The sequence below is a fragment of the Streptomyces sp. NPDC001880 genome (assembly GCF_053594575.1).
Genome location: NZ_JBSFET010000056.1, coordinates 1 through 41,226, shown reverse-complemented (window position 1 = coordinate 41,226; position 41,226 = coordinate 1). Strand labels below are relative to the sequence as shown.

The 41,226-nt window shown below is 69.9% G+C and carries 35 protein-coding genes and 4 pseudogenes; 15 read left to right on the top strand and 24 right to left on the bottom strand.

Going from position 1 to position 41,226, the window contains the following annotated elements; translation table 11 throughout:
- Window positions 1-232: 232 nt before the first annotated feature.
- From ACWCQ6_RS25365 to ACWCQ6_RS25355, 3 genes and pseudogenes are all read right to left on the bottom strand, one after another.
- Window positions 233-696: pseudogene (locus tag ACWCQ6_RS25365) on the bottom strand (ABC transporter substrate-binding protein); the annotation flags it as partial.
- Window positions 697-859: 163 nt separating this feature from the next.
- Window positions 860-2,026 carry a cytochrome P450 gene (locus ACWCQ6_RS25360; RefSeq protein ID WP_451092817.1) on the bottom strand — a complete coding sequence of 389 codons (1,167 nt, stop codon included), beginning with the start codon at window positions 2,024-2,026 and terminating at the stop codon, window positions 860-862.
- 346 nt (window positions 2,027-2,372) lie between these two features.
- The gene (locus tag ACWCQ6_RS25355; RefSeq protein ID WP_451092815.1) at window positions 2,373-3,356 is read right to left on the bottom strand and encodes a LuxR family transcriptional regulator; all 984 of its coding nucleotides are present in this window, start codon (window positions 3,354-3,356) and stop codon (window positions 2,373-2,375) included.
- A 215-nt stretch (window positions 3,357-3,571) separates the two neighbouring features.
- On the opposite strand from ACWCQ6_RS25355, the gene ACWCQ6_RS25350 reads away from it, so the two are divergent.
- The gene (locus ACWCQ6_RS25350) at window positions 3,572-4,981 is read left to right on the top strand and encodes an aminopeptidase P family protein (protein ID WP_451092813.1); all 1,410 of its coding nucleotides are present in this window, start codon (window positions 3,572-3,574) and stop codon (window positions 4,979-4,981) included.
- A 90-nt stretch (window positions 4,982-5,071) separates the two neighbouring features.
- On the opposite strand, the gene ACWCQ6_RS25345 is transcribed toward ACWCQ6_RS25350, so the two are convergent.
- From ACWCQ6_RS25345 to ACWCQ6_RS25320, 6 genes are all read right to left on the bottom strand, one after another.
- Window positions 5,072-5,845: an SDR family NAD(P)-dependent oxidoreductase gene (locus ACWCQ6_RS25345; protein ID WP_451092811.1), complete on the bottom strand. Its 774-nt coding sequence runs from the start codon at window positions 5,843-5,845 to the stop codon at window positions 5,072-5,074.
- The gene (locus tag ACWCQ6_RS25340; RefSeq protein ID WP_451092809.1) at window positions 5,818-6,504 is read right to left on the bottom strand and encodes a 4'-phosphopantetheinyl transferase family protein; all 687 of its coding nucleotides are present in this window, start codon (window positions 6,502-6,504) and stop codon (window positions 5,818-5,820) included. The genes ACWCQ6_RS25345 and ACWCQ6_RS25340 overlap by 28 nt, the downstream gene beginning before the upstream one ends.
- Window positions 6,501-12,401 carry an SDR family oxidoreductase gene (locus tag ACWCQ6_RS25335; RefSeq protein ID WP_451092807.1) on the bottom strand — a complete coding sequence of 1,967 codons (5,901 nt, stop codon included), beginning with the start codon at window positions 12,399-12,401 and terminating at the stop codon, window positions 6,501-6,503. Before ACWCQ6_RS25335 ends, ACWCQ6_RS25340 begins: the two co-directional genes overlap by 4 nt.
- Entirely contained in the window at window positions 12,398-13,753 is a 1,356-nt protein-coding gene (locus ACWCQ6_RS25330) for an acyltransferase domain-containing protein (protein ID WP_451092805.1), read from the bottom strand. Before ACWCQ6_RS25330 ends, ACWCQ6_RS25335 begins: the two co-directional genes overlap by 4 nt.
- A gap of 759 nt (window positions 13,754-14,512) precedes the next feature.
- Window positions 14,513-15,136, bottom strand: coding sequence for a hypothetical protein (locus tag ACWCQ6_RS25325; RefSeq protein WP_451092803.1), 624 nt, complete (start codon window positions 15,134-15,136; stop codon window positions 14,513-14,515).
- Window positions 15,137-15,238: 102 nt separating this feature from the next.
- On the bottom strand, window positions 15,239-15,787 hold the full coding sequence (locus ACWCQ6_RS25320; RefSeq protein WP_451092801.1) for a GNAT family N-acetyltransferase: 549 nt from the start codon (window positions 15,785-15,787) through the stop codon (window positions 15,239-15,241).
- A 161-nt stretch (window positions 15,788-15,948) separates the two neighbouring features.
- On the opposite strand from ACWCQ6_RS25320, the gene ACWCQ6_RS25315 reads away from it, so the two are divergent.
- Together ACWCQ6_RS25315 and ACWCQ6_RS25310 are read left to right on the top strand one after the other, a co-directional pair.
- Window positions 15,949-16,506 carry a hypothetical protein gene (locus tag ACWCQ6_RS25315; RefSeq protein ID WP_451092799.1) on the top strand — a complete coding sequence of 186 codons (558 nt, stop codon included), beginning with the start codon at window positions 15,949-15,951 and terminating at the stop codon, window positions 16,504-16,506.
- Between the two features lie 5 nt (window positions 16,507-16,511).
- Window positions 16,512-16,991 (top strand): hypothetical protein, encoded by a 480-nt coding sequence (locus ACWCQ6_RS25310; RefSeq protein WP_451092797.1) that lies wholly within the window; start codon window positions 16,512-16,514, stop codon window positions 16,989-16,991.
- A gap of 444 nt (window positions 16,992-17,435) precedes the next feature.
- Here ACWCQ6_RS25310 and ACWCQ6_RS25305 read toward each other — a convergent pair whose 3' ends face one another.
- The 3 genes from ACWCQ6_RS25305 to ACWCQ6_RS25295 all read right to left on the bottom strand — a co-directional run bounded on the left by ACWCQ6_RS25305 (window position 17,436) and on the right by ACWCQ6_RS25295 (window position 19,028).
- Window positions 17,436-17,582 (bottom strand): hypothetical protein, encoded by a 147-nt coding sequence (locus tag ACWCQ6_RS25305; RefSeq protein ID WP_451092795.1) that lies wholly within the window; start codon window positions 17,580-17,582, stop codon window positions 17,436-17,438.
- Between the two features lie 541 nt (window positions 17,583-18,123).
- The gene (locus tag ACWCQ6_RS25300; RefSeq protein ID WP_451092793.1) at window positions 18,124-18,690 is read right to left on the bottom strand and encodes a hypothetical protein; all 567 of its coding nucleotides are present in this window, start codon (window positions 18,688-18,690) and stop codon (window positions 18,124-18,126) included.
- Between the two features lie 65 nt (window positions 18,691-18,755).
- Complete coding sequence (locus ACWCQ6_RS25295; protein WP_451092791.1) at window positions 18,756-19,028, bottom strand: hypothetical protein; 273 nt, start codon at window positions 19,026-19,028, stop codon at window positions 18,756-18,758.
- Window positions 19,029-19,041: 13 nt separating this feature from the next.
- Between ACWCQ6_RS25295 and ACWCQ6_RS25290 the strand changes: the two genes are divergently transcribed.
- On the top strand, window positions 19,042-19,254 hold the full coding sequence (locus ACWCQ6_RS25290) for a hypothetical protein (protein ID WP_451092789.1): 213 nt from the start codon (window positions 19,042-19,044) through the stop codon (window positions 19,252-19,254).
- A 96-nt stretch (window positions 19,255-19,350) separates the two neighbouring features.
- Window positions 19,351-20,586, top strand: a complete 1,236-nt coding sequence (locus tag ACWCQ6_RS25285; RefSeq protein WP_451092787.1) for a hypothetical protein — start codon at window positions 19,351-19,353, stop codon at window positions 20,584-20,586.
- A gap of 214 nt (window positions 20,587-20,800) precedes the next feature.
- Here ACWCQ6_RS25285 and ACWCQ6_RS25280 read toward each other — a convergent pair whose 3' ends face one another.
- Entirely contained in the window at window positions 20,801-21,847 is a 1,047-nt protein-coding gene (locus ACWCQ6_RS25280; RefSeq protein WP_451092785.1) for an AI-2E family transporter, read from the bottom strand.
- A 778-nt stretch (window positions 21,848-22,625) separates the two neighbouring features.
- On the opposite strand from ACWCQ6_RS25280, the gene ACWCQ6_RS25275 reads away from it, so the two are divergent.
- Both ACWCQ6_RS25275 and ACWCQ6_RS25270 read left to right on the top strand, forming a co-directional pair.
- Window positions 22,626-23,888, top strand: coding sequence for a phosphatase PAP2 family protein (locus tag ACWCQ6_RS25275; protein ID WP_451092783.1), 1,263 nt, complete (start codon window positions 22,626-22,628; stop codon window positions 23,886-23,888).
- A 421-nt stretch (window positions 23,889-24,309) separates the two neighbouring features.
- Window positions 24,310-24,861 (top strand): WYL domain-containing protein, encoded by a 552-nt coding sequence (locus ACWCQ6_RS25270; RefSeq protein WP_451092821.1) that lies wholly within the window; start codon window positions 24,310-24,312, stop codon window positions 24,859-24,861.
- Here ACWCQ6_RS25270 and ACWCQ6_RS25265 read toward each other — a convergent pair.
- The 4 genes from ACWCQ6_RS25265 to ACWCQ6_RS25250 all read right to left on the bottom strand — a co-directional run bounded on the left by ACWCQ6_RS25265 (window position 24,824) and on the right by ACWCQ6_RS25250 (window position 27,529).
- Window positions 24,824-25,906, bottom strand: a complete 1,083-nt coding sequence (locus tag ACWCQ6_RS25265; protein WP_451092781.1) for a response regulator — start codon at window positions 25,904-25,906, stop codon at window positions 24,824-24,826. The genes ACWCQ6_RS25270 and ACWCQ6_RS25265 overlap by 38 nt on opposite strands.
- Window positions 25,899-26,138 carry a hypothetical protein gene (locus tag ACWCQ6_RS25260; RefSeq protein WP_451092779.1) on the bottom strand — a complete coding sequence of 80 codons (240 nt, stop codon included), beginning with the start codon at window positions 26,136-26,138 and terminating at the stop codon, window positions 25,899-25,901. The genes ACWCQ6_RS25265 and ACWCQ6_RS25260 overlap by 8 nt, the downstream gene beginning before the upstream one ends.
- Before the next feature lie 345 nt (window positions 26,139-26,483).
- A complete protein-coding gene (locus ACWCQ6_RS25255; RefSeq protein WP_451092777.1) occupies window positions 26,484-26,999 on the bottom strand; it encodes a hypothetical protein in 516 nt (171 codons plus the stop codon).
- A 212-nt stretch (window positions 27,000-27,211) separates the two neighbouring features.
- On the bottom strand, window positions 27,212-27,529 hold the full coding sequence (locus tag ACWCQ6_RS25250) for a hypothetical protein (protein WP_451092775.1): 318 nt from the start codon (window positions 27,527-27,529) through the stop codon (window positions 27,212-27,214).
- A 592-nt stretch (window positions 27,530-28,121) separates the two neighbouring features.
- On the opposite strand from ACWCQ6_RS25250, the gene ACWCQ6_RS25245 reads away from it, so the two are divergent.
- Entirely contained in the window at window positions 28,122-28,274 is a 153-nt protein-coding gene (locus ACWCQ6_RS25245) for a hypothetical protein (RefSeq protein ID WP_451092773.1), read from the top strand.
- Between the two features lie 11 nt (window positions 28,275-28,285).
- Window positions 28,286-29,236: an N-acetylmuramoyl-L-alanine amidase gene (locus tag ACWCQ6_RS25240; RefSeq protein ID WP_451092771.1), complete on the top strand. Its 951-nt coding sequence runs from the start codon at window positions 28,286-28,288 to the stop codon at window positions 29,234-29,236.
- A 106-nt stretch (window positions 29,237-29,342) separates the two neighbouring features.
- Here the strand turns inward: ACWCQ6_RS25240 and ACWCQ6_RS25235 are convergent, their stop codons facing one another.
- The gene (locus tag ACWCQ6_RS25235; RefSeq protein WP_451092769.1) at window positions 29,343-29,882 is read right to left on the bottom strand and encodes a CGNR zinc finger domain-containing protein; all 540 of its coding nucleotides are present in this window, start codon (window positions 29,880-29,882) and stop codon (window positions 29,343-29,345) included.
- Window positions 29,883-30,060: 178 nt separating this feature from the next.
- Here ACWCQ6_RS25235 and ACWCQ6_RS25230 point away from each other — a divergent pair, with 178 nt between their 5' ends.
- Together ACWCQ6_RS25230 and ACWCQ6_RS25225 are read left to right on the top strand one after the other, a co-directional pair.
- A complete protein-coding gene (locus ACWCQ6_RS25230; protein ID WP_451092767.1) occupies window positions 30,061-31,650 on the top strand; it encodes an FAD-dependent monooxygenase in 1,590 nt (529 codons plus the stop codon).
- A 153-nt stretch (window positions 31,651-31,803) separates the two neighbouring features.
- Entirely contained in the window at window positions 31,804-32,328 is a 525-nt protein-coding gene (locus tag ACWCQ6_RS25225; RefSeq protein WP_451092765.1) for a hypothetical protein, read from the top strand.
- A gap of 51 nt (window positions 32,329-32,379) precedes the next feature.
- On the opposite strand, the gene ACWCQ6_RS25220 is transcribed toward ACWCQ6_RS25225, so the two are convergent.
- The 3 genes and pseudogenes from ACWCQ6_RS25220 to ACWCQ6_RS25210 all read right to left on the bottom strand — a co-directional run.
- Entirely contained in the window at window positions 32,380-33,357 is a 978-nt protein-coding gene (locus ACWCQ6_RS25220) for an MBL fold metallo-hydrolase (RefSeq protein WP_451092763.1), read from the bottom strand.
- On the bottom strand, window positions 33,354-33,812 hold the full coding sequence (locus tag ACWCQ6_RS25215) for a PaaI family thioesterase (protein ID WP_451092761.1): 459 nt from the start codon (window positions 33,810-33,812) through the stop codon (window positions 33,354-33,356). Before ACWCQ6_RS25215 ends, ACWCQ6_RS25220 begins: the two co-directional genes overlap by 4 nt.
- Window positions 33,813-33,986: 174 nt before the next feature.
- Window positions 33,987-34,250: pseudogene (locus ACWCQ6_RS25210) on the bottom strand (helix-turn-helix domain-containing protein); the annotation flags it as partial.
- Between the two features lie 566 nt (window positions 34,251-34,816).
- Between ACWCQ6_RS25210 and ACWCQ6_RS25205 the strand changes: the two are divergent.
- Window positions 34,817-35,434: a dihydrofolate reductase family protein gene (locus ACWCQ6_RS25205; protein ID WP_451092759.1), complete on the top strand. Its 618-nt coding sequence runs from the start codon at window positions 34,817-34,819 to the stop codon at window positions 35,432-35,434.
- Between the two features lie 551 nt (window positions 35,435-35,985).
- Here ACWCQ6_RS25205 and ACWCQ6_RS25200 read toward each other — a convergent pair.
- On the bottom strand, window positions 35,986-36,591 hold the full coding sequence (locus ACWCQ6_RS25200; RefSeq protein ID WP_451092757.1) for a hypothetical protein: 606 nt from the start codon (window positions 36,589-36,591) through the stop codon (window positions 35,986-35,988).
- On the opposite strand from ACWCQ6_RS25200, the pseudogene ACWCQ6_RS25195 reads away from it, so the two are divergent.
- Window positions 36,582-36,842: pseudogene (locus ACWCQ6_RS25195) on the top strand (hypothetical protein); the annotation flags it as partial. The gene ACWCQ6_RS25200 and the pseudogene ACWCQ6_RS25195 overlap by 10 nt on opposite strands.
- An 89-nt stretch (window positions 36,843-36,931) precedes the next feature.
- Complete coding sequence (locus ACWCQ6_RS25190; protein WP_451092819.1) at window positions 36,932-37,459, top strand: GNAT family N-acetyltransferase; 528 nt, start codon at window positions 36,932-36,934, stop codon at window positions 37,457-37,459.
- A gap of 303 nt (window positions 37,460-37,762) precedes the next feature.
- Here the strand turns inward: ACWCQ6_RS25190 and ACWCQ6_RS25185 are convergent.
- Window positions 37,763-37,831, bottom strand: a pseudogene (locus ACWCQ6_RS25185) (MarR family winged helix-turn-helix transcriptional regulator); the annotation flags it as partial.
- A gap of 648 nt (window positions 37,832-38,479) precedes the next feature.
- Between ACWCQ6_RS25185 and ACWCQ6_RS25180 the strand changes: the two are divergent.
- Window positions 38,480-39,286 carry an SDR family NAD(P)-dependent oxidoreductase gene (locus ACWCQ6_RS25180; protein WP_451092755.1) on the top strand — a complete coding sequence of 269 codons (807 nt, stop codon included), beginning with the start codon at window positions 38,480-38,482 and terminating at the stop codon, window positions 39,284-39,286.
- Window positions 39,287-39,636: 350 nt separating this feature from the next.
- Here ACWCQ6_RS25180 and ACWCQ6_RS25175 read toward each other — a convergent pair.
- Window positions 39,637-41,226 (bottom strand): ATP-binding cassette domain-containing protein (locus ACWCQ6_RS25175; protein WP_451092753.1); only part of this gene is annotated, 1,590 nt, incomplete at its 5' end.

Here is a 41,226-nt window from a genome sequence, read left to right as displayed (position 1 = left end):
CTGCCGCTCGTCCAGATGCGGGAACAACACATCAAACTTCACAGCGAGGTGGTCACGATTCTCGTTCGGGATGCGCATACCACACCAACGAGCTTAGCGCGGGAAGCAACACCTTGATTCTCTGCAAGCCCTCAGGCGTGTTTCGAAAGTCCCGCCTGGCCGGGAACGGGATGTCATTGTCAGGCTGTCGGTTGTTCGACCGTGTGTCACGGCATTGCCTCTGGCTATCACCTCTTTGATGCGACGCCGGGTCCCGTTCAACGACTTGGATGGGCGTCCAAGCCCATTGCCAGACGCCGATGCCCGGCATACGCGAGAACCGGATCGGTCCGGGGGTGCCCTCGATCTCCACGCGCGGCCACGACTCGGCGACGGCCGCACGGTCCGTGCCGTGCGAACGCAGCGCCGCGGCGAGGACGGCGACGGTGTCCCAGCCCTCGAAGGCGACGAAGGAGGGCACTTCGCCCAGCCGCTCACCGAGTTCCTTCCCGACCCGTTCGCCGAGCGGGCCGGGACACTCCGGCAGGTAGCGCAGGAACGGGATCTCTGCGCCGTCCTCGCCCAGCGCCGCGGCCCATTCGGCGAACTCCGGTTGTCCGGCCGGAGCACCGATCAGGATCTTCGCGTGCCTCCGGTCGCCCCGGACGGCTCATGGCCGACCAGCAGAAGGAGCGTCGTCGCGCCGTGGCCGACGAGCCGGCCGTGACGGTTCCCGCCGCACGGAGCCGTCCGAGTAGCAGTATCGCCTGGGACACGGGGTCCCGCCCGAGCCCCGTGCCGAGCCGCGGGTGCGGTGGGAGCGCGGTTCCGCCGCTGCGTCGACGACGCTCTCGGCAGGCCCGTGGGGCGGGCGAGTCGACTACCAGGTCACGGGCAGGTGCCTGGGGCTCCGGGTGAGAGCGCTCATGCGCCACTCAAGGGTGTCGACCGGCACGGTCAGGCGCAGGCCGGGGAGCCGGGTGGCCAGTCGGTGCAGGGCGAGGCGGAGTTCGGCACGGGCCAGGGAGACACCCAGGCAGTAGTGGTGTCCTCCGCCGAAGGCGAGGGTGGGGTGTTCCAGTGGGGCGAACAGGTCGGCAAAGGGGTCGCCGGGGAAGGCTGCGGGGTCGCGGTTGGCCGCGCCGCGGTCAAGGGTGACGAGGTCTCCGGCCCGGATGGTTACCCCTCCGATCTCCAGGTCTTCGGTGGCGCGCAGCGGGCTGAAGTGCTTCGCGGGGTCGTTGAGCGGGATCAGATGCGTCAGGCGATCGGCCAGTACCCCGGCAGCCGCTTCGTCGGAGCCCAGGCGGGCCCAGTCCTTCGGGCGTTCGTCCAGGAGGTAGAGGAGTGCATTGCCCAGCATGGTCATGGTGGTGTCGTAGCCGGCCACCACGAGGGTGGCGACAAAGTTGACGAGTTGGGATTCGGGGACGCCGTCCTCGCGGTCGGCGGTCTGTACGAGGGTGCTGATCAGGTCCGGGCCCGGGGAGCGTCGGCGATCGGCCATGAGACGGGTGGCGAATTCGGTGAACTCACGTGCGGCCCCGGCGGTTTCGTCTTCGGGAACGGAGCGGTCGGGGAAGGCGAGTTCGCTCCAGCGCAGCAGCCGGGTGTCGTCGATGTCGTGGACTCCCAGCAGCTTGTTCATGACCGCGACAGGCAGGGGGCGGGTGTAGTGGTCGACGAGGTCCGTGGGTGGGCCGTGGTCGGCGAGGTCCGCGACGAGCCGGTCCGCGACCTCGGCGACCATGGGCGTCACCCGGCTGACTGCGCGAGGGGTGAAGGCGCCTTTGACGGTATGGCGCAGTCGAAGGTGCCCCGCACCGTCCTGCTTGGCCATGGCCTCGGGGGAGTCGGTGAGAGGCGAGGCGGCCGTCACGGGCAGCAGAGCTCGGTTGAACCGGTCGTCGGCCAGTACCTGGCGGACGTCCTCGTAGCGGGTGAAGTGCCAGGCAGGGCTGCCGTCGGGCAGTGTTGTGTGCTGGGGCGGGCCTGGGTCGGCGAACGTCAGCCGGTGCAGAGGGAGAAGTTTCTCGTGGGCGGTCATGGTCCTCCTGCCGTGGCGGCGGGCCGGTGCCGCCGCCACGGCGGTGTCGGGTTCCCGTCCGTGTCCGCCGGTCGTGTGTCAGGCTGCATCGGGCGTGGGGGCCCCGGCAGAGGAGCGGACGGAGTGCGCCTCGGCGGCTTCCGGTTCCGGGCGCCCGGGGGTGCCCGGACACGTCACCATCCTGACACCACTCGAACACACAGCGTACAGACGACTACTGTCAGTGTTGTGCACGTCGGTCTCGCGGCGCGGCACATGGCTCGACGACACGGCCGCGCCTCGACGGCGTCATCCCGTATCGAGCGGGCCGCTCGCAGCCGCTCCGCCCGGCCCGGCGTCGTGCCGGTCACAACCATCCGGAGCGCTGCGCCTGCAAGGCCATCTGGAAGCGGTTCGCGGCGCCCAGCCGGGCCATCAGGATCTGCAGGCGGCGGAACAGGGTGCGGCGGCTGATTCCCAGCTCGCGGGCGATGACGTCGTCACTCGCACCGCCCGCGAGGAGCCACAGCAGTCGACGGTCGGCGGGTGGCAGGCCACCCGGGTGCGTGGTGCGGCCGTGGAACGGCAGGGCGTTCTGCCAGGACTGCTCGAACAGCGCCACGAGAGCGGAGAGCAGGCCGCACGGCTGCACGACCAGCATGGTGTTGTGTACGTCGGCCTCTTTGATCGACAACGACACGAGCGCGTACGCCTCGTCGATGATCACGAGTTTGACCGGGACCGAGGGCAGCACCCTGGCCTGTTCGCCGGCCTTGATGCACGGTTCGATGGCGTCCGTCAGGTGGCCCGGATGCTCCAGTGACTCCCGCGAGTACACGACACGCTGCGTCACACCGCGGGCGAGCGTGGCCAGCGCGTCGTCCGTGGCTCCGGACAGAGGGAAGTACGGCGGTGACTCGAACTGCCGGATCTGATACCGGGCGCTCGCCCAGGCATGACGCATCCGGGGACCGATGGCTTCGCCCGTGACGACCTCGACGAGGTTGTCGTTGTACGCGGCGAGCCGCTGCCGCCGGAACGACTCGAACGCGCCCCCGACGGCGATACGCGACTCCTCGACCTCGGCCGCCCGGTGCCGGGCGAGGATCTCCAGGCCCGCGGTGGGCGGAACCGGGGCAACCATGTCCCCGCCTTCGTCGGCGGCACTGGCCAGACCGGCGTCGACCAGCGCACCGTACGCCTCGGCCAGCTCCGCACCGCCCAGACCGGACGCTGTCCCGATCGCACTCAGCGGAGCGGGCGCCAGTTCGAGCAGCGCCAGATAGACCTGGCTCGCCGCGTGATCGATTCCCAGAAGCCGGAGAGCCTCGCCGAGTTTCACGTTCGCCATGTGTCTCATTGTCGACGACTCCGGTCAGGCCATGGCCGATCCGTGCCAGTGGCGCTCCTGGGCACCGAGCGCGGTCGGTGCGGGATACCGTCCGGAGGCCGCCGAAGAACGGCGGCAGCGAGGGTCCCGAGCCGCCGCACCGGGAGCAGGGCAACCCCCTGGGCTCACTTCGTCCCTCGCCGCTCAGGAAACCCACCCGGAAGAAGGTGTACGCCGTGGCGAAAGGCCGCAAGAACGGTCTCTACTCAGGGATCTCCGAGGAACTGTCCGCTCTGATGCGGACGGGGTGGGCGGACACCGAGCGGCACGACCTGCGGCCCGACGAGCAGGCCCCGTACGCGGACCGCCGCCGCGCCGCACTCTCCGCGCGCTTCCCCGGCGAACGCCTCGTCATCCCCTCGGGGAATCTCAAGGTCCGTTCCAACGACGACACCTACCCGTTCCGGGCGTACACGGGCTACGTACACATGACCGGGGACCAGGCCCGGGACGGCGCTCTCGTCCTCGAACCCCGGGCGGACGGCGGCCATGACGCCTACTGCTACCAGCTGCCGCGGGACAGCCGGGACAACAACGAGTTCTGGACCGGTCCCACGGCGGAGCTGTGGATGGGCCGGCGCCGCTCCCTCGCCGAGTCGGAGCTCGTACTCGGCCTGCCCTGCCGGGACGTCCGTACGGCGGCCGACGACCTGGCCGCCTCCGGTGCGCCGACCCGGATCGTCCGCGGTGTCGACCCGTCCCTGGAGGCCGCCGTCACCACCGACGAGGAGCGTGACGCCGAACTCGAAGAGGCACTCAGCGATCTCCGCCTCGTCAAGGACGACTGGGAGATCGCCGAGCTCCGCAAAGCCGTGGACTCCACGGTGCGCGGATTCACCGATGTGATCGGTGATCTCTCCACGGCGATCGCGTCGTCCGAGCGGTGGATCGAGGGAACGTTCTTCCGCCGCGCACGCCTGGAGGGCAAGGCCGTCGGCTACGGCTCGATCTGCGCCGCGGGCGAGCACGCCACGATCATGCACTGGACGGACAACGACGGTCCGGTGCGCCCCGGGGAGCTGCTCCTGCTCGACGCCGGCGTGGAGACGCACACCCTCTACACCGCCGATGTCACGCGCACGCTTCCGATCAGCGGCACTTTCACGCCCGTGCAGCGCAAGGTCTACGACGCGGTGTACGAGGCCCAGGAAGCCGGTATGGCAGCGGTCAAACCGGGTGCCGCGTACCGCGACTTCCACGAGGCGTCCCAGCGCCACCTGGCAACCCGGCTGGTCGAGTGGGGCTTCATCGAGGGCCCGGCCGACCGTGCGTACGAGCTCGGCCTCCAGCGCCGCTTCACCATGGCGGGCACCGGCCACATGCTCGGCCTGGATGTCCACGACTGTGCGCAGGCCAGGAACGAGGACTACGTCGACGGTGTGCTGGAGCCGGGCATGGTGCTCACCGTGGAGCCCGGCCTGTACTTCCAGCCGGACGACCTCACCGTGCCCGAGGAGTGGCGCGGCATCGGCGTCCGGATCGAGGACGACCTGGTCGTCACCGAGGACGGCCACGAGAACCTGTCGGCGGGCCTGCCGAGGTCGGCGGACGAGGTCGAGGCGTGGATGGACCAGTTCGCGGGCTGACAGCGTCGCAGCCCACCGGGTGCACGAGATCGGTGCGCCCGGTGGGCTGGGTCGGCTCGGACGACGCCGTTGTTCTCCGCCGGGCGGACTTCACACGGTGGCGCCTCCGTCGACGGGGATGCACGCGCCTGTGATGCCGGAGCCTGCGTGTGAGGCGAGGAGCAGGACGGCTGCGGCGACCTCCTCGGGCCGGGTCAGGCGGCCGGTGGCGGTGCGGTTGGTGAAGTGGCGGACCAGCCCCGGGTAGTCGGTACCGAGAACCCCCGCGGCCCGGGGGCCCTGTCCGGTGAACCAGTCGGTCTCGACGGCACCGGGGCATACGCAGTTGGCGGTGACTCCGTAGGGGCCCGCCTCTTTGGCCAGGACCCTGGTGAGCCCGATCAGCGCGTGTTTGGCGGCGGCGTAGGCACACAGGCCGGGATCCGGGTCGCGGCCTTCCATGGAGGAGATGTTGATGACGCGACCGGAGCGCTGCGGGATCAGGTGGGTCAGGGCGTGGCGGGTGGTGTAGAGGGCGGAGTCGATGTTGAGGGCGAGGGTCTGGTGCCAGGTGTCGTCGGTGATGTCGGCGACGGTGGCGAAGTCGGTGGCACCGCCGACGTTGTTGACGACGATGTCGAGGTGCCCGTAACGGTCCACCGCCTCGTCGACCGCGCGTTCGGCATCGGCCCGGTCGGTGGCGTCGGCCACGCACAGGGCGACATCGTCTCCGGCGTCCAGCCGGGCGAGGGCTGCTCGACCGCTGTCCTCGCAGCGGCCGGTGATGACCAGCCGGGCCCCGTGGGCGTGGAGTGTGTGGGCGATGGCCAGGCCGATGCCACGGGTGGCCCCGGTGATCAGTGCGGTTCTGCCGGTGAGGTCCATGTGCTCTCCCGTCGTGGGCCTGATGGCGAGTGGTGGGTGACGAGGGTGGCAGTGTGCGGTGTCCCGGGGAGTTTCAGAGGCAGCAACTGCCAGCCGAGGGGGGCCGGGTCCTGGCCCAGCCGGGCCAGGGAGAGCCGTGGGTGCAGGGTGATCTCCACGTCGACGAGGGCACGCAGCAACGACCACCCCAAGGCTTTGGCGACGGCTTCCTTGGCCGTCCACAGGGTGAGGAACTCCTCCTTCCGTACGGTCGCGGGCCGGTCGGCCGGCGCAGCACGCTCGCCCGGGTGGAGGGCGTACCGCAGCAGGTGAGGCGACGGAGGGGAAGCCAGATGTTCGATGTCGATGCCGATCCGGGTGCCGTCCTGGGACGCTGCGACCAGTGCGGCCACCGTCACGGGGCCGCAGTGGGCGGCGGTGAGGCACAGGGGAGGCAGGTTCTGTTCCGGTGCGAGTGCGGGGCGCCCGAGCGGATCCCGGACCACGCTGACGGTGTCGGCCGGGCGGTCGTGCTGCGCCGCGACGGCATGGCGCAGCAGCGCCCGGCCGGGTACGGGACGCGCCTGCGGGGCGGTGTGCCACCAGATGTCGACCGGGCCCGCTGTGGTGGCGATCCGGCGATGGCGGGCACCGGCGAGTGCGTGAACCACCGGGGTCACCGGGCGTCGGCCTCGGCCCGGTGGCCGCCCTCGAAAGGCGCGGTCGCAGTGGTTGAGGTGTGGGGGCGTGCCGGGAGGCGGGCCAGGACGGTGGCGCGCATGCCGGAGATCTGGGCGACGATGCGGCCGTCCCGGGTGGTGGCGGTGCTGGTGTCGGTGGCGGGTGAGTGGTGGAGCCGCAGCCCGGCGGGGTGGGTCCGGACGAGGTCGTGGTCGTCGCCGTACTCGTACAGGGTGATGCGTTCGATGTGGTGCGGAACGGCGACGGCATGGTGCCCGTCCGGGGTGGGTTCGAGGGCGGGGGTGCGGGCGAGGCTGTCCAGGAGGACTGCCGGGGTGGAGAGTCGGGGCAGCGCGGACAGTTGCTCCGGGTGGGGGCGCCAGCGGGCACTGGTGCCCGAGTCGGCGGTGCGGCACTGGTCGGTGGCGCGGAAGACGCCGGTGAGCAGCACCGGGGAGGCTGCGTCGTAGTACGGGTCGTCGACCGTGCGGTGGGATCCGGCGAGCGGGCCGTACGGCTCGGGCAGGGGAACCGGTCCGCCCAGACGGACAGTGGCACGGACGTGTTCGCGGTCGTGGGCCAGAACGCTTCCGTCGGGGGCGACGATGTCGGAGCGGATGGTCACGCCGACCGCGCAGGCCGTCCTGGTACGGCGGCGGCGGGCCTCGACGCGATAGCGGGCGGGTCTGCCGTCGGTACGGGCGCGGACCCAGGCGCTGAAGGTGAGGTCGTCGACGGCGCGTGGCAGTAGCCCGGGAGCGAGAGCCCGTGCCGCCTGGACCGCGATGTCGGCCAGCATCACGCCCGGCACGGTGGGTTTGCCGTCCACCAGGTGGTCGCGCAGGAAGCCGTGGGTGTCCAGGTCGAGGATCAGGTGCCAGGTGGCGTGGTCGGCGTGGTGGGTGACGGGTTCGCCGAGCAGTCCGGCCGGGGTGTCACCGGGCGATTCGGCCCGGACGGGGTCGCCGGGCGGTCGGGGCGGGACGTCGTCATCGGTGGGACATGTTGTGACCACCGGGGCGGCCCGGTGGTGCCGGCCGGTGTCCCCGGTGGTGCGCAGGCCCGGGAAACGGGTGTCGAAGGAGCGGTGTTCGGCGTCACCGACGAACGTGACGTGCCTGTCCTTCCCGCCCTCTTCGTGGCTGCGGCGACGCAGTTCGGTCAGGAAGTGGGTGACTCCTTCGGTGGTGGTCATGCGGGAAAGGCGCGCGGTGCGTGCGGTGTGGGACTGGACGATTGCCCCGGAGCCGAGGCCGGTCTCGTCCCAGACGGTCCAGGAGATGGTGAACTCGCCGTCGTCGCCGACGAGTGCGGCGCCGGACAGGAAGTCATTGGCCGGGGAGTAGTCGCTCTCGCCGGGCAGGCCGGCGACGCCGGTGACCGAGCCGAAGTTGCACCACAGGCGCGGGGCGAGAGTGCCGGTGAACGTGGCGCGCAGATGGTGGTAGCCGGACAGCTTGACGTCGCGGATGCGGCGCATGCCGGGCAGGGTCTTGCGGGTGATGTCGCCCGGGTGGTGCAGTCCCGCGCCGTTGACGAGCAGGTCGACGTGGCCCTCCTGGGCCCGGACGGCGTGGGCCAGGGCACGTACGGCGTTCGCGTCCGTGACGTCGCAGGTGTGGAAGTGGACCTGGTCGGCGCCGCACAACTCACTCAGGGCCCGTAGGGTCAGGGCGGACTCGCGGGCGTGCAGGAGGCGGTCGAAAGCGGCGCTGATCTCCCCCACCGGACGCCGCGGCGTCCGGGAGCGCTGGTCGGTGATGTAACGGGCGCGCGCTGCGGGCAGTTCCTGGTCGGGGGTGCGCAGCAGGTCGTCGGGGATGTCGTCGGGGCGGCTGGACCCCACCAAGTGGATCCGCAGGGGCACCTGGCGTGCGAGGCCGAGCAGGCAGGCGGCGGTGATGCCGCGGGCACCGCCTGTGGCGACGACCACTGCTCGGGGAGCGAGCGGCAGGGCCGCGCCCGTCACGGGAGGGTCGTTCTCGGCGAGTCGCTGGACGAAACGGGTGGTGCCACGATGCCGGACCACGGGCAACCCATCGGCTGGGCGGTGGAGTTCGTCCTCCAGCGCGGCCAGTACGGCCAGGGGGTCGGTGCTGTCGGCGACCACCGCGCGCACGGTGCAATCGGTCAGTTCCCAGGCCAGGGACTTGACGAAGCCCGTGAACAGATGGGCGTGCGGGGCGGCCTCCGCTCCGAGGAACGGGGCCGCCACGCCCACCGCGACCGTGCTTCCCTCGGAGATCCGGTCGCGCAGCCGACGTACCGCCCAGAAGGCCGCCTCCTGCACGGCCAGTACGTCGGCGGTGGGCGGAGCGGGCCAGGCGGGTGCGGAGTGGAGATCGGCGACGACCCGCAGATGCCGGAACCCCACGGGGCTGTCGCACACGATGTGGTCGACGGCCTGCTGCGGGTCCTGGTCCCCGTCGACGGCGACCAGACGGCAGTGGAGGCCGGCCTCGACCATGGCGCGCAGAGCATGCACGTACCGGGAGCCGGCGATCACCAGGGTGCGGGCCGGCAGCGTCCGTGCACCGGTGCCGCACGGTCCGGCTGCCTCCCAGCTCAGGGTGTGACGCCAGGAGACCGGGGTCGGGGCACCTTCGGCAGGCCGGGCCGGAGCCACCGATGCCGGAGCCGTCGGCGTGGGGACCGGTTCATGGCCGACGAGATGCCGCAGAGCAGCCACCAGGTCGTCGGCTCCCAGATAGCTCCACCCCTTCGGTTCGCGGTGCTCGGTGGGTAGTTGGCCCAACAGGGTGTCGAGGGTGGCGAGGCGGGACCAGCCGCGTCGGCGGGCGACGGAGGCCCGGGTGAGCACCAGGGCGAAGGCCCCTTCCGCCGGCTCCAGGGACCCGCCGATGTCGTGCAGGCGGGTGGACAGCGGACCGGTGGCGCCGTTGACGCCCAGCACCAGGGCCAACTCCAGTTCCCCGCGGCGCAGATACGCGGTGGCGGCCCTGAGGGCGCTGCGGCCCGAGGTGAGCCCGGTGTCGAGGGTCATCGTGGGACCGTGCAGATCGTGCAGGGCGGCGACCCGAGCGGGGATCACGTTCGGCATCAGCCCGGCCAGGGTGTCCTCCCCCGGACTGGTGCGCTCGCGCACCGCGTCGAGGAATTCCGAGGTGGCCTTCCGCAACGAGGCGCGGTCGAGTCCGCGGGGCAACGGGTGCCACACCGCCTCGGCCAGCGACGCGGCGTGGCAGCGGACGGTCATGTCGGGCGACGCCGCGGGGACACCGGTGTGGGCGGCGAAGACACCGCAGGTCTCCCCCAGCCCCTCCCACCAGGGCGAGGTGTCCCGGGGGACCAGTGCGGCGACGGCCTGCAGCGCCATGAGCTGGGCCCGGTCGATGCCCTCGGCGGTGGGCGCGGGGATGCGTACCTCGGCGAAGGGAGGAAGCGGATACCGCACTCCGAACGAGCGCCGTGCCGCGGGGTTGCGCCCATCGGCCAGACGGCGTGCGACATCCGCCGCGTCCGGGCTTCCGGGCAGGTGGGCCGACCAGGCGACGACGACCACCGGATCGTCCTGGACAAGAGCGGGCAGGGAGGCCGGCGCGGCCTCGCCGGGCCGGGGTGCGTCCTGGAGCAGCAGATGGCCGTTGGTTCCTCCGAACCCGAACGCCGACACCCCCACCGTTCGTGGCCGGTCAACCGGGCGTTGCCAGGGCATCGGATCGGTCGGCACCCGCAGTGGGGGCGCGTCGCCGGAGCCGCGGTAGGGGATCTGCGGCGGGATCACGGAGTGGGCCATGCCCTGCAGGGCATGGACGACCGACACCGCGCCGGCTGCCCAACCGGTATGACCGAACACCGACTTGTTCGATGTGCACCAGGCGTGGGGCAACTGCTGCGACAGCACTCCACGCTCGACCCGGTCGCCGACCGGGGTTCCGGTGGCATGGGCGACCACCCAGTCGATCTGCTCGGGTTCGACGCCGGACACGGCACGGGCACGGGCCAACGACCGCTCCTGGCCGGTGGCGTTGGGGGCGTGGACGGCCCGGCCACGCCCGTCGGAGGCCGCTCCGAACCCGGCCAGCACCCCCAGGACGTGGTCGCCGTCGGCACGGGCGACGTCCAGCCGTTTGAGAGCGACGAACGCCGCCCCGTCGGCGAACAGCACCCCGTCCGCGTCCGCGTCGAAGGCACGGACCGCACCCGACCGGCTCAGCCCGCGCAGTCGGGAGAACAACACGCTGTAGCGGGGCCCGAGGGAGAACACCCCGCCACACAGGGCGAGATCGCACTCCCCGTCCAGGACGGCGCGGGCGCCCAGGTCGATGGCGTACAGCGAGGAGGAGCACGCGGTGTCGACGATCTGCACCCGCGTCGGCGCGGGAAGCAGGGATGCCACGGCGGCGCGCAGGGCCGCCGGTGGCAGGTGCCCGGCCGGCACGCCCGCGTGCCGGTGCGCGGACCGCAGCCACTGGACGAGCAGCTCACGCAGCGCCTCCGGGTTCTCGGCCATGCTTCCGCCCCAGCGCTCCGCGATACCGTCCGCGGCAGCCTCGACGAGCAGGCTCTCCTCCACATGCTGCGATCCCTCGGCCCAGGCACCGGCGAAGCACGCAGTACGGGCACCGGCACGGGACGCCAGACGCGGGGCGTCGCACTGAAGAAGCGCGGCACGCGTCCAGGCGGTGAGGAAGTCCTCCTCGGTTTCGTCTTCAGTGTCGTCCTCGGTTTCCTCCTCGATGTCCTTTTCGGCGTCCTCCGGCACGGGGCGGACGTAGCCGGCGACCCGGCTGTAGGTACGGTCCGCGACGTCCGCGGGCGACCAGAAGTGATCCAGCGGAAACCGTTCTCCGGGCTCGCTGAACTGGGGAACGCCCTCCATCAGCCGTCGCCAGAGCGCGTCCGCACTCTCGGCCCCGGGGGCCACCAGGCCCATGCCCACGACGGCCACCGTGCGTGCCGTCTCCCGCTCCGCCCCGACACCACTCCGCACAACTGCCGCCCTGGCCTGCTTCTTGTCCACGGCGGGAGGCCGCATGTCCGCCGCAGCCCGCCGAGGAGGCCGGACAGCCGGCGCGGCAGCACCGGTCCGAGCCGGAGGACAAGGGGACGGGGCGCTGGGTGGTGCGGGTTGGTGCGGAGTGAGCATGGCGCGGCCCACGGACAGTCCCCCGTCGGCCAGCAGACACTGCCCGGAGATCCAACGGGCCTGCGGAGAGGCAAGGAAGGCCACCAGCCCGGCAAGGTCTTCTTCATGGCCCACCCCGCCGAGCGGGGCCGCCGCCGCACAGGTAGCCCGCAGGGCGTCCGCACCGGGGAACAGCGCGGCCGTGGAATTGTCCAGCAGCCCGGCCGAGGCTGTGTTCACCCGGATTCCCGATGGGCCGAGATCGGCCGCCAGGTACCGGGTCATCGCTTCCAGCGCCGCCTTGCACACCCCCATCAGCAGGTAGTTGTCCATGGCCAGTCCGGCGCCGATGGACGAGACGTTCACGATGGCACCGCCGCCGCGCGCGGCCATCAGGGGTGCTGCCTCAAGGGCACACCAGCGAGCACCGTGGACATTGATGTCCAGCGCCCGCTGCCATTCGGAGTCGGTGAGGTCGTCGAAGCGGGCGAACACGCCCCGCGCGGCGTTGTTGACCAGGATGTCCACGCCGCCGTGCTTCTCGGCCAGGGTCGCGAACATCGCGGTCACCTGGTCGTGTTTGGCGACACTGGCCCGCAGCGTCTCCGCCCGGCCCCCGGTGGAACGGATCGACTCCACGGTCTCCTCGGCGGCCTGCGGCGAGTGGAAGGAGTTGACCACCACGAGGGCGCCGTTCCGGGCCAGTTCGCGGCTGATCGCCGCACCGACTCCCTTGCCTCCCCCGGTGACCAAGGCGATCTTTCCCGCGAGATCCCGTGGTGCGGGCACGTCGAACCGGCCGCTCATGCCTGCACCCCCGCAAGCGGGCCGTCCGCGGGCAGCGTTCTCAACAGCCCTGCCAGCGCGTCCAGAGTGGTGTAGCTGGTCAGGCGGGAGCCGTCCGTCGGCAGGGTACGCCCGAAACGCGCGGCGGCCTGGGCGAACAGTTCGGTCTGCTTGATCGAGTCCACCCCCAGATCCGCCTCCAGATCGGCATCGTTGGTCAGGACCTCGGGCGGATACCCCAACGCCGCCGCGTACAGGGACCGTAGTGTGGCCACGATGGACCGCCGCTCCGGGAGGGCCTCCGCACCCGGCGCGGCTTCCTCGGCCACGGTGCCGGTGTCAGCGGTGCCGGCGCCCGCGCCAGGTACGGTGGCTGCGACTCCGGTGACCACGGACGCTGTGGAAACCGTCGTCAGTCCGCTCAGTGCCTCGGACAGCTCGGGTCCGCTCACCCGGCGTCGCAACGGCGCGACAACCCGTACGTCCGGCACCGTCGCCGTCACGAGATCGCTCAGCACACCGCGAGGCCCGCACTCCACGAACAGCCCCACGCCCTCCGTGTGGAGCAGGCGGACCGCGTCGGTGAACCGCGTGGGACGCACCAGGTGGGCGGCGACCAGGTCCGCCACCATGTCGGTGTCGTCCACCCGCCGCCCCAGAATCGCCGAGTGCAGCAGATGTCGCGCCGGCCCGGCTCGCAGCATGGTCGCCCGGCGGGTGAAGTCACCCGCGACGGCGCCCAGTATGCGGTGGTGGAAGGCGTACGGGACCCGTAGCGCGGTCGCCCTGACGCCAATCGCGTGGGCGGCACGCTCTACCCGGCCCAAGGGCTCGGCGGGGCCGGACACCACGCACTGACGGGGACTGTTGTCCGCGGCCAGGGTCACCTCCCACTCTCCGAGACCCACCAGCAGTCCTTCGGCCCGGGAAGCGGACACCTCCAGTACCAGCATTCCGCCGCGCTCCGGCGGGCAGGCGGCGAACGCCTCATCGCGGGCGACCACCAGCGCCATGCCCTCTTCCAGCCCGTACACACCGGCCGCGGTCAGGGCCACCAACTCGCCGAAGCTGTGCCCCAGCAGCACGTCGGGAAACAGTCCATGACGTTCCGTCAATACCCGGAACAGCGCCATCTCGGCAGCGAAAATCGCCGCATGCAGATCTGCCGGGGCCTCGTCCACCAACTCGGAGAGTGTCGGCGCCCGTTCGTCGAGAAGAAGGCGGGAGGGGGCGCTCCGCCCCAGGCGAACGGCGGTGGCGTCCAGAAGGTGCAGTGTTTCCTCCACCAGCGGCTCGTCGACGGCGAGCCGGGCGAGGGCGGCGGGCAGGTAGGCCCCCTGCCCCGGGAACACGAAAGCGCAGCGCGCGACCACAGCAACTCCTCTGCACAGAGCAACACTTGGCAGATCCTGGGAAGGTCCGTGCCATCGAAATGCACGGCAGGGACGGACGGCGCGGGACCGAAGAAGGGGAGAAGACGCCGCCGATGGCGGCCCCCGACCTTGGGGGCGGCCGCACGGCACCGCTCGGGGGCGTACAGCGGGACCTGCACAGGGGGCGATGCGATGTGACAGCTGGAGCAAGAACCAGGACAAGTACCGGAACGGAATATGGAACCAGAGCGAACGCCCACCCCATGCACACGCATAGTCAGGCTACGGTCGCGAGCCCCCACAGTCGTCACCCACACGGGTGACGAAAATGCGTCCGGATACAGAATCCGCTCGCCGAACGCGCGAGGGTGCCCCCATTCACCACCCTGGCGCTCCCGACAGCCAATCGCGCTGGGTGCTGACTCCTCGATCGCCCTCCGGCCGGTGAAGAAGCTCGATCACCAACCCTGCGCTGCCTGCTGTCCGTGCCAGGCAATGGCGATGTTGATGAAGCCGAAGGGACCTATCGGTCCAGGGCCGGCCCCGGATTCCCGGCAGTGAATCTCTGTTGCCCGGCTGCGGGCGCACAACAACAATCAGCAGACGCCTATGACAACCGCACGCCCGGCTGCCGGTCCGCCTTGCTCCCGGCCCGACACAGTCGTCCGCATGAATTGCGCGTGGTGCGGATCAGGGGGCGAGGCAATCGACGAGCAGTACATCGGTGAGGATGTGCCGAGGCCAAGGGGACTGAGCGGCTCAGTCGTGGAGAGTGACGTTGGGCAGTGGGCGGCCAGTAGCGTCGAACAACGCGGCTCCACAATCGCAGCGCTCATCGGCCAGGGTCTGGGGCTTCGACAGTTGCCAGACCAGCATCTCCGAGCAGTTCGGGCAGTCCAGGCTGACCAGGGTCTCTTCGGGTTCCGGGCCCCAGGCACGCACCGGGAGGCCCTGGTGCATCAACCCGGTCGGCTCACACTCACCGGTCAGCGCGACCAGTACCTCGTAAGTGTCGGTTCCGTTGTCCCGCACCATGAGCGTGCAGCCGAGATTTACCAACACACCGGACAGATGATCGAGCTGGCGGACCGGGAAATCACCGCGGCGCAGAGTCGGGTCGACCTCGGCCGCGTGGTAGACGATGCCGGTGTCGACGTCTGCCGGCTCCGTCCCGAAGGCCCGTACCCGACCGGCCACGAATGCCGCCAGCTGCCCCGGGGATTCCTCACCGGTCCAGTCCATCCGGAACATCATGCTGTCGACTCGAATCCCCCGAGCCCGCTCGCCGGGGGTCAGGACCAGTTCTTCCAGCTCTGTCACGACAATCACGCTATCAACTGCCGGGCGGCGGACCGTACCGTTGGTTGCGTCGTTGTCGTGCATGACCAACGTCGGCTCCCACGACTGTCTACGCGACCGCTTGTGGCGGCACCCCGTTCGCGACGCCGTGAACGGCCTCGTGGATCCGCGCTGTCGTGCACGAGTTCAATCGGACGGCGCGACGGAGGTCCACACTCCGAACCACTGCTCGGCGCCGTACTCCTCGAACCGCTCCACCTCGATGAACCCCAGCTTCACCGCGAGACGCAGCGAACGGACGTTGGCAGTCTGGGTACAGAGCACCACCGGCTCGCCGGGAAGCGCGTCGGCGAACCAGCCGAGTGCCGCTGCGCACGCCTCGGCGGCATACCCGCATCCCCACGCCTCCGGCAGGAACATGTAGCCGAGTTCGAACTCCCCGGCATCCGGGCGGACATGCCCCGGACGCTCTGCGTCGCGCCGATCGAGCGTGATCACGCCGATCATCGCTCCGTCGAGATCGATCACGAAAAGGCCAGGGCGCTGCCCGGGCATCTCAGGCACCGCGCGCTCAAGCTCATCGCGCGGTCGAGAGCCACCGATGTATGTGCCCACCTCTGGCGAGGCGAACAGCTCGATGAATGCCGCACGGTCCCGGGCCTCGGACTCGCGAAGCACGAGCCGCTCGGTCCTGATCGGGGCAGGCGGCCAGGCGACGGGCCCGAGATCAGTCATGTCGGGCAACCTATCGCACGCCCGCCGGGCAGGAGCCTCGGACGACCGACAGCGGCAACGCCACGAGCACCGCCCCGGCCAACCTGTGCGGTCCCAGAAATCGATTTGTCGCCCCTGTCCGCCTGGAGGACCAGGCAGCTCCATCGGACGTCGTCACGGCCATGAAGATCGGAACGCTCGACGCAATGGATCGTGTGCAACCCATGCGCACTGCCCAACTCGGCTGTCTCAGCGGCAGATACATCGAACATGTGACGCCCCTCGGGCACAGGACCGTGGCGGACATTCACGAAAGATCAGCCATCGGCAACCAGCAACGCGGCAATCCGGGCCATCGCACGTCGACGTTCCTCGGCATCCGGATGCATCCACACCGCAGCGGCGAAGACCGCATCGAACCGGCCCTGGTGGCCGCCCGGCTCCAGGTCCGGCAGGTCGTCCTCGACCCAGTCGATGCCACCGCCCGCGTGAAGACGCTGTGCATGCTCCCGCAGTTCCGTCGGTCATGTGGCGCCTGCGTGGGGGTGCGGCGCCGATGCCTCCCAGCAGACGGCCTGGCCGCCCATTCCCTGCGGAGCGATCATTCGCAATTCCCCGGACCAACACCCCTTCAACGGCTACCTTATGAACTCGCCGCGTCACTCAAGGTCACCTCGGAAGGAATCCTGTGTCCCCATCCTGCGACCCCGCGTACGCCCCTGCCGGAGATGTGGGTGTAGCACTCATGGCGATCGACTCTCGCCTCAAAGCCATCTACGACGGCCAGGCCGGGACCGACCCCGAGCAGCAGCAATTGATGGACCGGTTCACCGCGTCGCTGGGCCCCGAGGAAGCCAATGACGTGCTGGACGGCGCGTGCACGCTCATCTACATGTTCATGCAGTGGCTCCGGATGGCTTACGAAGAGCACGACAAGGACGTCATCGAGTACGTAGTGCCCGGCTTCGTGACCTCGTTGCGCATGATGCCGAAGAGCATCCGTCCCGAAGTGATCCCCACCATGACCGGCCTTGTCGTCGCAGCCGGCACCGGCCTGAGCCCCAGCCTGTGGCGCAAGCAGTACGGAGACTGGACCGGGGACGAGATGAATGCGCTGGAAGCCACAGCCTTGCTGCTCGCGGAGCACATCAATCGACTCGTGGGCGACCGTGACTTCGCCGCCCGCATGATCAGCGAAGCTCTGTCCGCGACGAACCAGGACTGACGTGCGGCTCCTCGGCCTGAACCAGCCTGTGCCATCCGAGGCCCGGGTGGGGGCGATCGGCTCCATGGCGGGCCGGGTACGCGGGTCGCTTCCGCCGTTACGGCAGACCCGCTCTCGGAGTGTGGGCAGCCGGCACCGTCGGCTGCCCGGCGTGCGGGGGGTGTGGACGGCCCGTGGACAGTGAGCTGTGACTGGCGCCTGGTCTCGCTGGGCTGCGCCTGCGGGGCGGTGGCCCATGAGCACGGCCTCGCCTTCTCCGAGGTCTGGCTTCTCCTGCCGGACTCGTGACCGTCGGAGCATCCGCGTACGCCATAGCACAGTGCTCGTGCTCTCACCAGGCAGAGGGGCGGGCTCGCCCTGAGCGGAAGGCACGCAGGGGAGACATCGCGCGTTCGGAAGGGCCGGCCGGACACCGTCCGCTCCACGCACTGTCGTTCGGCGCGGCTACTTGTCCGTGGACGAGCTCCCGCTCCGCTTGTTCCACGGGATGTGGGTGGCGAGCATGTCGCCCACCGTGCCGACCACGTTGAACGCGAGCCAGCCCACGCCCTTCAGGACTCGCATGACCGCAGAACCCGCGACTTCTTCCATGCTTCCTGTCTCCTCATGTCCGTCCCCGTGGCTTGCTTCGATCTTGGAGACGCGTGTTGTCGCCACTCGGTTGCCTGGGGAGACGAATCACGTGTCACCTTGCGGTTGATCTCGGCATGGAGGTCAAGGGGCGTTGCGCTCCCGGCTTCCCAAGGCGGGTGTGGCGTATCCACGTCACGGCTTGAACGCGCACGCTCCGGGCCACCCCAGCCGCGACTTGTAATTGCCAGGCCTCTGAGGGCCGGCGTCTTACGGCACGGGTGGGGCAGCCCGGCGTTGGCGTATGTGCTGGCTCCATCTCCAGGACGGACAGCGGACATTCATGCGGAACAGCTTCTGCGCGGCCAGGAAGCGGTCTCTCCCGGTGGCCCAGCACCGGACCGCGGGACAGTGGCCCGGCGTCGCGCCTTCACCGCGTGTGGGAGGACGCCGGTTCGAATCCGGTCGGCCCATCCCCTCCCGATGGTCACAGCTGATCGAGGCCCGTTCCCGGCCTCCAGGCCATGAATGTGACTGACCGGAAGCCGGGACGGCATTGGAATCAGGCAGCGGAGATACGCCAGTCGGCAACATTGCCGGTGCGGTTGTAGTAGGCGTTGGTGCACACGTCGTACTTGCCGCCGGCGGGACCGATGCCGTTGGTCTCCAGGAAGCCGCCATTACCACCGTAGGTGTTCCACAGGTGGACGGTGTCGCCGATGTGGACGACGGCGTCCTGTGGGCTGGAGGTCTGAGCGAAGATGCGCCACTCGGCAGTGCCCGTGCCGCGGTCGGCGTTCTTGGCGGTCAGGACGTCGTACTTGCCTCCGGCCTTCTTCTGGTCCGCGGTGGCGTGTCCGTTGGTGTCCAGGTAGCTGCCGGCCGAGTAGCAGTTGCGCAGGGTGATCAGGTCCCCGCTGGCCACCGGCGTGCCGGTGGCCTTGCCCTCGGCGGATGCGATCTCCCAAGTCCCGGTACCCGTACCGCGGTTCGGGCTTTCAGCGGTTGAGACCCCGTAGACGGCGCCGTTCGCGGAGCTCGCACCATTGGTGTCGAGGTAACCGCCGCCCCAACTTCCGTATCCGTTCTGCAGGTGGACCCGGTCGCCGTACTTCAATGCTTCAGCCATGAGAACTCTTCAATCCCTGATGAGGTGAGCATGCCGAGCCGCCCGGGAGCGAGCGGCTCAACCGATCATCCGCATTCCGTAGCCCAAGCGGTTCGCTTCCCGGAACCGCCCACCCGATCGAGTGAAGCGCACACGTACCGGATCTCGACCCGGTCGGGCTCGCGGATGTAGCCGATGCGGAGGGCCGGGCAGTCCTCGAACAGCTCGGCGTCCACCGTCACGGTGAGGATGCCGGGCAGGCCCGAGGGCCGGCCCATGTCCGGATCCTCGGCCAACTGCCCGGCCAGGACCTTCAGGGCGTAGCAGGCAGCGCTGCGGCCGACCATCGGCGCCGACAAGGTGGCGCGCTACATGCTCGGTGGAATCGGCAAGAACAAGCTCTCGATCACTTTTGACCCCACCGTGGCCAACGGCAACCCGGCACTCCTGGTGCGCATGGACGGCGAGATCGACGGTGTCCTGGCGATCCGTGTCGAGAAAGCCCGCAGCATCGGCCTCTACTACGTGCGCAACCCCGAGAAACTGAACCGTGCCGATTCCGAGACCTCGCTGGCCCTGCGATGAATACAGGCGGTACAACAGCCACTTGGCCGGCTCCGCGCCGGACGGGAGTCGGCCGCTGATTACGTTCACGGGCCGGGCAGCAGCTACCGTGCTGTTGTGGTGATCAACGGGGAGGACACAGGATCCGGGACCGCGCTGCTGATCGCGGCGGCTCCGGCCGGCAAGGGCTGTCTCATCGACGCGACCGGCGTGCTGCCCACGCTCGCCGCGGTCCCGCCCAGCGTCCTGGCCGGCGCGACGGCGGCCACCATCGTCGAACTCGCCGACCCGACCGACCCGCAGACCGTCCTCACCCGCATCCGCGCGGCGGCGGCCGCGCCCGGCCTGCTCACCCTCTACATAGCAGGTCAGCTCCATCTCGATCACAAACAGCGCCTGATCCACCTGGCACTCGCCCGGACGACCACGCCGACCACTCTGCGCTACACCGCGCTGCCCTGGCACTGGCTGGCCAGCGAACTCAAGCTGCGCCGGCCGGGCTCCACCACTGTCGTCGTCGACATGGCCGCCGCCCCCGAAGCCTGGCAGCAACTCCGTGCCGAGGGTCTCGCTCTCGGTTACGGGATCCGCGTATACGGCCGGATCGTCCCGCCACCACCCCGCCGCCAGATCGCGGAACCCGCCTACCTCAAGGCCTTCGCCACCACTTGGCGCAGTGGCCTCAACCCGCCGCTCGCCCGGCTCCACGAACAGGCCGCCGCCCAGGTCGGCTCCGACGACGCGCTGTTCCTGTCCGTCGGCGACTCGTCGGCCTTCTCCGCCCCCTCCCCCGCAACGCCGGCTGTCCAGGTGCCGGAGCAGCCCCGCCAGCTGCCTGCTCCGGTCACGGAGCACACCGGGGCGGCGGCTGAGGAGGATCCGCTGCCCGCGATTCTCGCCGCGGCCCACGCGGGGCGGCACGGCGAGGCCGCGTCGCTCGCAGCCATATGGGAGGGGTGGGCTCTGCGCACCTACGGAACGGGCTCCGTGCAGGCCATCCACTGGCTGGAGGTCCGGGCCGACCTCGCTCGTCTGGCCGACGATCCGGCGCGCAGCTGCGAACTGTGGATGGCTGCCGCTGACGCCCGCCTCGCCCGGCAACAGCCGTCGGACGACCCGGCCGTGGAGAGTGCCGTGGACCGTGCCCATCACCAGTGGCAACAGCTTCGTGACCCGCAGCGGGCCCGGGAGCTCGGCCCGGCCCTGGATGCCTTGCGCCACCACGTACCCGGCCGACGCCCCGGAGCGGTCGAAGCCGTCCGGCACCGGCTGGAGGTACTGGACGCCGCACCCCCGCGGCAGCCCCAGGTGCGGCACCCTGACGGAACAGGACCTCAGCCCGTCTCCGGGTGAACGCCCAGGACCCTCGCTCCTTGATCGCGCACGCGTTCGCGCCGCTGGCGTAGTAGCGCTGGAAGCAGAGTGGACGAGCGGCACACCGGAGGGGTGGACGGCAGGGCCGCCGCGAGTTTCAGCGGATACTGCGTTCCGCCGCTGAGTCCGCCGGAGTTGGACGGGCAGCCGGTCGTGGCCGGCAGCGCCGCGTCTCTCCCCCGGCGCATGCCGCTCAGTCCCGCACAGGCGTGGCTTCGCCTGCCCGGCGCAGCGCCTGACGGACCGACCAGAGGACTGAAACCAGCGGCACCGCCACCACCGCTCCGAGCACTCCCGCCGCGATGGCGCCGCCGATCACCGAGAGCGCGACCACGACCGGGTGGAGCCGGACCGCCCAGCTCATCACGAGCGGATGGAGCAGATGGCCTTCGATCTGGCCGATGACCACGATCAGGACGAGGACGACGGCCGCCACGATCGGGCCCTTCGCCGCCAGAGCCACCACGGCCGCGACCGCGAGAGCGATCGGCGATCCGACCAACGGGACGAAGGCGGCGAAGAACTCAAGCAGCGCCAGGGGCAGAGCCAGCGGCACTCCGAGGGCGAAGAGGACCAGTCCCACCAATACGGCGTTGGTCCCCGCCACCAGGATGATGCCGTGGGTGTAGCCGGTGAACGTACGCCAGGCAGCCCGGCCCGCGATCACCATCCCGTCCCGAACCTTCTCCGGGAGCTGATCGCAGAACCAGTCCCAGTGCCGGTCACCGGAGTGAATGAAGAAGACCGAGCAGAACAGCGCCAGAACGAACACCGTCATCACCTCGACCAGTCTGCCCACGCCGCTGACGGCCGTGCTGATGAGGGTGGAGCGATGACTGGACAGGTACTGCCCGATCCGCGCCTGGAGGTCGTCGAGCGTCCTCGGATTCAGCCGGAACGGCGGCCCCTCCAGCCAGTGCTCGATCCTGCCCAGGCCGTCACTGAACTCCTCTTCCAGCCCGGCGCGTTCTCCGGCGACCGCCTCGCCGACGAGTGTCAGCACGCTGAGGACGAACACGATACTGCCGACCAGCGCCACGGTGACGGCGATCGGCCGCGGCATCGGACCGGCCAGCAGATCCGCGACCGGGCGCAGCACCGCGGTCACGACCAGGCCGAGGAAGACGGCTACCGCCACCTCGTGGAATCGTCCCAGCGCCGCGAAGACCGCGTACACGACGGCTCCCACCGCGAGGATCCGCCAGGCGTAGGCGGCGGCCGTCTGGAGCGCGGGGTTCACGCGTGGCGTGTACCGCGGGCCGGGGGGCGCCTGTCGCGCGCCAGGGTTCCGGGCCGCGGGGCCGGTCCTGCCGCGCAGCGCCCGGCGTGAGGCGGCGCGAATCCGTTGCCGTCGTCCTTCGGACGGTGCGCCGGGGTCCGTATGGTCTGGCTGCGGATGCGAGGGCCTGGGCATTCCCTGCTGGTACCAGGAGAATCCGCACCTTTCCGGGCGCCGGGGCCGACATGCGCAGGATGTCACCCCACGGGCGGAGCCACCGGCCGTCAAAAACCCCGCACCGCGACGGTCGGCTCCCCTGCCGCCGTAGCCCCGGCTTCACCAGCGGGGGAAATCCGTTCGCAGCATCGGGCAGGGGCGTCGGAGGCTCGCCAACGCCCCTGCCCGGGCGGATAGTTCACGTCTTTCCATAGGCACTCCACAGACGCCGAAGCACCCGTGCCGCCCTCAATGCTCGCCGGGTGTTCGAGAGTTCGGCGGCCATTACCGAGGCACCGAATCGTCGCGGCTGGGCCAAAGGTCCACCGCACCATCCATGACCAGCAAACCCCACTCACACCACTCCGATAGCATGTTCGAACTCGCGACGGGCACCCTAATGGCCCGTCATTCACCGGAAATCCATGGGATCCGGCACAAAGAGTGACCCATTCAGCCAACATCTAACAAATCGGCCAAACAATTGATACCTAGAGCATCGCGGGTGTTTTCGCGAATAGACCGCAAAACCATCTTCGCCGCGTGGCGTCAACCACGGGCGATACTGTGGACCGCGGCGGCGGTGGTGACCCTCGGATTCCTGATCGCACTGGAGATAGCCGCGCGTCATTACGGCCTACCGGGGCCGATGACCACCCAGGTACAAGAGGTGATAGTCGCCCCCAAATCGGGATTCCTGCTGTACGCCAGCATGGGCCTGATGATGGTGGTGCTCACTTGGCGGCAACGGTTCATCGCGATCGGTGTCGCGATCGGCATCGACCTCATCATCTTTGTGGTGCGGTGGGCGGCTGACGCCAGGGTGACCGAGGGCCACCCCTTCGGCAACGGCGCACTGTGGGTGATTCTGGGCTGTGCGGTCATCGCCGTCACGCGCCGCACGGGCCAGGAGCGTGTTCTGCTGCTGAAAGGCGTCGGGCTGGGCCTGCTGTTGGTGGCCGGCCGCAAGACCGGCGACACCTGGCTCCTCATCACGTCGAAGACCCGCCCGGAGGTGCTCGACCAGTACGTGGCGACCGCCGATCACGCGCTGGGCAACCCGTCGTGGCTGGTGGGCCGGCTCGTCAATGCCACCGGCCCGATCGGCGCCCATTTCCTCGACTACGTCTACGCCCAGCTCGCGGTGGCCGCGGTAGTCGTCACGGTCTACCAGCTGCGCAAGGTGGCGGTCGAGCGCCGCTTCCCGGGCCATCATCTGGTACGCACATTCCTGGTCATCGGCCTGCTCGGGCCGGGCATCTACATGATCTTCCCGGTGGTCGGGCCGATCTTCGCCTACGGCGCCGACGGCGGGCACTGGGCGGTGGCCGACCTGTGGCCGCACACGCCGCCGCCGGTCAGCACCCCGCACCACATGCCGTTCGACGAGATCACCCCGCGAAACTGCATGCCCAGTCTGCACACCGCGTGGGCCACCGCGATCTTCATCCATTCCCGCAAGGGGCCGCGGTTCCTGCAAATCGGCGGCGCGCTCTGGCTGATCGCCACGCTCGGCGCGACACTGGGCTTCGGCTACCACTACGGCGCGGACATCGTCGCCGGCGTGGTGTTCACGCTCACGATCGAGGCGGCGCTGCGCGCGCACGATCGCGGCTGGGAGCGGGCGGGAATCCAGCTGGTCGCCTACGGCACGGTGGTCTTCGCCGCACTTCTGGCGTCCTACCGCTATCTGTCGATGCAGATGGCCGAATATCCGTGGGTGTTCGGACCACTGGTCATTCTGGCGATGATTTCGGTGATCTACGGCTACGTACGGACCACCAGACTGTGGGAGCCGAAGGCCGCACCAGTGCGGAAGCCGGTACCGCAACCCGAAATGGTCTGAGCCGTGTTGCATCAGGAGGCACGCGGGTCACGGGTGCGAATCGTGGGTCACGCACCTTCATCACGTCACCGCCGACCGCCAGGTCCGCGAAGCGTGCCTCCGCCCGTCGTACCGCGATGGCTTGCCCTCCCCGAAGCACCCACGGAGCCCGGGGACCCCGCACTTCGCGCGGGGTCCCTCGGCCCGGGATGAACGCATCCCGTCTCCATTGATCCGGTCTCCGCAGGCCGCAGCCCCGGTCTGCGGAGACCGGATCAATGGAGACGCCGGGATACTCTCGCCCCTGCACGGCGCCGGTCCCGTATTCCCGGCTCGGTCGGGCGGGTCGCCGCTGCCGCCGAGGTCGGCAACCAACCATGCGGCGCAGGGCGCTGATCGTCGTGACGAAGCCGGCTGCGGGGATGCCTGCGTACGTCCGGTGATGCATCCGCAGGTTGCATCACCGGCCCCGGAGGCGGACGGCGCCGTACGTGGAGGGCCGCCTCCAGGCGGGGCGATGTCCGCGGCATCCTTGGTTCGCCGGGTCGGCCACCAGGGCAAGGCGCCCCTCCGCCTGTCTCCGGACGCCGTCCGCAGGTTGCCCCAGTCGTGGAACTCGGCCATGGCAGATGCCGCACAGCGGGCCGCCGCCTCGCCGGACGCCGAGGGCTGGATCCGGGTGGAAATTCCGATCGAGTCCGCTGAACAGGCTCTGCCCGAACTTCTCGGACTCGACGCCGACGCCGAAATTCTCGCCCCGGCCGAGCTTCGCGAACGCATGACCGAACCCTCGATGCCCTGGCCTGCATCTACCGGCGCCCTGCCTGACCCTCACGGACGCCGGCCGATCGGGCGGGACCCGGCTCGACGAGAGGCAAGGCCCGGACGCGGGTCGGATCTTCCAGCCGATCTGCGACACCTGTCGCCGCGGCGCCCTCAACCGGATCTCCGTGGAGTCACTGCTGGGCGCGGCGCTCCAGATGGATGGAGGTGAACACGGCGACTTTGGCCCGCAGGGCCCAGGGGTCGAACGGCTTGCTGATGTAGTCGACGGCACCGGCCGCGTAGCCGCGAGCGGAGTGCTCCGAGTCCACCCCCATCGCCGTGAGGAAAATGATGGGGACATCGCGGGTTCGAGGGCGACGCTTGATGTGCGCGCACGTCTCGTAGCCGTCCATCTCCGGCATCTGGACATCCATGATGATGACCGCGAAGTCGTCGTGATCAAGCAGTGCCTTGAGCGCTTCCCGCCCGGAGGAGACGGTGACGAGCTCCTGATCGAGCGTCGACAGCACCGCAGTCATCGCCAGCAGGTTGCTCGGCTGGTCGTCCACGATGAGGATCTTGGGCATGTCCTGGGGTGGCGGGGCGGCGGGCAGTGCGGCCATGGATTTCTCGACGGCGTCCAGCTGGCGTTCGAGCAGACTGCAACGGTCCTCGGCTGCGGCACGCTGTGCGCGTGCTTCGCGGAGCTCCGCCGCCAGTCGCTCGACATCGAGCTGCAGCGAGTCACGTTCCTGCAGAAGGCCGGAGATGTCGGGATGGGCGGCCGCGAGCTCGTCCGCCCGCTTGCGTTCGGCACTCCGGTCGGCCTCCAGCTGACTGAGGCGCACCTCCAGGTCGGCGATGCGGTGTGTGCGGTCCAACAGGGCGTCACCCAGGACGTCGCCGCGGACGCTCGACCGTCGGGAAACCCGGTCGGCGTCGGCCAGCTGCTGCTCCAGGATCTCCACCGCGTGCTTGGGAGAGGACCCGGCGTCGACGGCCGACCCGTACAGCCCCCGTACGAACTCGATGGCCTCGGTCGTGACCGCGGACCCACGGTGCTGGGCGAGATCCGCGAAGAGGTCGGTGATCACCTGCCACGGGGGCAGGCGGGTGCCGTTCAGGTAGCGGGAGAACGTGCCCGGATCACGCTGGCGCCGGGCCGCGTATCGCCGCACGGACACCTCCAGCCCCTCGAAGAGCTCCCGCAGAGCCTGGGCGAGGGCTCGGGAAGCCTCGGTGAGGTCGTCCCCCAGCGGCCGCAGCTCACCCATTTCTCTGCCCCTCCCGGGCGCCGGCATCCGCGCGCCGGCGACGCTCACCGTCCTCGGTGTCGATGAGGCGGTTGAAGAAGGGAACTGCCAGTCCTGCGGCGGCAAGCCCCGCGAGCAGGCTCCGCGGCGCCCCTTCGCCGGCAAGTGCGGTCAGTCCACCCGCTGCCGCGCCGGCGAGTAAGGCGAGCAGCAACACCAAGGTCGTTCTCAGCGACAGCAGCGGCCGGTCCATCGAGACCTCTATCCATTCAGCCCGCCGCACGGCGACAGGACCATTCACCCATCCGGCGGATTGCAGGACGGGGAGTCACAGGATGGCCGACCGCGGAGCCGTTGCAGCCCGCAGTACGGGAACAGACGCAACGCTGATTCCTGTTGCCACTGCACCAGCTCACCCGGCCATGGGCATTCTGGCTGATCACAGTGAAGGCGGACACGGTTGTTGCCAGGCCGTTGCGCTGCAACGTTGCTGAAGTCCACAAGACCCGTGGGGCGCGGTGTCAGGTCCGTGCCCCACGGGCTGATGGCCATGCGAGTGCCGTCAGATCTCTCGGACGCCGCGGGCCGGACATGGCGCTCAGTGCTCCACGCCCCAGCGTCGCGCGATTGCCTTCAGGCGTTCGAGTTCGCGGCGTGCTGCTGTCAGGTCGGCGAAGTCGAGTGCCATCCCGGCGCGGGCGGTGATGTAGATGATGTCCTGGCGGGTGGCGGCGTCGAGGCTGGGGGCGGCCTTGAGGCGTCGGCCCGTGACTCGCAGGAAGATCGCGACACTGTCCAGATTCTCGCGCAATTCCAGAGGCAGTACCTGCCGCAGTTCGTCCTTGGCGTAATCGCGGGCCTGACTGTCGGCCTCGCAGGGGCGAGCGGGCACGGGGGCCCAATGAAGGCCGGCTTCCCGGGCGTCGTCGTACATGTCCGCCACCAGGACACGAGCGCGCGAGCGGTCCCCCTCCGCGGCGGCCGCGCGGGCCGACTCCAGCGCCGAGCGCAGCCGCGCACGGACTTGTGGGTCCTCACCCGTATCGGCTTCCAAATACCCTGACCACACGTCGAACGCCTTGCTGAGCTCGGCATCCAGCATGATCTCGTACACGTCCGGCAATCCGCGGCCTCTCTCATCGGGCCGTCCCGGCATGGACGGCGGCGGTACACGATAGAACGGCCATTGGGGACACTGCCCATGAATTACCGGGGCGGGCGGCCGATATCAGCGACGCTCAGGCCCGGCCGGAACCGCGACGAGGGGAGCCGTCCCCTCAGCGGCTGTCTGCGAGCGGCTTCGATGCGTGCGGCCCATGACCGGACTCACGGCTCATGCAGAGGCAGGAAGTGGATGACCGCTTCCTCGTACGGATGGGCTTCGCGGACCGCCTCCCGGACAGCTCGGGCCTGCTCCACGTCACAGACCGATTCGATCCTGCACTCCTCGCTGTGCTGGACAACGCCCACCTCGCCATCGAACGGCTGCGAGCCGGGCAGCGCCTGCCAACTTCCGGTCACCCGCCAAACGCTGGAGCATCGCGCATAGTCGCCGACCTGGCCTGCGCCTGCCGCATGAAGAGCCTCGATCACCGCCTCCGCATGGCTCTCGGGAACGGATGTCTCGCTCTTCAACCGTGTCATACCCAAACCCTAGGACGGCCCTTGGGCAATGCCGGGTCCACTGCGGACTTGACCGCTCCTCCCTGCGGGCGGCATCGGCGATCGGGCGGTCCGTCGAATCCCCGGCCGAGCAAACCCGTTAGACGTCGTTCGCATTCGTGGGACCATGTACCGCATGACGACGAACCGAAGGGTCCATGCCGCGTAGACGGCCTGGACGCATCCGCGCCGGCATCTCCCGCCACCGGGCGCCTTCCTTCCTCCGGGGACTGGTTGAGCAGTCGGCGGCCGCCGGACATTCGCCGGACGCGACGTGGATACGGCGGGTCCGGGACGATTCCCCACCCGCCCGGGTTCCGGGCAACAGCCTCCTGTACAACCCTCAACGCCCTTGACAACAAAGGGTGACGGCCCACGCGCCGGACGTACAGGATCAACTGCTGTCGGCCCGGCGCCCGCTCGCCGACACCGATGGGGGATCGGCATCGGCTTGTGCGCTGCTGACGGGTCGTACACACTGCTGGCCACTCGGCCGAGTCCGGGTGACGTTGCAGGGGTATGGAACTCCCATGAACCGGACGTCCCCGCGACCCGTCGCACAATCATGCGGAAGGTGACGAACGGTACGAAGTACAAGGTGTCGGCGGCGGACAGCACGCGGCATGGTCCGGAGTTGTGGGTGGAAGCGGTCGAATCGATCGACGGCAGCACGAACAACGGTTTCACCGGCAAGGGCCGCCGCAACGTCCCGTACACCTCGGGCTGAAAGGGAAGAGAATGGCTACTCCTCTGTCCGCCTCTGCGGTCCTCAAGGCGCTGCGTGCCGAGGGCGTGCGTGTGGTCGAGGTCGGCAACTGGCGTACCCACAACCGCAACTCGAAGGGTCCCTGGGGCCCGGTCAACGGCAGCATGGTGCATCACACCGTGACCAAGGGCACCGCGGCGACGGTCCGGATCGTCCGCGACGGCTACCCCGACCTGCCCGGTCCGCTGTGCCACGGGATGATCGCGAAGAACGGCCAGGTGCACATGGTCGGCTGGGGCCGCGCGAATCACGCCGGAGGCGGTGACCCCAAGGTGCTGGAGCAGGTCATAGCCGAGTCGTACGGCACCCGGCCGACTCCCCCCACCCGCGGCAACAGCAACGGAGTCGACGGCAACGCACGGTTCTACGGGTGGGAGTGCGAGAACCTCGGCGACGGCAAGGATCCCTGGCCTGCCGCCCAGTACGACGCGATCGTCCGCGTGCAGGCCGCGCTGTGCCGGGCGCACAAATGGTCGGCGAAGTCCGTGATCGGCCACCTGGAGTGGTCGAACGACAAGATCGACCCCCGTGGCTTCACCATGGCCAAACTCCGCACCGACGTCTCCGAGCGACTCAAGCACCCCGCGAGCTGGAACCCCGGCTCCGACCACGAGGAGGACCCCATGGCTGGGATCACCAAGCGCGACATCTTCGACGCCGTGTGGAAGACCGACGCGATCGGCGGCCCGACGGACGCGGCGGACCATTCGACGAACCCGACATGGCAGCCGCAGTCCATCCTGAAGGACATGCAGGCCCGCATCCGGTCCATGGACAAGCGGATGGCCGCCCAGACCGCCGCGATCACCGCGCTCGCCGGCCACGTCGGCACAGGCGCCGATTCGGAGACCATCGTCGCCGCGGTCAATGCCGCGATCGAGCGGGCCGTCGTCGATGCCGACGGCAACGCCGAAGGAGCCTGAAGCACACAACGACGCTTCGGCCGGGCCTCAGTTCGACGGACTGCCGTCGAACTGAGGCCCGCGGTGTATCCGTCACACCAGGGCCGGCACCCGCGCCGAAATGGAACTATCCGCCCTGCCGGGCTCGGTGCGAGGCCACCCGGACCCGGGTTGCGCATCGCGAGGTGCAGTAGCGCTGGGGGGTGCGGCGGCCGGTGTCGATGAAGAAGTGGTCGCAGCCGGGCGCGGCGCACTGCCCCCAGGCACACCGGCCACGTTCGCTGAGCCAGAGTCCGAGGGCCAGGGCGGTGGTGGACAGCAGCCAGTGAGCAGGGTCGGCGCCGCGGGGCGCCTTGTTGTGGAGGGACCAGGGACGGCCGGGGAGGCGGACCAGGCAGGGCCGGGCGGGGTGATCGTCGAGGAGGGTGTTGATCGCCTCGGCCGCCCGATCCTCGTCACTCATTGCCAGGATGCCGATCAGGCGGGCGGTGGCTTGACGCAGCCGCCGGGCATCGGGCTCGGTAAGCACGAACGGCGGACCGCCGTGACGCTCCACGAGGGCTTGGAGCGCCGCCGCGCTCACCTCGGCGTCGTCCTGGACGGTGTTGACCAGTTCGGCGATGAAGTGGAGGCCGCGCGGGTTGGCCCCGGTCAGGTCCTCGGTCATGGGCTTCGCCTTCTCCAGATGGGTTCGTCCAGCGGGTGACACTCCCCCATGGTAACGTCAAAATGAAGAAATGAGCGTTACGACTGGGTGGTCGCGGTCCGGTCGCTCTCGATCCGTCTCGTGACAGCCGCTCCGACATCGGCCGTGACCGGCTGTGGACCGCCACCATGGAGAGCACATGCATTTTCCGACGACGACGCCCGTACTCATCGTGGGTGGCGGACCGGTGGGTCTGACCCTGTCGAACCTGCTGTCCCGGTACGGCGTGGGCCACCTGCTGATCGAAGCCCGTCCGGACACCTCCCGTCACCCCAAGGCCCGCGGAGTCTCCGCCCGCTCGATGGAGATCTTCCGACGCTGTGGACTCGAAGGCGAGGTCCGCGCCGCCGGTCTTCCCGCCACCCAGGTCTTCTTCTACCGGGGCAGGGACCTGGTCGACCCGGACTTCGTGCGCAGCGGCGTCGCCCACGACGAGGCGGACGACGACGTGAACACGCCCTCGCCGGGGATGATCTGCTCCCAGGACGCGCTGGAGCCGGTCCTGTTGCGGCGGGCCCGCGAGTCGGCGGGCGACGGGATCCGGTTCGGCGTGCGTCTGCTGTCCTTCACCGAGGGCGAGGAAGGCGTGCGCGCCGTGCTGGAGGACCGCGCCGTCGGCGAGCAGCACACCGTGCGTGCCGAGTGGCTCGTCGGCTGCGACGGTGCTGCCAGTACCGTCCGTGCCGGCGCGGGCATCGGGATGGACGGCCCGACGGGGCTGGGCCACTTTCTCAGCGTCCGCTTCGAGGCGCCGCTCGGCGAAGTGGTGGCCGACCGGGCGAGCGCCTCGTACTTCCTCACCCCACCCGGCCGGGGCGGCTTCATGGCGGTGGACAACGACCGCCACTGGATCTACCAGTACCCCTTCGACCCCGAGCACCGGCTTGAGGACGAGGGCCTCACCGGCCAAAAGCACCTTGAGCACCTCGTACGGGCCGCGGCCGGCATCCCGGACCTGGAGGTGAGCGTTCGCGACACCATGGTCTGGCGCATGGACGCCCAGCTGGCGTCCGCCTACCGCAACGGACGCGTCCTGCTGGCCGGAGACGCGGCCCATGTCATCCCTCCGACCGGCGGGCACGGCATGAACACCGGAATCGGCGACGCGGACAACCTCGCCTGGAAGCTCGCCGCCGTCACGGCCGGCCGCGCCACCCCGGCACTGCTGGACAGCTACCAGGCCGAACGCCGCCCGGTGGCCCGGCAGGTCATCGATGTGTCCACCGACAACGCCCGCGCCCGTGCCGGATACCGCATCGACGACGAACTACTGCTCACCGCCGCCTACCGCTCCACCGCCGTCATCCCCGACCCCGACAGCCCCGACACGCCGGCCCGGCCGCCACTGGATGTCTCCGGCTACCACCCGAGCGGCGCCCCCGGGCGCCGCGCCCCGCACACACGGCTCGACGGACTGCCCGGGATCACCTCCACCCTGGACCTCATCGGCCCCGGCTTCACCCTGATCACCGCAGCGGACACCTCGGCCTGGCCGCAGCAGGCCGACGCCGCCACAGCATCAGCCGGCATCCCCGTCACCGTCCACCAACTCAACGGCTACCCGCTGCGCGAGGAACGCCCCGGGTCCTTCAACCAGTTGTGCGCCCTGCCCGCCGCCGGAGCCGTTCTGGTCCGCCCCGACGGCCACATCGGATGGCGCGCCGCCTCCCCGACCGCCGAACCGCACCTCCTTCACGCCCTTCGGCGCATCCTCACCGGCGGCCGGTAGCCCCGACCACGCAAGGGAGGCCGGGGCGAAGCGGCGCGGACGGGCTGTGGCTGCCATATTGCGTTGACCCTGCGATCCGCCGCTCTGCGGTCCCGAACGACCGCCGCTGCCTTGCACCCGTAGCTGTCGTACCCGGCCACTAGGGTGCGACGGATGCACTCGCTTATCACTGCCGTCGCCGCACACGACGAGGCCGCCCGCTTCCTGGCCTGGCCTGGCGACTTCGACCTCGATCGAGGCGACCATGTCGAGAACGTCCACCTCATGTCGGGCGCGGCGCTGGAGGGCTTCGCGGGTGATGGAGCGGGGGGTACGTATTTCTTCTGCGGCGACGGTGGCGAGGAACGACCAGTTCTGTACGCGGACTCCGAAGGCGGCGCGGCTCTGGTCGCGATCGGCCTGCCGGAGCTGCTGCGGCTCCTCCTGGCCGCGCCCTGGTGGCGCGACTGCCGCGCGTTCACCGAGGAGGAGAGCCGCGAGCTGGCTGCCGAGTATCTGGAGGACATGCCCGACCTGACGGTTCGGCGGGACCGAGCGGCCGAGGTTCTCGGCCTCGGCCTTCCCACCGAGGCCGAGGCCCTGTCCCGCCTGCACCGGGTCGCCACCGAGACGGGCAAGGAATACATCCTGGTCTTCACGGACGAGGACGAGCCCTACGACCCGCTCATCAAGGGCTGAATCCGGCTCATCTCCCCGGCAGTTCCCGCCACGGGCCGGTTCCGCTCCGTGTCAGCGCGGCTCCGTCGCCGGCCAGCCGCGCGGATAGGGGACGCGCAGTGTTCCGGCCGTGACCGCGGTGTGTTGTGCGGCGGCGTGCAGGCGGCCGTCGCGCAGGACGATCGCACCGCTGCCGAGCATGGTCGTGACCAGCTCGGCGGCGAGGATCTCGGGGGGCGCCTCCAGGAGCCGTGCGGCGTCGGTCAGCCAGGCCCGTGCGTGGAGATACGGCTCGACCTCGCCGGCCGGGATGCCGCCCCGGATCATCAGGGCGAACGCGAAGATTCGCCGGGCGCCGTACCAGACCGCGCCGTCCGGATCGTCCACGAGACGCTGGGCGCGGCGCAGTGCGGCCGTGAGCGCCGCGCCGGGCTCGGCGGGGATCGGCCCGTGGGACGGAAGAATCACGCGCGGGGCGAGGGCGGCCGTCCGTTCGAGGGAAGCGAGCGCGGTGGCAGCCGCGTCACGCCCGTCGAGAGCGAGGTTCACCCAGCCGACGTCGTAGTCCGACAGCGCGTCCCCGACCACGAGCAGCCGCTCCTCCGGCTGCCACAGCGCCAGATGGCCCCGGGTGTGACCGGGGGTGGCGATCACCTCCCAGTCGGTGTCGCCGAGGCGGAGCGCCTGCCCGTCGTCGAGCGGCATGTCGACCGTGTACGGTGCGACGGGCTGGTCCAGGTACTCGGCCGCGCAGCAGCCCGGGTCCCGGCGGGAGATCGCCTTCGCTTCGCAGGCCCCGGCCGCGATGGCCGCGCCTTGCGCCTGGAGGAGTGCGTTGCCGCCGACGTGGTCGGAGTGCCAGTGGGTGTTCACGACCAGGCCCACGGTCCCCGCGTGCGCGCGGGCCCAGTCGGCGGTCTCCGTGGCGTGGGCGACGAACCCGCTGTCGACCAGGGCGGCCTGCTGCCCGTGCAGCAGGAGGGTGTTGGCGTCGGGGAAAGGCCGCTGCCACCATGTCACCCAGGCCGGCAGGGACTGCTGCGGGGTCACTGCGCGCGCCTGTTCACGCGGATCAGAGTCTGCTGCCCGTTGGCGACGAGCTTCCGCTCGCCGTCGGCCCGGACTCCGTACACCTCCAACTGGCTCACGGTCAGGGTGCGTCCGGACTTCAGGACGGTCCCGATCGCTTCGATGTGGTCGCCGGCGGCGGGTGCGAGAAGATTCACTTTGTACTCGACGGTGAGGACATCGGACTCCTCGGGGAACAGAGTGAGCGCCGCGTAGCCGCCCGCGGTGTCCGCGACGGCGCTGGTGGCACCCGCGTGGACGTACCCGTGCTGCTGGGTCACCTCGGGGCGGGCCGGGAGCTCGATGTGCACCCGGCCGGGGCCGATGTGGATCAGGCGTGCGCCGAGATGGGTCATGAGGCCCTGGCGGTCGAAGCTCTCCCGGATGCGCTTTTGGACCTCGGGGCTCGCCTGTTCCCGCTGTGTCCGGTCTCCCATGTGCTCTCCTTCGTCTGCATACGGGGTGAAACGGGTTCGTCAGTCGGCCAGGCGTTCCACCAGCAGGATCCCGTCGATGGCGATCATCATGGCACCGGAGCCTCGGGGGCGGCCGGGCAGCCGAGGGCCTGGCCCTCGCGGCCGTGCGGGCAGGACGTCGACGGCCAGGTGTACCGCTCTGCGCAGTCGGTCGGCAGCGGGCACGGCGACTGCCTGTGTGTACGCGCGTCCGGCCTCGCGCTGCTCCGCAGGCGCGGCCGCAGGACGATGAGTCCGCCGGATGCAAGGCGACGCAGATGATAGCTGGCAGCGCCGGGGTTGATGCCCAGTTCCTCGGCAACGCGGGTGGCGGTCGAGGGGCCGCGCTCACGCAGCAGAGTGAGCACGTTCAAGCGCAATGGGTGGCAAGTACGCGTAGGCGGCAGTGTCGAGTTCGATGTCCCGTTCCGAGGACCGTCAGCTGAAGGAGCGGCCATGCGCCGAAGGTAAACCCACAACAGTTGTTTCGAGAGAGCTGTTGTGAAGAATGGCGTGGACCCGCTCTCCCTCGCCACGAGGGTCTCTCGGGGCGGGGGCGTGGTGCGTCGGCCGGGCTGCCGGGGGCTGTCAGGCTCGCGCAGCGGCCATGGAGATCACGCGGCGCATGACCGCCGCCGGAATCGACGGGTTCCGGGCGGCTTCCTCCGCGCTGGCGGCGGGCGGCCGTTCCGCTGGTGAACAGCAGGTGGGGGAAGGACGGCATGGGGGGGCCAACTCATCGAAGATGTCCGGTGTTTAGGGTCGAGTCCATGACGAGGACCACACCGCCGCGGCCCCTGGACGTGGAAGCGCTCTTCCGGAGCTCGCCGCGTACCGGGGCACCACCACCCGGCTGCACCCGAGGCCGGGGAATCCGGATGTGTCGGACAGTTCCGTGGGCGGGCCGATGCTGTGGCCTGCGGACGAGCCGTGGCCGGTGTGCACCGATTGCCGCCCCCTGTCGCTCGATCAACGAAAGGTCGTCCATGCGCAAGCTCGTTTACTACATCGCGTCCACCCTCGACGGTTTCATCGCCGGCCCGGACGGTTCCGACCCCACCGGCCCGGACGGCTTCTGGCCGGTCCCCGAGGAATATGTTCAGCACCTCATCTCCGAGTACCCGGAGACTCTGCCGGGCCCGGCCCGCGCCGCACTGTCCGTCACCGCCGACGGCACGCATTTCGACACCGTCCTCGAAGGACGGCGCTCCTACGAGATCGGTCTCCGGGCAGGAGTGACCGACGCCTACCCGCACCTGCGGCACCTGGTGTTCTCCCGGACACTGGGCGAGAGCCCGGACGCGGCCGTGGAACTGGTTGCCGATGATCCGGTGGCAACCGTAAGGAAGTTGAAGCAGCAGGACGGCAAGGACATCTGGCTGATCGGCGGTGCCGAGCTCGCCGGTGCACTGTACTCCGAGATCGACGGCCTGATCATCAAGCTGAGCCCGATGACCATCGGCACCGGGATACCGCTCTTCTCCGACAAGGCGGCGTTCGATCCGCGCGGCTGGGACCTCACCGAACACACCGTCCTGAAGTGCGGGGCCGCCTTCCTCACGTACGCCCGCAAGACCCCGGACGTGTCCCGGCCCAGAGCGTAGTGACTCGGTCGGCGCGGGCTCGCGCCGACCGAGTCACTACGCCGCTGTCCGCCCCGCCGCCCCTCTCCGGGGAACAGCGCCGTGTGCGGCCCGGGACGCACACCGGTGAACAGGTCGCCCTCGGGGGCGAGACTTCCATCTGGGAGCGTGCCAGGTGGAAGTCCTCGGTGGGCCACACCTCGCGTTCGTTGTCGCGGTCGTGAAGCATGAATCCGGCGTTCGGGTCGACCTGCCTGGCATGCGCCGGCAGAGCCCGGTGCCGCACCGGGAAGTACTCGGAGCAGGGCACCCGGTTGGTGAGGGCCGGTGTCGCGGCGCCGTCGTCGAACTCGGCGAGCACCGCTTCCCTACCGGAGGCGGTGCCACCTGCCGTCATGCCGACGTGCAGCGCCCGGAACCATGCCTGCGACAGGGTGCCGTGAGCGTAGAGCTTGAGCGGCTGCCACGCCGGCCGGTTCCGGGAACCGGCCGACGTGGCCCGCTGCCTCGAACGCACATCATGCGAAGGGCGGCGGTCCGCCGTCCGGGCCCTGCAGCACCTGGCGGCGGTGTCAGGCCCGGCAGAACGGCACGGTCCGTACGTAACCGCCGAGGTTCTCGTCGTAGGTGCCCAGGAGGGCATCGGCCGAGCCGGGCAGGCACTCCACGGCCTCGATCTTGTACTGCGGGAACGTACCGAGCACGGTCGGGTGCGCCGCGAGCGTGACCCGTACCCGGCCACCGGCCGACACCGTCACTCGGCCCACGTAGCTGACCGCGGAGTCGAACGGGCCGTCGTCACCGGCGTCCGCGGCCGAACTCACAAGGATCCGGCCGGAGTCGGTCACCGAGATGTCGGAGATGTGCCGCGTGCCCTCACCGGTCGGGTAAGGCGCCAAGTAGGCCCGGCGCGTCACGGCACCGAACTGCGGCTGCCCCCACGGAGCGAACGACAACTGCGCCGCGTACAGCGTGGCGGGACGGTCGGCGCCGGCGCCCCGGTCCGCCCACAGGGCGGCGAGCTTCCCGTCCCGGGCGACGAGCGCGAAGCTCTCGAAGTCGTCGCCCTCCCCGATGCCCGGCAGCGGCGAGTCGTCGAGGACCGTCGCCGTGGCGCCGCTGACTTTCAGCCGGTAGACAATGCCGCGGCTGCTGAGTGCCAGATACTCCTCCGGCATCCCGGGAACAGCCCCCGGTTCTCAACGAGGACTACGCGATCAGGATCGCGAGGGACTGGAACGTGAAGCACGACGGAGCCGGGTTCGTCACGCGTTTCGAGGTCGAGTCGGAGTTCCTGCACCGCTGTCCCGTCCAGCAGGCCGGCGGGCGGACCATTCTCGAACTATGGGTTCCGGCCGAGGAGCTCGACGATTTCAACGCCCATGTCGTCGGCCGGATCCAGGTGGTCCACGAATTGCACCTCTGCTGAGCAGCACCGGCCCAAGTGCGGAAGTCCCGCACAGTTTCGGCAAATCCGCCACAGAGCGTGGGCGATGCAAGGATTGCGGTGTGAACGACGTGAACGATCTGCGCTTCCGCCTCGCCGACGAGACCGACCTCCCGGCTCTCGTTCACCTGCGCGACGACGCCGCCCGCTGGATGCTCGCCCGGGGCGTCACCGGCCAGTGGCAGCCCGGTGAGCTGGGCGAGGACCATTTCCGCCGGGTCATGGCGAGTGGCGAGGTCTGGATCGCCGAGGCCGATGGCCGCGTGGCCGGGGCCTGGGAGCTGTGGTGGGCGGACGAGGACGCCTGGGGTCCGCAGCCTCCGGTGGCCGGATATGTGCACCGGTTGATGGTGGACCGCGGCACCGCCAGGCCTGGGACGGGCCGGCTGCTGCTCCGGGCTGCCGAGCGCCGTGTGGCCGCGGCGGGCCGGGCGTTTGTGCGGCTGGACTGCCTGGCCGGGAACGCGCGGCTGAACTCCTACTACGTGAACGACGGCTACCGGCCCGTCGGCCACAAGGCGGGCAAGCCACAACCCGGCGGCGTACCCAAGTCGTTCACGCTCCTCGAAAAGGCCCTGCCGAGTTCCCGCGAGGGCTGAGCAACCGCGCTTTCGCGCGCCGGTCAGCGGCGGAGTGTGTAACGGGTCAGGCGGGAACGGGCGGTCTGCCTGCTGACGCCGAGCACCTGGGCAACGGTGTCCCACTGCGGCCTGCTCGGTTCGCTGGTCCGTCCATCCCGACGCCTTGATGAGCCGTGTGGTACCCGCGCGGCTGATGGCGCGATCGACCTCCAGGCATTCCAGGCCGAGCGCGGTGGGGCGGAACTTGCGGGCCATCCCGCCATCCGGATCGGGGATGCGTTCCACCAGGCCGTTGCGGAGCATGGCGCCGATTTGGCGGTTGATGGTGGAGACATCGACCTGGAAGGTGTGCGCGAGCTCCTTGAGCGTGAGCGGCTCACCGACCTCCAGCCGGATGAGCAGGACGTAGGCCGAGCGTTCCAGGCTCTGGCCTACGCGGGGCCCCGCGCGGCGATGAAATGCCGCGACAACAAGGTCAGCTCCCGCTCCAGATCGCTCAGCCGATCCTCTTGCTCACCCATGTGCCTGGCCCTCTTCCACCGTCGCTTCCCCGCCATCATCGCGCATTCCCGCCCCGCGGCGGAGGCCACCACCAGCGAGTTTTGTGCATAGCGAACATCATATGTATCGTACATATCGCATGCATGGTCCACATCGCCAGCCGTGCGCAGTCACCTCTCACGACGCACCCGAGGCATGGAGTCCCGCATGAGTGCAGATCAGCCCGAGGACGAAACGGCCGTTACGTATCCGACCGCACGAACCTGTCGGTGCACCGCGGCCGCCGGGCGGTCGCCTCCTACCTCGTCTCGCGCACCGTCACCCTGGACGACGGAGCCGTCCTCGCGTACACCGCCACGGGCCTCGCTCCGAGGTCCCGCCCAGCACCGGGCAGCACCTGGCCGGCGTCGGCTCACCCGCGCCATCCCGCGCGGCCGGCGCTCCACCGCGGAGCAGGACACCGGCACGGATCGGGCACGCCCCCGGGCCGCCACCGGAACACGCTGAACCAAACAGGAACGACGAAGGAACATGATCATGGAACGCCTCAAGGACAAGGTCGCGGTCATCACCGGCGCAGGCAGCGGGATCGGAAGGTCCGCCGCCGAACTGATGAGCCGGGAAGGCGCCCGCGTCGTTGTCGCCGATCACAACACCCAAGGCGCCGAGGAGACCGCCGGGCTCATCGAGGCCGCGGGCGGCCGGGCACTGCCGGTCACCGTGGACGTCACCGACGAGGGCTCGGTCGCCGACATGGTCGCCGCGGCCGTCGGCGAGTTCGGTGGTCTGCACGTCCTGTGCAACCACGTCGGCGGCACGAACCCGCGCAAGGACCTGGATCTGCTGCGCATGGACATGGACGAATTCGACCGGGCCGTCGCCCTCAACATGCGCAGCACCCTCCTTGGCGCCCGGCACGCGGTGCCCCACATGATCCGCGCCGGCGGCGGCTCCATCATCAACACGGCTTCCGTGGCCGCGCTCGTCGGCGACGTCCTGCAGACCTCCTACGGTGCCGTCAAGGCGGCGGTGGTCAGCATCACGAAGTCGATCGCCGTCCAGTACGGGCCGCAGAACGTGCGCTGCAACGCCGTCGCGCCCGGTGCGGTGATGACGCCTGCTCTGGAGAACAACCTGCCCGAAGACGTCATCGCAGCACTGAAGCAGGGCAACGCCCTCCCGTACCTGGGCTCTCCCGAGAACATCGGCCACACCATGGTGTTCCTCGCCTCCGACGAGTCCCGCTACCTCACCGGCCAACTCCTGGTCGTCGACGGCAGCATGAGCATGCAGTCCTCCGCGGCTCCCGGGCGACGCGCCATGCTCCCCGGAGCGGCTCGATAGAATCGCAGCCGGTCGTTGCTGTTGTGGCCGGTCGTTGCTGTTGAGGGATGCTGCCGGGGATTGGGATGGCTGTCGAGATGGACCTGCCGCTCGGCGGGAACGCCGGTTCCGGCGCCGGTTCCCATGCCCATACCGACCGGCTCGCTGCCGAACTCACCGAGCTGGGAAGTCTCTCGTCCATTCCGTTCCGTTCCGCTGGGAGACGCCTGCCGGGGTTTTCCCCATGGCCTTTGTAGGGGGCGTGCTCAGCATCACCCGCGACGGTGAGTGGATCCGTCCCCGCCTCGGTCATGCTGTGGTGGAACCGGCCTCGGATCACGCGGTGTGATCCGGTGTGCGGTGCGGGCCGGTCAGCGGTCCTGCGAAAGCTCCAGAAGTTCGGCGAAGGCGCCTTGGGCGTGGACCAGGTCCTCGTACCGGCCCTGTTCGGTGATGCGGCCGTGCTCCATCACCACGATGTGATCGGCGATCCTGGTGTTCTCCAGACGGTGGGTGACCACGACCGTGATGCGGTCTCCGGCGATGGCCTTGATCTGCTCGAAGATGCCGTGCTCGCCGCGCGGGTCCATCTGCGAAGTGGGCTCGTCCAGGATCAGCAGCGACGGCCGGCGGTACAGCGCGCGGGAACAGGCCAGCCTCTGCCACTGTCCGCCGGACAGCTCCGCCCCGCCGAAGAGTTCGCGGGCGAGGAGAGTGTCCAGGCGGTCCGGCAGCTCCTCGACAGCCTCGCGCATCCCGACCGCGTCGACGGCCTCCCACACGGGTCCGTCGTCGGCGGTGCGGGGCTGGCCGAGGGTGACGTTCTCCCGGACACGCAGCGGCCACTGGGCAAAAATCTGCGGGACCAGTCCCGTGTGTCGCCAGACGGTGGCCGGGTCGACCTCGGCGAGATCCGCTCCGTTCCAGGTCACCTTGCCCTTGTCGGGGAGGTTGATGCCGGTGAGCAGCCGGGTCAGGGTCGATTTCCCGGAGCCGTTCGTTCCGACGATCGCGAGGATCTGACCGCGCCGCAGTGTCAGGGAGACGCCCGCGACGGCCGGTGCGGCCTTTCCCGGGTACTGATAGACGACTTCGTCGAGCCGGATCTCGTCGACCGGACCGGTGACAGCGCCTTTCCCGCGCTTGGGCGCCCGTTCGGCCGCGGCGTCGAGGAAGGCCTGCATGTCGCCGAGGTAGAGGCTGGTGTGGAAAACCGCGGCTCCGTTGATGACGACCTGCGACAGGGCGGCCAGCATGGTCTGCACGGCAAGAACCGCGGTCGCGGCGATCGCGAGCCCGATCCGGCCGGTAACGGCGAGCCAGGCAAGGACCGCCCAGGTGAGGACGAGGAATGCGCCACCGGCCAGTGAGGAGAGCAGGGCGATGCGCAGGGTGCGCGGGGCGGCGGCCAGGGTCCGCCGGTCGCACCGTTCGGACAGGGACCGGTACCAGAACAGCAGGTAGTCGGTCATTCCGTTGGCGCGGACCTCGTCACCGTACTTGGGTGTGGTGGACCACCAGCGCATCATGCCCCGTACGTTGCGGTCGGAGACGTTGGCGTAGTGGATCTCGTAGTCCACGCGCGCGGTCAGGACGGCTCCGACTCCGGCGGGCAGGACAGCGAGCAACAGCAGCGGCAGCATCGCCGGGTTCAGTACCGACAGAACGCCACCGGCGGTGATCATGCGGATCAGCGCGGACATGAGCCTCTGGGCATCGGTGACCATCACCTGAGTGCGCAGCACGCCCATCTCCGCGGCCTCCTGCCGGTCCGCGAAGCCGTGTTCCGAGTAGGCCGCGGCCTCTACCCTGCAGACCGCCTCGACCAGGGCGGTATCCGTCTCGGTGGTCAGCCTCGGGGTGATCCGCCGCTCGGCGTACGTGGCTGTCGCGGCCGCCGCTCGCGCCGGAAGTACGCGATCCGACCGGAGCCGTTGGTAATGATCCGAACCTGGTGCCCG

Coding starts and splice junctions, on each gene's coding strand:
- ACWCQ6_RS25360 (WP_451092817.1), bottom strand. CDS start 2,026: ATGACCGCCCACGAGAAACTTCTCCCTCTGCACCGGCTGACGTTCGCC.
- ACWCQ6_RS25355 (WP_451092815.1), bottom strand. CDS start 3,356: ATGGCGAACGTGAAACTCGGCGAGGCTCTCCGGCTTCTGGGAATCGAT.
- ACWCQ6_RS25345 (WP_451092811.1), bottom strand. CDS start 5,845: ATGGACCTCACCGGCAGAACCGCACTGATCACCGGGGCCACCCGTGGC.
- ACWCQ6_RS25335 (WP_451092807.1), bottom strand. CDS start 12,401: ATGAGCGGCCGGTTCGACGTGCCCGCACCACGGGATCTCGCGGGAAAG.
- ACWCQ6_RS25325 (WP_451092803.1), bottom strand. CDS start 15,136: ATGCACGACAACGACGCAACCAACGGTACGGTCCGCCGCCCGGCAGTT.
- ACWCQ6_RS25320 (WP_451092801.1), bottom strand. CDS start 15,787: ATGACTGATCTCGGGCCCGTCGCCTGGCCGCCTGCCCCGATCAGGACC.
- ACWCQ6_RS25315 (WP_451092799.1), top strand. CDS start 15,949: ATGAAGATCGGAACGCTCGACGCAATGGATCGTGTGCAACCCATGCGC.
- ACWCQ6_RS25310 (WP_451092797.1), top strand. CDS start 16,512: ATGGCGATCGACTCTCGCCTCAAAGCCATCTACGACGGCCAGGCCGGG.
- ACWCQ6_RS25305 (WP_451092795.1), bottom strand. CDS start 17,582: ATGGAAGAAGTCGCGGGTTCTGCGGTCATGCGAGTCCTGAAGGGCGTG.
- ACWCQ6_RS25300 (WP_451092793.1), bottom strand. CDS start 18,690: ATGGCTGAAGCATTGAAGTACGGCGACCGGGTCCACCTGCAGAACGGA.
- ACWCQ6_RS25290 (WP_451092789.1), top strand. CDS start 19,042: ATGCTCGGTGGAATCGGCAAGAACAAGCTCTCGATCACTTTTGACCCC.
- ACWCQ6_RS25270 (WP_451092821.1), top strand. CDS start 24,310: ATGCATCCGCAGGTTGCATCACCGGCCCCGGAGGCGGACGGCGCCGTA.
- ACWCQ6_RS25265 (WP_451092781.1), bottom strand. CDS start 25,906: ATGGGTGAGCTGCGGCCGCTGGGGGACGACCTCACCGAGGCTTCCCGA.
- ACWCQ6_RS25260 (WP_451092779.1), bottom strand. CDS start 26,138: ATGGACCGGCCGCTGCTGTCGCTGAGAACGACCTTGGTGTTGCTGCTC.
- ACWCQ6_RS25250 (WP_451092775.1), bottom strand. CDS start 27,529: ATGACACGGTTGAAGAGCGAGACATCCGTTCCCGAGAGCCATGCGGAG.
- ACWCQ6_RS25240 (WP_451092771.1), top strand. CDS start 28,286: ATGGCTACTCCTCTGTCCGCCTCTGCGGTCCTCAAGGCGCTGCGTGCC.
- ACWCQ6_RS25235 (WP_451092769.1), bottom strand. CDS start 29,882: ATGACCGAGGACCTGACCGGGGCCAACCCGCGCGGCCTCCACTTCATC.
- ACWCQ6_RS25230 (WP_451092767.1), top strand. CDS start 30,061: ATGCATTTTCCGACGACGACGCCCGTACTCATCGTGGGTGGCGGACCG.
- ACWCQ6_RS25225 (WP_451092765.1), top strand. CDS start 31,804: ATGCACTCGCTTATCACTGCCGTCGCCGCACACGACGAGGCCGCCCGC.
- ACWCQ6_RS25215 (WP_451092761.1), bottom strand. CDS start 33,812: ATGGGAGACCGGACACAGCGGGAACAGGCGAGCCCCGAGGTCCAAAAG.
- ACWCQ6_RS25205 (WP_451092759.1), top strand. CDS start 34,817: ATGCGCAAGCTCGTTTACTACATCGCGTCCACCCTCGACGGTTTCATC.
- ACWCQ6_RS25200 (WP_451092757.1), bottom strand. CDS start 36,591: ATGCCGGAGGAGTATCTGGCACTCAGCAGCCGCGGCATTGTCTACCGG.
- ACWCQ6_RS25180 (WP_451092755.1), top strand. CDS start 38,480: ATGGAACGCCTCAAGGACAAGGTCGCGGTCATCACCGGCGCAGGCAGC.